This window comes from Streptomyces sp. NPDC059875, from assembly GCF_042731085.1.
Lineage (GTDB): Bacteria > Actinomycetota > Actinomycetes > Streptomycetales > Streptomycetaceae > Streptomyces.
Window position 1 is genome coordinate 56,785 of sequence record NZ_JBHWJZ010000014.1, and the last position, 42,286, is coordinate 99,070.

At 73.0% G+C, this 42,286-nt stretch carries 40 protein-coding genes, 2 pseudogenes and 1 riboswitch (1 of these 43 cut by a window edge); of the genes and pseudogenes, 18 read left to right on the top strand and 24 right to left on the bottom strand.

Annotated features, from left to right (window positions below):
* A protein-coding gene (locus tag ACFV9D_RS18775; RefSeq protein ID WP_385146901.1) for a response regulator transcription factor crosses the window boundary here: on the top strand, positions 1 to 537 show its 3' portion. It extends 117 nt beyond the left edge of the window; the window shows 537 of its 654 coding nt (coding positions 118-654); the start codon falls outside the window, past its left edge; the stop codon is at positions 535 to 537.
* Complete coding sequence (locus ACFV9D_RS18780; protein WP_385146904.1) at positions 534 to 1,637, top strand: sensor histidine kinase; 1,104 nt, start codon at positions 534 to 536, stop codon at positions 1,635 to 1,637. Before ACFV9D_RS18775 ends, ACFV9D_RS18780 begins: the two co-directional genes overlap by 4 nt.
* A gap of 154 nt (positions 1,638 to 1,791) precedes the next feature.
* Here the strand turns inward: ACFV9D_RS18780 and ACFV9D_RS18785 are convergent, their stop codons facing one another.
* Positions 1,792 to 3,750 (bottom strand): VWA domain-containing protein, encoded by a 1,959-nt coding sequence (locus tag ACFV9D_RS18785; protein WP_385146907.1) that lies wholly within the window; start codon positions 3,748 to 3,750, stop codon positions 1,792 to 1,794.
* A gap of 395 nt (positions 3,751 to 4,145) precedes the next feature.
* On the opposite strand from ACFV9D_RS18785, the gene ACFV9D_RS18790 reads away from it, so the two are divergent.
* Positions 4,146 to 6,200 (top strand): PhoX family protein, encoded by a 2,055-nt coding sequence (locus ACFV9D_RS18790; protein ID WP_385146910.1) that lies wholly within the window; start codon positions 4,146 to 4,148, stop codon positions 6,198 to 6,200.
* Positions 6,201 to 6,239: 39 nt separating this feature from the next.
* On the opposite strand, the gene ACFV9D_RS18795 is transcribed toward ACFV9D_RS18790, so the two are convergent.
* The 8 genes from ACFV9D_RS18795 to ACFV9D_RS18830 form a co-directional block, all read right to left on the bottom strand.
* Positions 6,240 to 7,229, bottom strand: coding sequence for a hypothetical protein (locus tag ACFV9D_RS18795; protein WP_385146913.1), 990 nt, complete (start codon positions 7,227 to 7,229; stop codon positions 6,240 to 6,242).
* Between the two features lie 107 nt (positions 7,230 to 7,336).
* On the bottom strand, positions 7,337 to 8,809 hold the full coding sequence (locus ACFV9D_RS18800) for an APC family permease (RefSeq protein WP_385146916.1): 1,473 nt from the start codon (positions 8,807 to 8,809) through the stop codon (positions 7,337 to 7,339).
* Positions 8,810 to 9,006: 197 nt separating this feature from the next.
* Positions 9,007 to 10,965, bottom strand: a complete 1,959-nt coding sequence (locus ACFV9D_RS18805; RefSeq protein WP_385146919.1) for an FUSC family protein — start codon at positions 10,963 to 10,965, stop codon at positions 9,007 to 9,009.
* A gap of 91 nt (positions 10,966 to 11,056) precedes the next feature.
* Complete coding sequence (locus tag ACFV9D_RS18810; RefSeq protein WP_385147285.1) at positions 11,057 to 11,296, bottom strand: DUF2630 family protein; 240 nt, start codon at positions 11,294 to 11,296, stop codon at positions 11,057 to 11,059.
* Positions 11,297 to 11,323: 27 nt separating this feature from the next.
* The gene (locus ACFV9D_RS18815; protein ID WP_385146922.1) at positions 11,324 to 12,334 is read right to left on the bottom strand and encodes an endonuclease/exonuclease/phosphatase family protein; all 1,011 of its coding nucleotides are present in this window, start codon (positions 12,332 to 12,334) and stop codon (positions 11,324 to 11,326) included.
* Between the two features lie 4 nt (positions 12,335 to 12,338).
* Positions 12,339 to 12,779 (bottom strand): hypothetical protein, encoded by a 441-nt coding sequence (locus ACFV9D_RS18820; protein WP_385146925.1) that lies wholly within the window; start codon positions 12,777 to 12,779, stop codon positions 12,339 to 12,341.
* Positions 12,776 to 13,207, bottom strand: coding sequence for a hypothetical protein (locus tag ACFV9D_RS18825; protein WP_385146928.1), 432 nt, complete (start codon positions 13,205 to 13,207; stop codon positions 12,776 to 12,778). Before ACFV9D_RS18825 ends, ACFV9D_RS18820 begins: the two co-directional genes overlap by 4 nt.
* Before the next feature lie 38 nt (positions 13,208 to 13,245).
* The gene (locus ACFV9D_RS18830) at positions 13,246 to 14,037 is read right to left on the bottom strand and encodes an alpha/beta fold hydrolase (RefSeq protein WP_385146931.1); all 792 of its coding nucleotides are present in this window, start codon (positions 14,035 to 14,037) and stop codon (positions 13,246 to 13,248) included.
* Between the two features lie 81 nt (positions 14,038 to 14,118).
* On the opposite strand from ACFV9D_RS18830, the gene ACFV9D_RS18835 reads away from it, so the two are divergent.
* From ACFV9D_RS18835 to ACFV9D_RS18855, 5 genes are all read left to right on the top strand, one after another.
* Positions 14,119 to 15,519 carry a PLP-dependent aminotransferase family protein gene (locus ACFV9D_RS18835; protein ID WP_385146934.1) on the top strand — a complete coding sequence of 467 codons (1,401 nt, stop codon included), beginning with the start codon at positions 14,119 to 14,121 and terminating at the stop codon, positions 15,517 to 15,519.
* 30 nt (positions 15,520 to 15,549) lie between these two features.
* Positions 15,550 to 16,023, top strand: a complete 474-nt coding sequence (locus ACFV9D_RS18840; protein WP_385147288.1) for an RrF2 family transcriptional regulator — start codon at positions 15,550 to 15,552, stop codon at positions 16,021 to 16,023.
* A 56-nt stretch (positions 16,024 to 16,079) separates the two neighbouring features.
* On the top strand, positions 16,080 to 17,345 hold the full coding sequence (locus ACFV9D_RS18845) for an MFS transporter (RefSeq protein WP_385146937.1): 1,266 nt from the start codon (positions 16,080 to 16,082) through the stop codon (positions 17,343 to 17,345).
* Positions 17,342 to 17,755, top strand: a complete 414-nt coding sequence (locus ACFV9D_RS18850) for a RidA family protein (RefSeq protein ID WP_385146940.1) — start codon at positions 17,342 to 17,344, stop codon at positions 17,753 to 17,755. Before ACFV9D_RS18845 ends, ACFV9D_RS18850 begins: the two co-directional genes overlap by 4 nt.
* Positions 17,756 to 17,833: 78 nt before the next feature.
* Entirely contained in the window at positions 17,834 to 18,277 is a 444-nt protein-coding gene (locus ACFV9D_RS18855; RefSeq protein WP_385146943.1) for a hypothetical protein, read from the top strand.
* Here the strand turns inward: ACFV9D_RS18855 and ACFV9D_RS18860 are convergent.
* Positions 18,196 to 18,762 (bottom strand): hypothetical protein, encoded by a 567-nt coding sequence (locus ACFV9D_RS18860; RefSeq protein ID WP_385146945.1) that lies wholly within the window; start codon positions 18,760 to 18,762, stop codon positions 18,196 to 18,198. The two genes, ACFV9D_RS18855 and ACFV9D_RS18860, sit on opposite strands and share 82 nt — an antisense overlap.
* Positions 18,763 to 18,969: 207 nt before the next feature.
* Here ACFV9D_RS18860 and ACFV9D_RS18865 point away from each other — a divergent pair.
* Both ACFV9D_RS18865 and ACFV9D_RS18870 read left to right on the top strand, forming a co-directional pair.
* Positions 18,970 to 19,419 (top strand): annotated as a pseudogene (locus tag ACFV9D_RS18865) (ATP-binding cassette domain-containing protein); the annotation flags it as partial.
* Between the two features lies 1 nt (position 19,420).
* A pseudogene (locus ACFV9D_RS18870) lies at positions 19,421 to 19,996 on the top strand (ABC transporter permease); the annotation flags it as partial.
* 66 nt (positions 19,997 to 20,062) lie between these two features.
* Here ACFV9D_RS18870 and ACFV9D_RS18875 read toward each other — a convergent pair.
* The 4 genes from ACFV9D_RS18875 to ACFV9D_RS18890 all read right to left on the bottom strand — a co-directional run bounded on the left by ACFV9D_RS18875 (position 20,063) and on the right by ACFV9D_RS18890 (position 22,700).
* Entirely contained in the window at positions 20,063 to 20,434 is a 372-nt protein-coding gene (locus ACFV9D_RS18875; RefSeq protein WP_385146948.1) for a VOC family protein, read from the bottom strand.
* Between the two features lie 57 nt (positions 20,435 to 20,491).
* Positions 20,492 to 20,920 (bottom strand): universal stress protein, encoded by a 429-nt coding sequence (locus ACFV9D_RS18880; protein ID WP_385146951.1) that lies wholly within the window; start codon positions 20,918 to 20,920, stop codon positions 20,492 to 20,494.
* Positions 20,921 to 20,984: 64 nt separating this feature from the next.
* The gene (locus tag ACFV9D_RS18885; protein ID WP_385146954.1) at positions 20,985 to 21,611 is read right to left on the bottom strand and encodes an FMN reductase; all 627 of its coding nucleotides are present in this window, start codon (positions 21,609 to 21,611) and stop codon (positions 20,985 to 20,987) included.
* Positions 21,612 to 21,614: 3 nt separating this feature from the next.
* Positions 21,615 to 22,700, bottom strand: a complete 1,086-nt coding sequence (locus tag ACFV9D_RS18890; protein WP_385146956.1) for an LLM class flavin-dependent oxidoreductase — start codon at positions 22,698 to 22,700, stop codon at positions 21,615 to 21,617.
* 105 nt (positions 22,701 to 22,805) lie between these two features.
* Between ACFV9D_RS18890 and ACFV9D_RS18895 the strand changes: the two genes are divergently transcribed.
* The 4 genes from ACFV9D_RS18895 (at position 22,806) to ACFV9D_RS18910 (ending at position 25,248) form a co-directional block, all read left to right on the top strand.
* The gene (locus ACFV9D_RS18895) at positions 22,806 to 22,934 is read left to right on the top strand and encodes a DUF6126 family protein (RefSeq protein ID WP_315893974.1); all 129 of its coding nucleotides are present in this window, start codon (positions 22,806 to 22,808) and stop codon (positions 22,932 to 22,934) included.
* Between the two features lie 33 nt (positions 22,935 to 22,967).
* Positions 22,968 to 24,206 (top strand): precorrin-6y C5,15-methyltransferase (decarboxylating) subunit CbiE, encoded by a 1,239-nt coding sequence (gene cbiE / locus ACFV9D_RS18900; protein WP_385146959.1) that lies wholly within the window; start codon positions 22,968 to 22,970, stop codon positions 24,204 to 24,206.
* On the top strand, positions 24,203 to 24,952 hold the full coding sequence (gene cobM / locus ACFV9D_RS18905; protein WP_385146962.1) for a precorrin-4 C(11)-methyltransferase: 750 nt from the start codon (positions 24,203 to 24,205) through the stop codon (positions 24,950 to 24,952). The genes cbiE and cobM overlap by 4 nt, the downstream gene beginning before the upstream one ends.
* A gap of 143 nt (positions 24,953 to 25,095) precedes the next feature.
* Positions 25,096 to 25,248: a hypothetical protein gene (locus ACFV9D_RS18910; protein WP_385146965.1), complete on the top strand. Its 153-nt coding sequence runs from the start codon at positions 25,096 to 25,098 to the stop codon at positions 25,246 to 25,248.
* A gap of 41 nt (positions 25,249 to 25,289) precedes the next feature.
* On the opposite strand, the gene ACFV9D_RS18915 is transcribed toward ACFV9D_RS18910, so the two are convergent.
* Together ACFV9D_RS18915 and ACFV9D_RS18920 are read right to left on the bottom strand one after the other, a co-directional pair.
* On the bottom strand, positions 25,290 to 25,364 hold the full coding sequence (locus ACFV9D_RS18915) for a 50S ribosomal protein bL37 (RefSeq protein WP_099895366.1): 75 nt from the start codon (positions 25,362 to 25,364) through the stop codon (positions 25,290 to 25,292).
* A 40-nt stretch (positions 25,365 to 25,404) separates the two neighbouring features.
* Positions 25,405 to 26,550 (bottom strand): cobalt-precorrin-5B (C(1))-methyltransferase, encoded by a 1,146-nt coding sequence (locus ACFV9D_RS18920; RefSeq protein WP_385146967.1) that lies wholly within the window; start codon positions 26,548 to 26,550, stop codon positions 25,405 to 25,407.
* A 21-nt stretch (positions 26,551 to 26,571) separates the two neighbouring features.
* On the opposite strand from ACFV9D_RS18920, the gene ACFV9D_RS18925 reads away from it, so the two are divergent.
* A complete protein-coding gene (locus ACFV9D_RS18925; protein ID WP_385146970.1) occupies positions 26,572 to 27,330 on the top strand; it encodes a cobalt-precorrin-6A reductase in 759 nt (252 codons plus the stop codon).
* Here ACFV9D_RS18925 and ACFV9D_RS18930 read toward each other — a convergent pair.
* The gene (locus ACFV9D_RS18930; RefSeq protein WP_385146973.1) at positions 27,312 to 29,357 is read right to left on the bottom strand and encodes a PA14 domain-containing protein; all 2,046 of its coding nucleotides are present in this window, start codon (positions 29,355 to 29,357) and stop codon (positions 27,312 to 27,314) included. The two genes, ACFV9D_RS18925 and ACFV9D_RS18930, sit on opposite strands and share 19 nt — an antisense overlap.
* Before the next feature lie 183 nt (positions 29,358 to 29,540).
* Between ACFV9D_RS18930 and ACFV9D_RS18935 the strand changes: the two genes are divergently transcribed.
* Complete coding sequence (locus tag ACFV9D_RS18935; RefSeq protein WP_385146976.1) at positions 29,541 to 31,094, top strand: serine hydrolase; 1,554 nt, start codon at positions 29,541 to 29,543, stop codon at positions 31,092 to 31,094.
* A 32-nt stretch (positions 31,095 to 31,126) separates the two neighbouring features.
* Here ACFV9D_RS18935 and ACFV9D_RS18940 read toward each other — a convergent pair whose 3' ends face one another.
* From ACFV9D_RS18940 to ACFV9D_RS18955, 4 genes are all read right to left on the bottom strand, one after another.
* Entirely contained in the window at positions 31,127 to 31,675 is a 549-nt protein-coding gene (locus ACFV9D_RS18940) for a GNAT family N-acetyltransferase (RefSeq protein ID WP_385146979.1), read from the bottom strand.
* Positions 31,676 to 31,765: 90 nt separating this feature from the next.
* Complete coding sequence (locus tag ACFV9D_RS18945) at positions 31,766 to 32,005, bottom strand: DUF397 domain-containing protein (protein WP_385146981.1); 240 nt, start codon at positions 32,003 to 32,005, stop codon at positions 31,766 to 31,768.
* Positions 32,005 to 32,844 (bottom strand): helix-turn-helix transcriptional regulator, encoded by an 840-nt coding sequence (locus ACFV9D_RS18950; RefSeq protein ID WP_385146984.1) that lies wholly within the window; start codon positions 32,842 to 32,844, stop codon positions 32,005 to 32,007. Before ACFV9D_RS18950 ends, ACFV9D_RS18945 begins: the two co-directional genes overlap by 1 nt.
* 183 nt (positions 32,845 to 33,027) lie before the next feature.
* Entirely contained in the window at positions 33,028 to 33,807 is a 780-nt protein-coding gene (locus ACFV9D_RS18955; protein WP_385146987.1) for an NAD(P)H-dependent oxidoreductase, read from the bottom strand.
* 111 nt (positions 33,808 to 33,918) lie between these two features.
* Between ACFV9D_RS18955 and ACFV9D_RS18960 the strand changes: the two genes are divergently transcribed.
* Complete coding sequence (locus ACFV9D_RS18960; RefSeq protein WP_385146990.1) at positions 33,919 to 34,797, top strand: helix-turn-helix domain-containing protein; 879 nt, start codon at positions 33,919 to 33,921, stop codon at positions 34,795 to 34,797.
* Here the strand turns inward: ACFV9D_RS18960 and ACFV9D_RS18965 are convergent.
* Genes ACFV9D_RS18965 through ACFV9D_RS18975 form a run of 3 tightly spaced genes read right to left on the bottom strand, consistent with a single transcriptional unit; the run spans position 34,763 to position 38,264 of the window.
* Positions 34,763 to 36,253, bottom strand: coding sequence for a precorrin-2 C(20)-methyltransferase (locus ACFV9D_RS18965; protein WP_385146992.1), 1,491 nt, complete (start codon positions 36,251 to 36,253; stop codon positions 34,763 to 34,765). The two genes, ACFV9D_RS18960 and ACFV9D_RS18965, sit on opposite strands and share 35 nt — an antisense overlap.
* A complete protein-coding gene (locus tag ACFV9D_RS18970) occupies positions 36,250 to 36,885 on the bottom strand; it encodes a precorrin-8X methylmutase (RefSeq protein WP_385147290.1) in 636 nt (211 codons plus the stop codon). Before ACFV9D_RS18970 ends, ACFV9D_RS18965 begins: the two co-directional genes overlap by 4 nt.
* A 14-nt stretch (positions 36,886 to 36,899) precedes the next feature.
* Complete coding sequence (locus ACFV9D_RS18975) at positions 36,900 to 38,264, bottom strand: cobalamin biosynthesis protein CobG (protein ID WP_385146995.1); 1,365 nt, start codon at positions 38,262 to 38,264, stop codon at positions 36,900 to 36,902.
* A gap of 65 nt (positions 38,265 to 38,329) precedes the next feature.
* Positions 38,330 to 38,469, top strand: a riboswitch (cobalamin riboswitch).
* A gap of 36 nt (positions 38,470 to 38,505) precedes the next feature.
* On the opposite strand from ACFV9D_RS18975, the gene cobN reads away from it, so the two are divergent.
* Entirely contained in the window at positions 38,506 to 42,108 is a 3,603-nt protein-coding gene (gene cobN / locus ACFV9D_RS18980) for a cobaltochelatase subunit CobN (RefSeq protein ID WP_385146998.1), read from the top strand.
* Positions 42,109 to 42,286 lie beyond the last annotated feature (178 nt).

Genomic DNA, 42,286 nt, shown 5'->3' on the forward strand with positions numbered 1-42,286 from the left:
CTGGGCCTGCACGACTATGACGTCGTCGTCCTCGACCGCGACCTGCCCCGCGTCCACGGCGACGACGTGGCGCGCGAGCTCGTGGCCAAGGCGGCCAGGACCCGGATCCTCATGCTCACCGCGGCCGCTTCGACGGAGGACCGGGTCGAGGGGCTCGACCTCGGCGCCGACGACTACCTCGGCAAGCCCTTCGAGTTCCCCGAGCTGGTGTCCCGGGTGCGCGCGCTGCGGCGGCGCAGCGCCCGTCCCGTACCGCCGCAGCTGGAGCGGGCGGGGGTACGGATGGACACCGTCCGGCGGACCGTGACCAGGGAGGGGCGCGCGCTCGACCTCTCCCCGAAGGAGTTCTCCGTGCTGCAGGTCCTGCTGGAGGCGGACGGGGCCACGGTCTCCGCCGAAGAGCTCCTGGAACGGGCCTGGGACGCGCACACCGACCCCTTCACGGGCGCGGTACGGGTCTGCATGAGCAAGCTGCGCGCGAAGCTCGGCGAGCCCGCGTTGATCCGTACCGTGCAGGGCGTGGGGTACGCGCTGTGAGCGCGGGTCTGCTCGGCGCCGGGTCCACGATCCGGACGCGGATCGCACTCGTGTACGGGGGAGTGTTCCTGGTCCTCGGCGGGTGCCTGCTGGCGGTCGTGAACCTGCTGTCCCGGGCCGGTACGGAGGGGGAGGCGGAGGCCATAGCGGCGCGGGTACGTGTCGTGGGGCCGTTCGAGACCGTCACTGCGTACCGGCTGAGCGACGACGTCAGCCGGGCGGCGGGCGAGCAGTGGCTCATGTGGTCCTGCCTCGCCCTGGTCGTCATGGCCTTCGGCGCGGTCGTCGTGGGCTGGTGGACCGCCGGGCGGGTGCTGCGGCCGGTCCACGAGATGACCGCGCGGGCGCGGCGGCTCTCGGAGCGGAACCTGCACGAGAGGATCGCGGCGGGCGGGCCGGACGACGAGCTGAAGGAGCTCGGCGACACGATCGACGCGCTGCTCGGCCGACTGGAGACGGCCTTCGACAGCCAGCGGCGCTTCATCGCGAACGCCTCGCACGAGCTGCGGACTCCGCTCGCCACGCAGCGCACCGCGATCCAGGTCGGGCTCGACGACTCGCATGCGGTCAAGCAGGTGCTGCTGGACTCCAACCGGCGCAGCGAGCGGCTCATCGAGGGGTTGCTGGTGCTGGCCCGCAGCGAGCGGGGGCTGGAGGCACGGGAGGACGTGCGGCTGGGGGCCGTGGTCGAGGAGGAGTGCGAGACGTACGGGGTGGCGGTGGCGGTGGCGGTAGCGGGTGAGGGCGGTGTCGTACGTGGCAGCCGGGTGCTGCTCGGGCAGCTCGTACGGAACCTCGTCGCGAACGCGGTCGCGTACAACGTGCCCGGGGGGCGCGTGGAGGTGCGCGTGGAGGGTGGGGTGCTGACCGTCGTCAACACCGGACCGGTGGTGGCGGCCGGCGACGTACCGGGGCTCTTCGAACCGTTCCGGCGGGGGGAGGGACGCGACCGGATGGGGCCCGGGGCGGGCCTCGGCCTGTCGATCGTCCGGTCGATCGCGGTGGCGCACGGGGGGACGGTGGGGGCCGTGGCGCGGGGGGAGGGGGAGGGCGGGGGCCTGGTGGTGACGGTGGACCTTCCGGTCACCACCAGGCGGTGAGGCCTGGGTGGTGCCGGTTGGCCTTCCGGTCACCACCAGGCGGTGAGGCCTGGTGGTGCCGGTTGGCCTTCCGGTCACCACCAGGCGGTGAGCACCTGGGTGACGGTGACGGTGGTGACGGTTGTGGCGGTCACCACCAGGCCGTGAGCCCTGGCTAGAGCTGCCAGTCGGCGAGCAGCCCGCGGTAGAAGGCGGGATGCGCCGTCTCGGACGGGGTCGCGCCGGCGAGGAAGTGGCCGGTGCGGGGGGCGGTGAGCTTACGGAGGTAGTCGAAGGCCTTGTTGTCCTCCTCGCCCCAGGCCACGAACTGCCAGTGGATCGGGCGGTCGGCGGCCTCGGCGAGGGCCTGGGTGGCGGCGGTCTTCGACTCGGGGGCGCCGTCGGTCTGGAAGACGACGAACGCCGGCCGCGTGGGGTCGGCCTTCTCGTGGTGGGCGAGGACCTCTTCGACGGCGCGGTGGTAGTTGGTACGGCCGAGGCGGCCGAGGCCCGCGTTGATCTCGTCGATGCGGCCCTCGAGGCCCTCGGGGCGGAGTTCGGCGGTGCCGTCGATGTCGGTGGAGAAGAAGACGGCGGTGACGGCGGCGTCGTCGCTGAGGTGGGCGGCGAGCGCGACGGTCTGCTCGGCGAGGCGCTGCACGGAGCCGTCCTTGAGGTACCCGCGCATCGACCCGGACCGGTCGACGACGAGGTACACGGCGGCCCGTGCCCCACCGAGCCCCTGCTTCTTGAGCACGGCCCCGGCGGCCTTGTACGCCTCGACGAGGTACGGGGCGTCGGCCTTGACCTTGGCGAGGGGGAGGGCGGGGGTGGCGTCCGTGGTGTCCGTGACGGGCGCGTCCTGCGACTCCGGCGCGGGGCTGTCGGCGGCAGCAGCGACCGGCTCCGACGCGGCGGGTGCCTGCACCTCGACCTGCTCGCCCGCGGCTGCGGCCGTCGGCTCTGCCTCGGCGTCGAGCTCACCCGCGTCGACCGTGGCCACGAGCGCGGTGAGCTGGTCGGCCGTGATGGGCGCGGCCTGCGCCTCGGGCTCGGTGACCTCGGAGGCGGGCGCCTCCGCCACGGGCGTGGCCTCGGCCTCGGAAGCTTCGTCGGCGACAACGGTGACGTCGCCCGCCGGCGCGTCCTGCGCCTCCGGCTCGTCCGCGACGGCAACGGTCTGCGGCTCGACGGCGGCGGTCTCGCCCTCCGGTGCGGTCGCGTCCGCGGCGGGTACGTTCTGCGGCTCCGCCTCGACGGCGGCCTCGCCCTCCGGGGCGGTGGCGGGCGCGTCCTGCGCCTCCGGCGCGACGGCCGCGTCGGCGTCGGCCGATGCCTTCGGCTCGTCCGCGAGCTCCGCCTCCGGCGCGGTCTCAGTCTGCTCGCCGGCCTCGGAGGCGGTCGCGTCAGCGACCGGCGTGGTCTCCGGCTCGGCGTTGGCGTCGTCGGCGGGCGTGGCCTGCTCGCCGTCGGTGTCGAGCGCGGCAGGCGCCTCGGTGGTGGTGTCGGCCACCAGCGGTTCCGTAACCGCGTCGTCGGCCGCGTCCCGCGCCTCCGGCTCGGTCGCGGCCTCGGTGGCGGACGTCGCGCGCTCGTCGGCCTCGTCCTCGGCCTCCGGCTCGGTCGCGGACGCCTCGGGCTCGGCAGCCGCCGAAGCCTCCGGCTCCCCGGCCTCAGGCTCGGCCTCGGCAGCTTCGTCCGCGGGCTCGGCGGACGCAACCGGCGTCGCCGGCGCCTCGGGCTCGGCAGCCGCCGAAGCCTCCGGCTCTCCGGCCTCCGACTCGGCAGCTTCGGCCTCGGGCTCGGCCGACGCAACCGCCGCCGGCTCCCCGGCCTCGGCCCCGGCCTCCACCGACGCCGGCGCAACCGCCGCCGTCGGCTCGGCAACAGCCTCCGCCTGCCCCGACGCCTCCGCCTTCCCCGACGGCTCCGCCGTCCTCGCGCCCGGGACCTTCGGGTTGTCGAAGGCCGCCGCCACCAGGTCGTCCGCCGCGCGCTGGGCCGCCGAGTCCTTCGGGCGGGTCGGCGCGGGATCCGTCGAGTCCTTCGGGCGGGTCGGCGCGGGATCCGTCGACTCCTTCGGGCGCGCCGCCGCGGGCTCCGGCTCCGCCGGGGTCGGGGACGGGAGCGTCACCGGTCGGGGGTCCTCAGACGTCGCGCGGTCCGCCTGGGGCGGGACGGAGGTTGCCGGAGTTTCGTCGTGCTGGTCCGCACGGTCGCGTCCGAACACCTTGCGCAGCAAGCTCCGAATGCCCATGGGCGAGGCCTTTCGCATGAGTTGGGTGCGATGAATGTCCGTACTGGGGGAATCATCCCTGGCCAGGGCGGACACGTAAGGTTAGCGGCCCCGGGTGTGTCGCCGACGGCACCCCGAGTGGCCCCCAAACCGCCTCCGGTTTCCGCGCATTCATCCGACGTTCACTCCGGCGCCGCCCCCGTGCAGATGTGTACACATAACGTCACCGCCGGACGGATTCCCGACGCCATGTCGGGACCATGGGGGCGCAGTCTGCGCCGGAGGAGGACGAAGTGCGCAAACTGCTGCCGCTGCTGAGCACCAACCCGCACGGAGGCGGCCGTTCCGCCCTCACCTGTCGGTACCGCTGTGGTGACGCCTGCTTCCACGAGGTGCCCAACACCAGCGACAACGAGTACGTCGGTGACGTCATAGCCGGCGCCTACTCGCGCCGTTCGATGATGCGCGCCGCCGCCGTCGTCACCGTCGCGGCCGCCGCCGGTGGCGCCGTCGTCGGTTCGGGCAGCGCCCCGGCCGTCGCCGCCCCGGCCGCCGGGCACGGCCACCAGCCCGGACGCGTCGACGGCGCCCGCGGTCTGCGCTTCGCGCCCGTCGCGCCCAACACCGCCGACAAGGTCACGGTGCCCTCCGGCTACGAGCAGAACGTCGTCATCCGCTGGGGCGAGCCGATCCTCCGCGGCGCGCCGGCCTTCGACGCCGACAAGCAGACCGCGAAGGCGCAGGCCGGGCAGTTCGGTTACAACAACGACTTCCTGAGCCTTCTCCCGCTCCGCCGCGAGCCCGGCCGCCAGGTTCTCGTCGCGAACCACGAGTACACCGACGAGATCCTGATGTTCAAGGGCTACGACCCCGAGAACCCGACCCGCGAGCAGGTCGAGATCGCCTGGGCCGCCCACGGTCTCTCCGTCGTCGTGGTCGAGGAGGAGTACCGCTCCGGCAAGCTCACCCCGGTCACCCGCCACTACCTCAACCGCCGCCTCCACACCACCAGCGAGTTCGAGCTGACCGGCCCCGCCGCCGGCTCGGCGCTGCTGCGCACCTCCGCCGACCCGTCCGGCCGCAAGGTCCTCGGCACCCTCAACAACTGCGCCGGCGGCACCACCCCGTGGGGCACCACCCTCCACGGCGAGGAGAACTTCAACCAGTACTTCGCCAACGGCTCCAGCGCCACCGACAAGCGCTACGGCATCGGCTCCGGCGCCACCGAGCGCAAGTGGGAGCGGTTCGACAAGCGCTTCGACGTCAAGCAGGAGCCCAACGAGGTCCACCGCCAGGGCTGGGTCGTCGAGCTCGACCCGTACGACCCCGACTCCACCCCGAAGAAGCGCACCGCGCTCGGCCGCTTCAAGCACGAGGCCGCGCAGCCCCGCCTCACCGAGGACGGCCGTCCGGTCGTCTACATGGGCGACGACGAGCGCTTCGACTACTTCTACAAGTTCGTCTCGTCGAAGCGGATGAAGAAGGGGAACTCCCGGGCCGCCCGCGAGCACAACCTCACCCTCCTCGACGAGGGCACGCTCTACGTCGCCAAGCTGACCGGCGACAGCCCCGCCGAGATCGACGGCACGGGCAAGCTGCCTAGCGACGGCGAGTTCGACGGCAGCGGCCAGTGGATCCCGCTCGCCACCGGCGACGTCTCCCACGTGCCCGGCATGACCGCCGAAGAGGTGTACGTCTTCACCCGCCTCGCCGGTGACAAGGTCGGGGCGACGAAGATGGACCGCCCCGAGGACGTCGAGCCGAGCCCCCGCACCGGCCGCGTCTACGTCGCGCTCACCAACAACTCCAACCGCGGCAAGACCGGTTACGCCCCCGCCGACGAGGCCAACCCGCGCAACCTCAACAAGCACGGTCAGATCCTGGAGCTCGCCGAGCACTGGGACGACCCGGCCTCCGACGGTTTCGCCTGGCGTCTCTTCCTCGTCGCCGGCGACCCGAACGACCCGGCCACGTACTTCGCCGGCTTCCCCAAGGAGAAGGTCTCCCCCATCTCCTGCCCGGACAACGTCGCCTTCGACCCGCACGGCAACCTGTGGATCTCCACCGACGGCAACCAGCTCGGCTCGCACGACGGCCTGTTCGGTGTCGCGACGCAGGGCGAGCGGCGCGGTGAGCTCAAGCAGTTCCTGACGGTCCCGAAGGGCGCCGAGACCTGCGGCCCGATCATCCAGGACCGCCGCGTCATCGTCGCGGTGCAGCACCCGGGCGAGATCGACGGCGCGTCCGTCGAGAAGCCCGCCTCGGTCTGGCCCGACGGCCCGGGCAAGATCGTCCGCCCGTCCGTCGTCGCCGTCTGGCGCAAGGACGGCCGCGACATCGGCGTCTGAGCCGAGTGAAACGTGGTGTGGGGGGCGTGGCACCGCCCCTCACACCACCCCCAGGCCCTCCCTGAACCGTACGAACTGCTCCTCCGGATCCCCGGTGTACGACCAGGGCACCCACGACGCCCGCGTCCCCAGCATCCCGAGCACCTCCCGCGCCACCTCCACCTGGCCCGCGTAACACGCCGCGTGCGCCAGGTAGTTGAGGTCCGGCACCTCCTCCGGGGCCACCGGGCGGCCCGGCTCCCGGCCGCCGATCCAGCGGGCGTGCGTCCGGCGCAGCTCCGTCACCGCGAGCTCGTGCTTCCAGTGCTGGTCGAAGCCGCGCACCGGGCCCCGCCCGAGCGCCCCGTCCGCGATGTAGCGGTACTCCTCCACCCGGGCCACCTGGACCAGGATCGGCAGCGGGGACCCCGGTGGAGCCACCCCCGCCGCGTCCCGGGCGAAGTCGTACATCGCGCCGTGCGTGCCGTGCCACCGCGCCGACCAGTAGCGCAGCAGCTGCGCGTGCCCCTCGGTGTTGTACGGGTCCCGCCGCCGCAACTCGTCGAACCACTGCCGCAGTTCGCGGCGCTGCACCCCGCCCTCGTAGAGCCGGGCCACCGACAGCAGCGAGACCCACGGCATCGGGTCGGCGGGCGCCGCCTGCGCCGCGCCGAGGCAGGCGTCGACGGTCGCGTCCAGCCGCCCCCGGTCCACGGTGGCGCCCCGCCCGGCCGCGATGGCCGTGTCGAAGATCCGGACCACCTCGGTCGCCGCCCGCAGCACCGCCGCGTCCGGACTGTCGGGCTCGGACGCCCGCCAGGCCTCGACCGTGGAGCTGCCCGCGGCGGCGTGCGCGAGGAGCCGCAGCCGGTGCGTCCGACGGGCCCAGTCCTCGCCGGTCGCCCGCAGCAGATCCCGTACGCCCTGCCAGCGGCCGATGACCATGTCGTGGCGCGCCGCGGTGAGCGCGCGGTCCCCGAAGTCCGGGTCGAGGTCGGGCGTGAAGCGTGCCGAGCGGGCCGAGCGGGACGGTCGGCGGAGAGCGGCCATCCAGGTCCTCCCTCAGTAGCCAGATGCCGGATGCGAAGCAGCCAGGGGTTCGGATGCGAAGTAGCCAGGAGTCGGAAGCGAGGTGCGAAGCAGCGAGGTAGCCGGGGTCAGAAGTCCGTCGCCAGCGATTCGTCCGCGCGGCGGGGGCGGGGCGTGGTCGGTCCGAACGGTTCCGCCGCGGCCAGCGCGCGGGCCGCGTCGAGTCGCGCGGGACGGTAGTAAGCGCTCCCCTTCCGCCAGTACACGAGCATCGGGACGACCCCGGCGAGCAGCCCGCCGAGGCCGATGACCAGGGCGGTCGTGGACAGTTCGCCCAGTGACTCGACGAACGCCCACAGCATGAACGCGGCGCCGAGGAGCGGCCAGACGCCGCCGAGGAGGAGGTTGCGTGCGGAGGTCAGCACCATCCCCTTGTAGGCGACGACCGCGGCGATGCCCGCGAGACCGTAGTAGAACGCGATCAGGAGCCCGATCGCGGAGACCGCGTCGCGGAGGATCGACCCCACGGAGCCGGCGGCCGACGCCGCGGCGAACATCAGCAGCGCCGCGCCCCCGACGGCGGCGATCGCCACCCACGGGGTGTTCCAGCGGCGGTGCACGGTCCCCAGCGCGGCCGGCATCGTGCGGTCGCGGCCCATCGCGAACAGCGAGCGGGTCACCTGGATGAGGGTGGTCTCCAGGGTGGCGACCGTGGACAGCAGCACCGCCAGGATCAGCAGCTTGCCGCCGACGCCCGGCCAGATCTCCTGGCCGAGGACGGCCAGCACGTTCGCCCCTGCGGACTCGATCCGCCCCGCGCTCAGCAGCACGTTGACGGCGACCGTGAACGCCTCGAAGAGCAGGAAGACGACGCCGACGCCGACGAGGGCGGCGCGCCCGGCGGTGCGGCGGCTGTCGCGGGTCTCCTCGCTGAGGTTGCTGGTGACGTCCCAGCCCCAGTAGTAGAACGCGGCGATCAGCGCGCCCGAGGCGAAGCCGGTCGCGCCGTCGAAGTGGTCGAAGCCGAACCAGGACCAGTCGAAGGCGGTGGCGTGCCCGCGGTGCAGGACGGCGGCCAGGACGAAGACGACGAGGATCAGCATCTCGACGCCCGACATGAGGAGTTGGGCCCGCACGGTGAGCCGGGCGCCGCCCAGGACCACGAGCAGCATCATCAGGAACCAGCCGGCGCCGACGGCGGCGGCGAGCGGGGTGTTGTCGGCGAGGTCCGGGTCGATCAGCGAGAGCGTCATCGCGCCGGCGGGCAGCGAGCCGGCGACCATGAAGACGGTCGCGGAGACGACGAGGGCCCAGCCGGAGAGGAAGCCGAGGAAGGGGTGGAGGGTGCGACCCACCCAGGAGTACCCGGCGCCCGCGTTGACGTCGATCCGGCCGAGGCGGGCGTAGGCGAGGACGATGCCGAGCATCGGTATCGCGCAGTAGAGCAGCGCCGCAGGTCCGGCCAGGCCGACCGCGCCGAAGAGGACGGCGGTGGTGGCGGCCAGCGAGTAGGCGGGGGCGCTGCCGGCGACGGCCATGACGATCGTGTCGAAGGTCCCGAGGACGTTGGGCTGCAGCCCTCTGCCGGTGGTGGTGCGCATGGCCTGTCCTTGGGGGCACGTGGGGGTGGTGCAGGACGAAGTGACCGTGCCGCCGGGTCACTTGTTCGCCGGGACGAGCACGGATCAAGGTGAATCGAGCGCATCGTAGTCGCACCTGTGGATTCCGGTAACGGCGGTACGGAGGGTTCCGTTCAGTGACCGCCGGTAAGGGCTTCCGTACGCCCCGCGTCGGGTGTTTAGTCCGTCTCGCGCCGGGGAGTGGCGATGGCCCGGGCCGCACTCACCTCCTGCCGCAGCGGTGCGAGGACCCCCTGCTCGTCACCGCTCAGCTCCGCCCGTACCTCCACCAGGACGGCGCTGCTGCGCAGTCCGTCCGCGAGTTCCCGCAACTGCTGGTCCACGGCCGACACTTCCGCCGGGTCGGGGGCCGGCGCGCCGTGGTCGACGCGGACCCGGGCCGAGGTCGTCGCGTCGACGATCCGCTCCACGGCGACGACCAGCGGCCACCAGGCGGAGGCCACGGTGCCGGTGGGCGGCGGCTCGGTCAGGGCGCGCTGGAACTCGGAACGTACGGCCGACAGGTCGCGGTACAGCGCCCGGCGGGCGCGGACCCGGGCGGCCGGGTCCTCCTCCTCGGGCGGGCAGAACGCCCGCGTCACGTACGCCGCGGAGTCGGCGACGGCGTCCGCGAGCCGGTCGCCGATCCGGCTGTGCCAGGACTCCGGCCAGAGCAGGTATCCGAAGACGAGGGTGATCCCGCAGCCGATGAGCGAGTCGTACAGCCGCGGCAGCACCAGGTCGAAGCCCTGGCGGTTGAGGAGGTCGGAGAGCAGCAGGATGACGGGGGTGATCGCCGCGGTCTGGAAGGCGTACCCCTTCGCGGAGAAGGCGGGGATCAGCCCGGCGAGCACCAGCATCACCGGCACGTCCCACCATCCGCGCGGCACCTCCGAGAGGACCAGCGCGGCGACGACGAGCCCGGCCGCGGTGCCGAGCGCGCGCAGCACGGCCCGGGAGAAGACGGAGCCGAAGTCCGGCTTCAGCACGAAGGTGACGGTGAGGGCGACCCAGTAGGAGCGGGGTACGTCGATGAGCGAGACCAGCGCCTGGGCGAGGCCGATGCAGAGGGCGAGGCGTAGTCCATAGCGCCAGGACGCCTCGGAGAACAGCACGGCGCGGGCCGTGCGGCGGACCCGGACGCGCAGGGCGGCGGGGCGGCCGAGCCGGTCGTCGACGTTGTAGGGGTTCGGCTCCGCCTTGTGGACGACGGTCGCGGCGTGGCGCAGGGCCTGGTCGACGGCCTTCTCGGACGGGCGCGTGGCCTCGGGGAGGTCCAGTACGGGGGTGCCCGTGCGGCCTTCCTCGATCGCGTCGGCCAGCTCGCGCACGGCCGCGGGGATCTCGGCGGGCAGCGGCCGGTGGAAGCGCCGCGCCGCGAAGTGCGCGGCCGGGGCGGCCTCGACCAGCGGGATCACCACGTTCAGCTGGGCGAGCAGCCGGACGAGGGCGGGGGCGCGGCCGTGTACGCGGGTGCGGCGGGCGAGGACGAGGTCGTAGGACTGGTTGAGGGAGGTGGTGACGGCCTGGCGCTTCTCGTCGTACGCGTCCGTGCCGGCGGCTTCGAGGAGGTCGGCGAGGGTCCGGTAGGTGCCGGCCACGGCCGCCCGCTCCGGGACGCCGCGGCGCCAGGGCCAGCCGAGCAGGGTCAGGACGAGGACGACGGCTCCGCCGAGGGTGAGCAGGAGGGCCGGCTTCCACCACGGCTCGGGCATGGGGAGGCCGGCGCCGACGACGGCGTTGAGGAGCAGCAGCAGGCCGGAGACGGAGGCGACGGCGCCGATGGACGAGATCATCCCGGAGACGAGCGCGACCAGGGTGAGGACGATGACGGCGAGCCAGCCCTGGCCGAAGACGAGGCTGCCGAGGGTGACGCCGAGCGCGCCGAAGAGCTGGGGGACGGCGATGTTGTAGAACCGCATCCGGTACGCGTCGGCGGTGTCGCCGATGACGCCGGAAAGGGCACCCATGGAGACCAGGGCCCCGTAGACGGGCTCGTCGACGGCGAGGCCGACGGCGAGTGGCGCGGCGAGCGCGACGGAGGCGCGGACGACGGCGGCCCACGGAATCGGCGCGGGCGCCGGGCGAAGCCCGGCGGTGAGCCAGGGGGGCGGGGAGAGCCGGGGGGTGCGCGCCATGGGACAAAACTACGTGCCCACGACAGTGGGGGCGGCTAGGGCCTGTCCGGCGGATCATGGCCGGGGCCGACCCTGATCGGCCGGACAGGCTCTAGCTGCGGTAGCCCTCTACCTCCGCTGCCGGGCGGACCGCTGCCGTGTCCGGGTCCTCGCCGTACTCCTCCTTCGCGCGCCGCTGGCGCAACAGGTCCCAGCACTGGTCCAGTTGCACCTCCAGCTCGGCGAGCCGGGTCCGCTCCTCCGCGAGCAGTCCGCCGACCCGCTGCCGCAGGGCCCGTTCCTCCTCGACGAGGGCGCCGATGTTCGCCAGGATCTGCTCGTCGTCGTACATGTGCTCCATGTATTCCAGCGTGGCCGATCAGCGGCCCGCGTGCAGGTCGAGCTCGGCGAGCACGGCCCGGTGGTCCGTCCCCGCCAGGTCGAGGAACCGCACCTCGCGCACCCGGAAGTCGTCGCTGACCAGCACATGGTCGATCTGGACGTACGGCGGCAGCCGCGCCTCCCGCGGCCACGTCGGCGTCCGGGCCGCGCCCGCGAGCCGGGCGGTGTCGTGGAGTCGGCCGGCGTCGAGGAGCGAGCGGAAGGCGGCGTGGTCCTGCGAGGCGTTGAAGTCCCCGGCCAGGAGGACCGGGCCGTCGTCGCGGTGCGCGGCGGCGAAGTCCGCCACCCGCCCCAGCTCGCGCTTCCACAGCTCGACCTGGCGCGGGATCGGCGGCAGCGGGTGCGCGAGCCGGAGCTGTACGGTCCGGCCGCCGATCCGCGCGGTGGCGCCGGGCATCCCCATCGCGGCCGGGATCGGGGGCTGCGCGGTCAGCGGGTACGCGCTCAGGATCACCGAGCCCGTCGAGCCCTCGCCGTCCACGACGGCCCGGTGCGGGTGGCTCGTGGCCAGGGCGGCGGCGAGGGTACGGACACAGGCGCGGTCGCACTCGGAGACGTACACGAGCTGCGGCCGCTCCCGGCGTACGGCCCCGGTCAGGGCCTCGGTGGCCTGGCCGAACTCGACGTTGGCGGTGAGCACCCGGAGCCGTTCGACGACGGGCCCGCGCGCGCTGGTCGCGTCCGGGCCGTACGGCAGGACGAACCAGGCGGTCACCGCCACGACGAGCGCCGCCCAGCCGGCCAGCAGCCGGCGCCGGGCGGCGAGGGCGAGCAGCAGCGCGAGACCGGCCGGGAGGGCGAGCCAGGGCAGGAAGGACAGCAACTGCGGTACGGGGGTGAACGCGTCGATGTCGAGGAGCCGGCAGCCGGTGACCAGGCTCGGTACGGCGACCAGCAGCCCGGCGGCCCAGGCGGCGGGACGATGCCTGGGCCGTACGACGGGCGGCGGCGTGGGCGCGGGCGCGGCTGCGGTACGGACGGGGTCCACGCCGTCAGTGTCGCAGGGCCTGCGCGATCTCCGCGGTGATGCTCCCCGAGAGCGTGCGATTGCTGCGCGCCGTCCCGGTCTTGGACTTCCCCGGCTCGACGCCGTCGATGTTCAGGACCACCGCGTCGAGCAGATTGCCGTCGCTGTCACGGAAGTTGACCATGATCGTGTAGTCGGCGTTCTTGTCCTGGGGGTTGGTGGCCGTGATCTCGGCGACGGTCCGGTCGCCGTCGGCCTTCGTCGGCCCGGCCTTCACGTCGCCGGTGGCGTTCACCCCGTCCTTGACCTGGTTCATCTTCTCCTGCGCGGCCGAGGCGACGGCCGCCGTGGCCGAGGAGACGATGTCCTCGGCCTTCTGCTGGTCCTCCTCGGTGCAGCCGGTGACCGTCAGGGCGAGGAGGGCGGCGGCGGTGGCGGCGAGGGCGCGCATGCGGATGCGGGTCACACCCTGTCCTTCCCGAAGGAGGTCTCGTCCGTGGCCAGCGCCCAGATCACGAAGATCGAGACGGCCATGGAGAACAGCGCCCACCACGGCTGGTACGGCAGGAAGAGGAACTGGGCGATGACGTTCAGGGAGGCCAGGACGATGCCGCCCATCCGCCCCCACTCGGATCCCTTGAGGATGCCGGCGCCGGAGACGGCGACGAGGATGCCGAGGATGAGGTGGATCCAGCCCCAGCTGGTCAGGTCGAACTTGAAGACGTAGTCGCCGACACGGGTGTAGACGTCGTCCTTGGCGATCGCGGCGATGCCCTGGAGGACGTCCAAGATGCCGATGACCAGCATCAGGACGCCCGCGAAGAGGGTGCCACCGGAGGCCCAGGCCGCGCCTGAACCGGTGCTGGGCCGGCGGGGTGCGGTGTTCTGGCTCATGGGCACATCGTCCGGGCGCCGTCCCGGGAGCGGCTTGTTCAGCTGGGCCGAACGAGTGAGTCGAGGAAGGCCCCGAGCGCCGCGTCGAACTCCTCCGGCCGCTCCAGGTTCGGCATGTGCGCGGCCCGTTCGACGACCACGAGCGTGGAGTCGGGAAGCAGCGCGTGCATCGCCTCCGCGTCCGCCACCGGGGTGTACGTGTCGTCGCGGCCGACGACCACCAGGGCGGGGACGGAGACGGTGGTGAGCAGCGCCCGGTAGTCGGGGCGCTCGGCCCGGCCGCGCAGGGCCGCCGCCGCGCCCTCGGGGTCGGTGGCGCACATCATCCGGTGGACGTGGGGTGCGGCGTGGGTGTTGTACGGGGCGACCATCCGGTCGAGCACCTCGTCGGCGTACCCCTTCATGCCCTCGTGGACCAGCCGGTCGGCGAGCGCGCGCCGGCCGGCCTTCCCCTCCTCGGTCTCGGCGGCGGGGAACGTGTCGGCGAGGACCAGCCCGCGGATCCGGTCGGGGAAGAGGCGGTGGCACTCCATGACGATCTGGCCGCCCATGGAGAGCCCGCCCAGGACGAACTCCTCGATGCCGAGGTGGTCGAGGAGCGCGGCGAGGTCGCCGGCGAAGGCGGAGAGCGGGGTGGTGCCGGGGACGACGGTGGTCGTCCCGTAGCCGCGCAGGTCGGGGGCGACGACGCGGTGCGTGGCCGAGAAGCGGTCGATCTGGGGCTGCCACATGGTGCGGTCGAAGGGGTGGCCGTGGACCAGGACGAGCGCGGGGCCCGTGCCCTGGTCTTCGTAGCCGGTCGTGAGTCCGTTGATCTCTGCGGAAGGCATGGTCAGAGGCTAGGCAGGCTCCACTTCTCGGTGCAATGAGATCCTTTGCTCTCGGTGCAATGTCGAGGGGTGAGGGGGGTCATGGACGAGTACCGCAGGATCGCCGACCGGGTCGCGGAGCGGATCGCGGACGGGCGGCTGCGCCCCGGCGACCGGCTGCCTCCGCAACGGCTCTTCGCTCGCCGCCACCGGATCGCCAACTCCACCGCGATCCGCGTCTACGGGGAGCTGGCCCGCCGCGGCCTGGTCGTCGGCGAGGTGGGGCGCGGCACGTTCGTCCGGGCGGCTCCGCCGCCGCCCGGTCCGGCGCTCGCGCTCGCCGAGGCGACGGGCCTGGCACCGGTCGATCTCCAGCTCAACTACCCGTCGGTGGAGGGGCAGGCGGAGCTGATGGCGCGGGCGCTCGGGTCGCTCGCCCGCTCCGATGTGCTGGCCGAGGCGACGGTGCGTCCGGCGGCGGCCGCGGGAACGCCGGAGGCGCGGTCCGCGGCGGTCCGGATCCTGGCGCGGGCGGGCTGGGAGCCGGACCCCGACCGGGTGCTCTTCGCGGGCAACGGCCGCCAGGCCATCGCGGCGGCGGTCTCCGCTCTGGTACCGCCGGGCGGTGCGCTGGGTGTCGAGGCGCTGACGTATCCGCTGGTCAAGGCGGTGGCGGAGCGGCTCGGGGTACGGCTCGTGCCGATCGGGATCGACGAGGAGGGGATGCGGCCCGACGCGCTGGCGGCGGCCCACCGGGCGGGTCCGCTCGCGGCCGTGTACGTCCAGCCGACTCTGCACAATCCGCTGTCGCTGACGGCGAGTTCGCGGCGACGGGCCGAACTGGCAGCCGTCCTGCGGGAGTCGGAGCTGTTCGCGATCGAGGACACCACCTGGGCGTTCCTGGTGCCGGACGCCCCGGAGCCGCTCGCCGCCCACGCCCCGGAGCGGGTGGTGCTCGTGGACAGTCTGTCCAAGCGGCTCTCGCCCGGCCTGACCGTCGGCCATCTCGTCGCTCCGGAGGGCCGGGTGGACGACCTCGCGCGGGCGCTGCGCTCCGGTGCGTGGACGGCGGGCGGCCTGGCGCTCGCGGCGGCGACCCGGTGGGCGGCGGACGGGACGGTGGCGGAGGTCGTCGCGGCCAAGCGCGCGGACGCGGCGGCCCGGCACGCGCTGGTGCGGCGGCACGTCGGGGCGTACGCGATCCGGACCTCGCCGCACGCGTACTACTGCTGGTGGGAGCTGCCGGCGCCGTGGCGGGCGGAGACCTTCGTGGCCGCGGCGGCGGAGCGGGGCATCGCGCTGACCCCGGGCACGGCTTTCGCGGTGAGCGGGCGCGGGGGCGGGTCCGGACCCGGGCGTGGACCCGGGGGCGGGGGCGGTGGGGCGGCGGACGCGGTCAGGATCGGCCTGGCGTCGCCGCCGCCACGGGTTCTGGAGGCGGCGCTCGCGCGGCTCGCGGAGCTCGCGGAGGCCGGGCCCGGCGGAAACGGGTTGCCCGGCTGATCCTGGACATCTAATATCCAGGACATGAGGATGAACGAGGGCGTCGAATGGGCGCTGCACAGCTGCCTCAACCTGGCCTGGATCGGGTCGGAGCGAGCGGTGACGGCAGCCCGGCTCGCGGCGTACCACGAGCTCCCGGCCGCCTACCTCAACAAGCAGCTCCAGGCCCTCTCCCGGGCCGGCATCGTCAGCTCGGTCTCCGGACCCAAGGGCGGCTTCCGGCTGGCGCGACCGCTCGACCGGATCACCCTCATGGACGTCGTCACGGCGATCGAGGGCCCGGAGCAGGCGTTCCGGTGCGCCGAGATCCGGCAGCAGGGGCCCGGTGCCGGACCGGCCGGGAGCCACGGCGCCGAGTGTGCGATCGCGGGCGCGATGGGCGCGGCGGAGCTGGCCTGGCGGCGGGAGCTGGCGGCCCGGACCCTGGACGACGTACGGGAGCAGGCGGAGCGCCAGGCGCCCGCGGCCCCGGACCGGATCCGTCGCTGGTTCGCCAACGCCTGAGCTCTCGTACGACTCGCCGTCCCGGTCGGGAGGGCTTCTCAAGGAGGTGATTCTGGATGTTAGATGTCCAGGTTGAGTGTCGCCGGAGAGGCGAGTGGGCCCGGGTCGGGGCGGTCACGCTCGGCATCTTCACCGTGATGACGGCGGAGCTGCTGCCGGTCGGTCTGCTCACCCCGGTCGCGGCCGAGCTGAAGGTGTCCGCCGGTACGGCGGGCCTGATGGTGACCGTCCCCGGCCTCGTGGCCGCCGTCTCCGCCCCGCTGATCGCGCTCCGGGCAGCCGGGGCCGACCGGCGCACGGTCCTCGTCCTCCTGATGGCCCTGGTGGCCGCCGCGAACCTGGTCACCGCGGCCACGGGGCACTTCGCGGTGGTCCTCGGCGCCCGGGTCCTGCTCGGCGTCGCCATCGGCGGCTTCTGGGCCCTCGCGGGCGGCCTGGCGCCCCGGCTCGTCCCCGCCGCCGACGTGGGGCGGGCCACCGCCGTGATCTTCGGCGGGGTCTCGGCCGCCTCCGTGCTCGGCGTCCCGGCGGCCACCACGGCGGCGGAATGGACCGGCTGGCGAGGGGCGTTCGGGGGAGTGGGGGTGATGGCGGTGCTGGCGACGATCGGTCTCGCGACGCTGCTGCAGCGCCTGCCGGGGTCTCGGGGCGCTCGTGGACCCGATGGGGGCACCGACCGTGTTGCCGGACGGGGTACGGGCACGCGTGGTGTTCCCGGACCCGGTACGGGACTTGGCGCCGGGCTCGCGGATCTGCTGCGGCTGCCGCGCTCCCACGCGCGCGTCCGTACCGGGCTGCTCCTCACCCTCCTCCTCGTGACCGGCCACTTCCTCGTGTACTCCTTCGTACGGCCCGTCCTCGCCGAGCACGCCCACGTGCCCGAGGGACTCCTCGGCGTGCTCCTCCTCGGGTACGGACTCGCGGGCGTGGCGGGGAACTTCCTCGCCGGACCCGCGGCCGGCCGCTCCCCCCGTCGTACCCTCGCCGTCATCGCGGCCGCCCTGACCGCCACGCTCCTCGCGTTCGCCCTCGTCGGCGGTACGACCCCGGTCGGCGCCGGGCTGCTGCTCCTGTGGGGGCTCGCCTACGGCGGCGTCTCCGTCGGGCTGCAGTCCTGGTTCATGGCCGCCGCGCCCGAGGACGTGGAGACGGCGACCGGCCTCTACGTCAGCGTCTTCTGCCTCTCGATCGCGCTCGGCGCCCTCCTCGGCGGGCTGCTCGTCGACGCGACCACGCTCACCGCGGTGCTCCTCACGGGCGCCGCGCTCACCCTGGCCGCCTGCCCGGCGGCCGTACTCCCCGGAAGGACACACCCGGCATGACCAGCACCGACCAGCGCACCCTCACCAACCCCGACACCCTCCACGACCCGTCCCCCTTCGGCTACAGCCACGCCGCCTCCGCCCCCGGCGAACTCGTCTTCATCGGCGGCCAGTACGCCTCCGACCCGACCGGCGCCCCCGTCCCCGGGGACTTCGCCGCCCAGGTCGAGTTGTCGTTCACCAACCTCCGGCTCGCGCTGGAGGGCGTGGGGCTCGGCTTCGAGCACGTCGTACGCCTCGGCTCGTACATCGTCGACCACGACCTCGCGAAGCTGGAGGTCCTCGGCAAGGCCCTGCACGGCGCCTTCGGCGACCGGCTGCCCGCGCAGACGCTCAGCGGGGTCGCGTCCCTGGCGCTGCCCGGGATGCTCTTCGAGATCGACGCGGTCGCGGTACGGCCGGCGGGCTGATCCAGTTGCGGGGGCGGGGGCTCCGGGTGTGCCCTTGAGGGTGAAGGTGGAGGGGGCGAGAGTGAAGGAGCTCCTGCCATGGCCGCACACGCAGCGGTGCCGACCCGACAGCCCATGAGCACCCACGGCTGGGGGATGCCCGTGACACTGGGCGTCATCTACGGCTTCTACGCGGCCTTCCTCCAACGCGACGGCGGAGCGATCACCTGGGGCCAGGTCCTGCTCGGCTTCGTCTCCGCGATCGTCCTCGCCGGGGCGATGTACGCGCTGCGCCGCGGCGGTCACGCCCTGCCGCGCGAGATTCGGGCCGCCGCGTGGTTTGCGCTGGCGGGCATCGCGATGGGGTTCCTGGTCAGCCTTTCCGACACGAGCGTGCTGTCGACGGTCATCCTGGCGCTGGTGGTCGGGGCGTCCGTGGGCGGCATCGCGTTCTACTGGTTCTACACGCACGAGGACGCGTCCGGAGCGGCCAGGGGCGCGGAGGTCGACCGTCCTCCGGCGGGGGCGGTACGGCGGCGGTAGTACGCGATCGCCGCGGTGGTCAGCAGCGGGGCCCAGGCGATCAGGGGCAGGTAGCAGGCGTAGAACAGCACGTTCTGGACCAGTCCCTGCGTGTGCGTGCCGGCGGCGGTCGCGTCGATCCCCGCGACCGCCACGTACGTGAACCAGCCCGTCAGGGCGAACAGCCCGAGCGCCCCGCCCAGCGCGGCGGCGGTCGCGCCGCGCGGGGAGACCGCCTTCCCGCCGAGGAGGGGCAGCCGGCGCGGGAACACCTCGCCCCAGGAGCGGACCAGACCGAGCGTGAGGAAGGCGAGCAGCTCGGCGACGACGGTCAGAACGATCTGGAACGTGTTCAGGGCGAAGCTGGGATCGTCGACCGTGGCGACGGGCAGCCCGAGCGTCAGCGCGATCCGCCAGATCCCGGAGGGGAGGACGATCAGCGGCACGGCGTGGGCGGCGAGGGCGGCCCAACGGGGCACGTCGGGCAGGGCCTTGATCTTCATCACGTACGCCAGCGTGCCGGTGGGACGCACCCGCGGACGTCGCCCCGACGGCCGGTCCGCCTCCGCCGCACGGGGGAGCCGACCTCCACCCACCCGGCGTCCGCCCAGCCCCCCGCCCAGCCCACGCCCGGTCATCCCCCTGGCATCCCCGCCGCCCCCGCGTGAGACTGGGTGGAGCGGATCCGACCCCGGCAGCCCGGAGGACAGCGCATGACCGACCTCGCCATCGAGACCGAGGGCCTGGTCAAGGTCTTCGGCGCGAACCGTGCCGTCGACGGCATCGACCTGCGGGTTCCCACCGGCACCGTCTACGGGGTCCTCGGACCCAACGGCGCAGGCAAGACCACCGCCGTCAAGATGCTCGCCACCCTCCTCCGCCCCGACGGCGGCCGGGCCAGCGTCTTCGGCAAGGACGTCGTCAAGGACGCCGACACCGTGCGCGGCCGCGTCAGCCTCGCCGGCCAGTACGCCTCCGTCGACGAGGACCTCACCGGCACCGAGAACCTCGTCCTGCTCGGCAGGCTCCTCGGCCACACCCGTCCCGCCGCCCGGGAGCGCTCCGCGCAGTTGCTCGCCGCGTTCGGGCTCGCGGAGGCCGCCGACAAGCAGATCAAGAACTACTCGGGCGGCATGCGGCGCCGTATCGACATCGCCGCGTCCGCCGGGCATCCTCGTGATGAGCGTCGTGATGATCACGATGTACACGGGCGTCTCGGTCAACACCGACATCGAGAAGGGCGTCTTCGACCGCTTCCGTACGCTGCCGATCTGGCGGCCCGCGCCGATGGTCGGCTATCTGCTCGGCGATGTGGTGCGGTATCTGATCGCCTCGGCGGTCATGCTCTCCGTCGGCATGCTCATCGGCTACCGGCCGGACGGCGGCGTGGTCGGCGTCCTGCTCGGCGTGGCGCTGCTGCTGGTGTTCTCGTTCGCGTTCTCGTGGATCTGGACCATGTTCGGGCTGATGCTGCGCAGCGAGAAGTCGGTCATGGGCGTCAGCATGATGGTGATCTTCCCGCTGACGTTCCTGTCCAACGTCTTCGTCGACCCGAGCACGATGCCGGGGTGGCTGCAGGCCTTCGTGAACAACAGCCCGGTGACCCATCTGGCGACGGCGGTACGGGAGCTGATGGCCGGGAACTGGCCGGCGGCGGACATCGCCTGGTCGTTGGGGTGGTCGGCGGCGTTCGTGGTGGTCTTCGGAGCGATCACGATGCGGCTCTACAACCGCAAGTAGTCGGACGCCGCACGTAGTCGGACTCGGCAGGTGGTCGGACTCGGCAGGTGGTCGGCGGCTCCGGGGCTACTGCTCTCGGGGTGTCGTCTGCTGGACCGACCAGCGGTTGCCGTCCGGGTCGGCGAAGTAGACGAACGAGCCCCACGGCTGGTCGTCGATCTCGCTGACCTCGATGCCGCGCCGGGTGAGGTCGGCGTGCGCCTCCTCGATGGAGCCGACGACGACCTGCATGTTGTCGAGGGAGCCCGGCTTCATCTCGGTGATGCCCTTGCCGAAGGCGATCGAGCAGGCCGAGCCGGGCGGGGTCATCTGGACGAAGCGGATGTCGTCGCTGACCGGGATGTCGTGGTCGGCGTGGAACCCCACCTGCTCGTAGAAGGCCTTGGCCCGGTCGATGTCGGTGACGGGGACGCCGATCAGCTCAAGCTTGATGTCCATGAGGGCATCATGCGCCCGGCGGGCGCCCCGCGCTCCTTTTCGGGCTCCTCGCGACCCTCACGGATACTCGCCCCGGACCACGACCACCGGACACGGCGCGTGCTGGGCCACCTTGGTGGAGACCGAGCCCAGGACCGCCGCCTTGAAGCCGGCGTGGCCGCGGTCGCCGACGACCAGCAGGGACGCGCCCTTGGCCTGGTCGACCAGGGCCTGGGCCGCGTTGCCGCTGACGACCGTACGGGTCACACCGGCGGCGACGGCCGGGTCCAGCGCCTTGGACAGGGACTCGTCCAGGGACTGCTCGGCGAGCATCTGGGGGTCGAACTCCGGCGGTACCCCGGGCGCCGTCGACCAGGACGCCGGATATTCCCATCCGATCACCGCATGGAGGGAGTCCCCGGTGAGGGCGGCCTGCCCGGCCGCCCACTTCAGCGCCTTCAGGGACGGTTCCGAGCCGTCCACGCCCACCACGATCCTGCCGGCCATGTCGATCTCCGTTCGTCGTACGGCACATCTGCCCTCAACGTAACAAAGGGGATCAATCGGCGGATCAATCCAGGCGCAGGTCGGCGAGCTGCCGCTCGAACGGCACGACCTCGTCCTCGTCCGTGTCCCCCGCCGGGCCCCGGGCCGCCACCAGGTCGGCGAGCTCGTGCCCGGCCCGGGCGATCCGGGACGGCAGGCCGGGGGTGTACTCGTCGCCGCCCGAACCCCAGTCCTCCGAGGCCGCGTAGACGGCGGTCGGGAGGACGAGGGCCCGCAGATAGGAGAAGAGCGGTCGCATGGCGTGGTCGAGCACGAGGGAGTGGCGGGCGGTGCCGCCGGTCGCGCCGATCAGCACCGGCTTGCCCGTCAGCGCCTCCGGGTCGATCAGGTCGAAGAAGGACTTGAACAGACCGCTGTAGGAGGCGGTGAAGACGGGGGTCACCGCGATGACCCCGTCCGCTCCCGTCACCGCGTCGATCGCGCCCTGGAGCTCCGCCGAGGGGAAGCCCGTCACGAAGTTCTTCGCGATGTCGACGGCGTGGTCGCGCAGTTCGACCACCCGGACCTCGACGACGTACTCCTGCTCGGTGAGCCGCTCCTGGGCGGCCTTGGCGAGCCGGTCGGCGAGCAGCCTCGTCGAGGACGGGGAACTCAGTCCGGCGGACACGGCGACCAGCTTCAGGGTCTGCATGACTTACGCCTCCTGCGGCACGGTTCGGGTGACGGCGGGGTGGAGCGGGGCGGTCGCCGGGACACCGGCCGGCCGCAGGTTGGCGAACTCCTTGCGCAGCACCGGGACGACCTCCTCGCCGAGCATGTCGAGCTGTTCCAGGACCGTCTTCAGCGGCAGACCCGCGTGGTCCACCAAGAAGAGCTGACGCTGGTAGTCGCCGACGTATTCCCGGAAGGACAGCGTGCGGTCGATGACCTCCTGCGGGGAGCCGACGGTCAGCGGCGTCTCGCGGCTGAACTCCTCCAGGGACGGACCGTGGCCGTAGACGGGCGCGTTGTCGAAGTACGGGCGGAACTCCCGTACCGCGTCCTGGGAGTTCTTGCGCATGAAGACCTGGCCGCCGAGGCCGACGATGGCCTGCTCGGGGGTGCCGTGGCCGTAGTGCGCGTACCGCTGCCGGTAGAGGCGGACCATCTTCTCGGTGTGCTGCTTGGGCCAGAAGATGTGGTTGGCGAAGAAGCCGTCGCCGTAGTACGCGGCCTGTTCGGCGATCTCGGGGGAGCGGATGGAGCCGTGCCAGACGAACGGCGGGACGCCGTCGAGCGGGCGGGGCGTCGAGGTGAAGCCCTGCAGGGCGCTGCGGAACTTCCCCTCCCAGTCGACGACGTCCTCCCTCCACAGCTTGTGGAGGAGCGCGTAGTTCTCGATGGCGAGCGGGATGCCCTGGCGGATGTCCTGGCCGAACCACGGGTAGACGGGCCCGGTGTTGCCGCGGCCCATCATCAGGTCGACGCGCCCGTCCGCGAGGTGCTGGAGGGTGGCGTAGTCCTCGGCGATCTTCACCGGGTCGTTGGTGGTGATCAGCGTGGTGGAGGTGGACAGGATCAGGTTCTCGGTCCGCGCGGCGATGTGCCCCAGGAGGGTCGTCGGGGAGGACGGCACGAACGGCGGGTTGTGGTGCTCGCCGGTCGCGAAGACGTCGAGGCCGACCTCCTCGGCCTTGAGCGCGATGGCGACGGTGTTCTTGATCCGCTCGTGCTCGGTGGGGGTACGGCCGGTGGTGGGGTCGGTCGTCACGTCACCGACGGTGAAGATCCCGAACTGCATCGTGCTCACCTCTCGCCTCGGGGGCTGTATTGGTTGAAGTATCAACTATTGGCCCTCAACGGCGCACCCCCGCGCCCTATTCCCGACCCCCGTACCCTGGTGCCCATGTCCGACTACGAGCGCTGGAAAGAACGCGGCGTCGCCCTGCGCGTCTTCGTGTACGTCTTCGCCACGCACGCGTTCGCCGGCTTCGTCTGGCTGCTCTTCTACGTGGGTCAGAACGCCCAGAAGTAGGGGCCGTGGCGGGCTCCCGTAGAGTTCGCCGACGTGAGCACCGTTCCTCCCGCTGCGATATCGGTCGTCGGAATCGGCGCGGACGGCTGGGACGGCCTCCCCGAGAACGCCCGCCGGACCCTGCGCGCCGCCGAGGTCCTGATCGGCGGCCCCCGCCAGCTCGACCTGCTGCCCGCGGCCGAGTGCCCCGGCGAGCGGGTCGCCTGGCCCTCGCCCCTGCGCCCCGCCGTCCCCGGCCTGCTCGCCGCCCATGCGGGCCGCGCCGTCGCCGTCCTGGCCAGCGGCGACCCCACGTTCTACGGGATCGGCCGCACGCTCGCCGAGACGGTGGGCGCCGACCGCCTGCACGTCCTTCCGCACCCCTCCTCCGCCTCGTACGCCTGCGCCCGCCTCGGCTGGCCCCTGGAGGCCGTGGAGACGGTCTCGCTGGTCGCCAGGCCGCTCGCCGCGCTCTCCGCCGCGCTCCACGACGGACGGCGGCTCCTCGTCCTGAGCGAGGGGGCCGACACCCCCGGCGCGGTCGCGGCGCTCCTCCGGGAGAAGGGCTTCGGCGCGACCCGGATGCGGGTCCTGGAGCAGCTGGGCTCCGCGCGCGAACGGATCGTGGACGGCACGGCCGACACCTGGCCGCACGCGCCGGTCGACCCCCTGAACGTGATCGCCCTCGACTGCGTGCGCTCCCCCGACGCGCTCCGGCTCGGCGCCGTACCCGGTCTTCCGGACGAGGCGTACGAGAGCGACGGCCAGCTCACCAAGCGGTACGTGCGCGCGGCGACGCTCGCCGCGCTCGCCCCCGCGCCCGGGGAGCTGCTGTGGGACATCGGCGGCGGCTCCGGCTCGATCGGCATCGAGTGGATGCGGGCCCACCGGTCCTGCCGGGCGGTCGCCGTGGAGAAGGACCCCGTCCGGGCCTCCCGGATCGCGCGCAACGCCGCGGAACTCGGCGTCCCGGCGCTCCGGGTCGTCACCGCCGCCGCCCCCGACGGTCTCGCCGGCCTCCCGACCCCCGACGCCGTGTTCATCGGCGGCGGCCTGACCGCCCCCGGCCTCCTCGACGCCTGCTGGGACGCCCTTCCGGCCGGCGGCAGGCTGGTCGCCAACACGGTGACGCTGGAGTCCGAGGCGCTGCTGGCGGAGCGGTACCGCCGGTACGGCGGGGAGCTGGTCCGGCTCGCCGTCGCCCAGGCCGTTCCCGTGGGCGGCTTCACCGGCTGGCGTCAGGCGATGCCGGTCACACAGTGGTCCGTAACGAAATCCGGAGTTGGAGCATGACCGTCTACTTCATCGGCGCGGGCCCCGGCGCGGCCGACCTGATCACCCTGCGGGGCGCCCGCACCCTCGCGTCCTGCGGCGTCTGCCTGTACGCGGGCTCCCTGGTCCCCCGCGAGCTGCTCGCCGAGTGCCCGCCGGACGCGCGCCTGGTCGACACGGCCGACCTGGACCTGGACCGGATCGTGGCCGAGATCGTCCGCGCCCACGAGGCCGGCCAGGACGTGGCCCGGCTCCACTCGGGCGACCCGTCCGTCTTCAGCGCGGTCGCGGAGCAGATGCGCCGACTGGACGCCCTGGACATCCCGTACGAGGTCGTGCCGGGCGTCCCGGCGTTCGCGGCGGCGGCCGCCGCGCTGAAGCGGGAGCTCACCGTCCCGACCGTGGGCCAGACGGTCATCCTGACCCGCATCGCCCAGCAGGCCACGCCCATGCCGGAGGGCGAGGACCTCGCGACGCTCGGCCGCAGCGGCGCCCTCCTGGTCCTGCACCTGGCGGCCCGGTACGTCGACCGGGTCGTCGCCGAGCTGCTGCCGCACTACGGCGCCGACTGCCCGGCCGCGGTCGTGGCGATGGCGAGCCGCCCGGACGAGATCGTGCTGCGGGGCACGCTGGAGGACATCGCGGGCCAGATGAAGGAGGCCGGCATCACGAAGACGGCGGTGATCCTGGTCGGCCGCACGCTGGCGGCCTCGCAGTTCCGCGACAGCCACCTGTACGACCCGGCGCGGGAGCGCCACGTCTGCTGATCCACATCCGGTCGCCGGGCCGCGCCCGTCCACGAACTTCTACCCCAACCGGTCGGAGGAGGGCTTCGAGAACCACTCCGTACGCCAGGTGGTCCGGATGTCCGCCGCCGGCACCGATCTGCGGATCCGGGTCTCCAACGCCTATGGCACCCGCTCCGGCTGACCGGGGCGAGCGTCGGACGAGCGGCGAGTACGACGCCGTCGTCGACTTCGACCGCGTCCTGTCCGACGGCGTCCACCCGAACGCGGCGGGCTACGACGCCATGGCGCGGGCCGTGGACCTGAACGCCCTCTGACGCGCCCGGGCCGGACACCCACAGGTGTCCGGCCCCGGCTCTCAGGCGTTCGGCCGCTTGCCGTGATTCGCCTTCTTCTTCTTGCGGGCGCGCTTCTTGTTGCCTCGCTTCGCCATGGGCACATCCCTCTCTCGTGGGGGCCTTGCCCTCGCAAGCCTAGGTTCGCGGGGTGGGCGCCGCATCCGGACCCGCCGGCGCCGAGCGGCCGACGACCGTGCCCGCGCGGTCGATGCAGACGACGTCGACCGCGACCGGGGCGCCGCGCAGGACCGCGAGGGCCTCGTCGCGGGAGCGGGCGGCCACCAGGTCGCCGAGGGGGACGCCGGCGGCCTCGCAGAGGCGGAGGGCCGCCAGGCCCGTGTTCGCGTCCCTGATCTCCGCGGCGAGCGCCTCGGAGGCGCCGCCCGTGCGGGCCAGGTCCGCGAGGAAGGCCTTGTCGACCTGCGAGCGGGCCGAGTGGAGGTCCAGATGGCCGGCGGCCAGCTTGGAGAGCTTGGCGAAGCCGCCGCAGATCGTGAGGCGGTCGACCGGGTGGCGGCGGATGTACTTCAGGACCGCGCCCGCGAAGTCGCCCATGTCGAGCAGGGCGATCTCCGGCAGGTCGTACAGCGTCGTCACCGTCTTCTCGGACGTGGAGCCGGTGCAGCCCGCCACATGGGTGAGGCCGGCCGCGCGGGCCACGTCCACCCCGCGGCGGATGGAGTCGATCCAGGCCGAGCAGGAGTACGGCACGACGATGCCGGTCGTCCCCAGGATGGACAGCCCGCCGAGGATGCCGATCCGCGGGTTCCAGGTGGAGCGGGCGATCTCCTCGCCGTGGTCGACGGAGACCGTGATCTCCACGTCGCCGCCGGCCCCGTGCGCCGCCGCGACCTCCGCCACGTGCTCGCGCATCATCTGCCGCGGGACCGGGTTGATCGCCGGCTCGCCGACCTCCAGGGGCAGGCCGGGCAGCGTCACCGTGCCGACGCCCGGACCGGCCCGGAAGACGACGCCGGAGCCGGCCGGGAGGATCCGTACCGTCGAGCGGACCAGCGCGCCGTGCGTGACGTCCGGGTCGTCGCCCGCGTCCTTCACGATCGCGGCCATCGCCCGGTCGCCCGCCGCCAGCTCCTCGGCCGCCAGCGCGAACGCCGGACGCCCGCCCTTCGGCAGCGTGATCGTCACGGGGTCGGGGAACTCGCCGGTCAGCAGCGCCGTGTACGCGGCCGTCGTCGCCGCCGTCGCACAGGCACCGGTCGTCCAGCCCGGGCGCAGACCCGTGTGCTTGAGTTGGGCGTCGCGCCCGCCGCCCGAACTCATGAAGGGACTCCCGTGGCTCCCGTGCACGTACTCATTCTCGGCGGGACCACCGAGGCCCGCGCCCTCGCCGCCGCCCTGCACCCCGGCGTCCGCGTCACCAGCTCCCTCGCCGGGCGCGTCGCCGAGCCGCGACTGCCGGTCGGCGAGGTCCGGATCGGCGGCTTCGGCGGCGTGGAAGGGCTCGTGGCATGGGTGCGCGAGCACCACGTGGACGCGGTCATCGACGCCACCCATCCCTTCGCGGAGAACATCAGCTTCAACGCGGCCCGGGCGGCCGCCACCGCCCATGTTCCCCTGCTCGCCCTGCGCCGCCCCGGCTGGGTCCCGGTGGACGGCGACGACTGGCACCAGGTCGGATGCCTGAAGGAGGCGGCGCGGGCCCTGACCGGCCTCGGACGAAGTCCTTGGGGGAGGGTGTTCCTGACGACCGGCCGGATGGGGCTCGCCGCCTTCGCCGACTGCCCCCAGTGGTTCCTCGTCCGCTCGGTGGACGCACCGGACGCACCCATGCCCGCCCGCACCGAGGTCCTCCTGGACCGGGGCCCGTTCACCCTCGACGGCGAGCGCGAGCTGCTCCACCGTCACGCCATCGACGTCCTGGTGACGAAGGACAGCGGCGGCGCGGCGACGGCCCCCAAGCTCCGGGCGGCGCGGGAGGCCGGCATCCCGGTGGTGGTGGTGCGCCGCCCGCCGGTCCCGGAGGGTGTGGAACAGGCCGCCACCCCCGAGGGGGCGGCGGCCTGGGTGGCACGGCTGACGGATCAGACCGCGTCGGCGTAGACGAAGTCCCACACGTAGCGGGCGACCGTGGTGCCGTCGGCCCGCAGCGCCTCGAACGTGTAGAAGTACGTGTTGCCCGGGACGGCCGTACGGTCCTCGAACCGCCCCTCCGATGCCACCGGACCGGTGGTCTGCACCGTCTCGTACCGCGCCGTGGCGGGGTTCCACCGGTTGAGCCGGTACTCGGTGATCGGGCCGCACAGCGCGGCGTCGGTGCACCGCCACCAGAACGACGGCAGGTTCGTCCAGCTCAGGCCGCCCCCGCTGGCGCCGTTGAGCGCGCCCTCCTTCACCACCGTCACGGAGGGACGGACGTCGAGCTCGGTGGCGGTGACCGTGGCGGCGTCCGCGCTGGTCGCGGGGTACAGCGCGTTGCCCCAGCGGTCCTTGGCGACCACCGCGTACAAGTCCGTCTCACCGTCCGGCAGACCGGCGCAGAGGATCGCGAGCGGATCGTCCGTCCCGTCGGTGCAGTGCGCCACGCTCCAGTAGACCGTGCCGTCGGCCTTGCGGACGCCCCGGTAGGCCACGTACCTGGCGAGGTCGTCCTCGGTCGAGGCGGACCACTTCAGGAGCATGCCGTCGGTGCGCGGCGTGGCGGTCAGACCGGTGACCGGAGCGGGTGCGACGCGGTCGCCGGTGCGGACGACGAACGGGGCGGAGAGCGCCGACTCGTTGCCGGCCGGGTCCACCGCCGCGACGGCGTACGTGTAGTACACCCCGCGGGCCATCTCCAGGTCGTGGCACAGGCCGCCGGTGCTCGTGAAGTCGCTGTTCTCGGAGCAGTTCACGCGGGTGAGCGCGGCCGGGTCGAGAGAGGTGCCGGGCGAGCGGTACACGTGGTACCGCCCGCCGTTGGAGAAGTCCTCCGAGAAGCCGTCGGGCTGCTTCCAGTACACCTCGGTCGAGCCGACGTCGACGACGGCTCCCAGGTCCGTCGGGGACTTCGGCGGCGTCCGGTCCACGCCGTCGCCGGTGATCGTGGCGGAGTACGCCGACGGGTTGCCCCGCGCGTCGAGAGCCCGGACCCGGTAGTACCGGAGCGTGTTCTCGGGCGCGGTCGTCCGGTACGACGTCGTGGTCGTCGTGCCGAGCAGTTCGAACGGGCCCGTGGACGCGGAGGCCGCGTACACCTCGTACGTCGCGGCGTCGGCGACCCCCTGCCAGCCCAAGGTGGCCCACCATGCGTCGCCGACGACCGTGACGCCGGTCGGGGCGGCGGGACCGGTGAGGTCCACGGTGGGGACCGGGACGTCCAGGCTGCCGGCGGACTCGCGGCCGGCCTTGTCGACGGCGCGGACCTCGTAGAGGAAGGTCTGGCCGGTGAGGGGCGGTGCGTCGACGAAGTACGGGGAGGTGAGCAGCGACGTCCCGCTGACCTTCGCCCAGCTCGCGGTACTCAGCCTGCGGTACACGCGGTAACCGGCGAGGTCCATCTCCTTGTTGGCGAACCAACGCAGAGGAGTCTTCGACGGGTCCCCTTCGTACACGGCGGCGAGGCCGGTCGGCGCGAGCGGGTTGACCGTGTCGACGGTCGCCGTGGTGCGCGGTGCGTAGGAGAAGCTGACGTTCGCGTTGCCCGTCCACGCCACGTAGTCCACGCGGATCGTGTGGCGTCCGGACGGGACGCTGAGGTCGACGGTCTTGTACTGCGTGGTGGAAACGTTCCGCCACAGGTCGATCTTGCGTACCCCGTCGACGTACACACGCACGCCGTCCTGCGTCGCGGCGGAGAACCTGAACGGTCCGCCGGAGCCGAAGTCGCGGGTGACGGACCAGCGGACGGAGAAGTTGTCCCGGGGCAGCGTGACGCCCGCCGGGTCGCCGGTGCCGTAGTTCTCGGCGATGGCGTTGTCGCAGGCGGTCAGCTTGGGCGTGCCGCTGAACGAGGTGTTGGCGTAGTACTGCGCCGTCCAGACCGGGGACGTGCAGGTGACGGCCGCGGAGGCCGGGGCGGCGGTCAGCAGACCGCCGGCGACGGCGAGCGCGGCCGTCGTGGACAGCGCGCTCAGCCGAGTACGAGTCATCACAGAGAGAAGGGCCCTTTCCGGACCAACACGAGATGGGTGATGTGTGGGGGAAGGGCGGTGCGGGTGGGGCCGGTGTTCCGCCGGAGGGGACTCTACCGCCCTCGACAGGACCCCGCCCAGGGGCTTCGGCCCGCCCGGGCCCCGGACGACAAAGTACGTCTCCGGGCGTTGAATGGAGACATGGGTACCGTCAGATGGCTGGCCACGGCCGGGCTGGCGGCCTTGTTGGTAGCGCCCGTTCCCGCGGTCGCCGCCCCCGGGCCCTCCCCGCCTCCGCCCCAGCCGCCCGCGCAGCTCGACGACGCCGATGTGGACCGAGCTGTCGACCGGCTCGACGGTGTCGTCCAACAGGCCATGGAACGTACGGGGGTCCCGGGCGTCTCGGTCGCCGTCGTCCACGACGACGAGGTGATCCACCTCAAGGGGTACGGCGTACGGAAGGTCGGCCAGGACGGCGCCGTCGACGCCGACACCGTCTTCCAGCTGGCGTCCGTATCGAAGCCGATCGCCTCGACCGTCGTCGCCCAGGCCGTGGGCGTCGAGGGCTGGGAGAAGCCCGTCGCCCCGAACCTTCCCGACTTCCGGCTCAAGGACCCGTGGGTGAGCTCCCACGTCACCGTCGCCGACCTCTTCTCCCACCGCAGCGGCCTCCCCGACCACGCCGGTGACCTGCTCGAAGACCTCGGCTACGACCAGGAGTACATCCTGTCCCACCTGCGGTACGAGCCCCTGGCGCCGTTCCGCACGAGCTATGCCTACACCAACTTCGGCCTCACCGCCGCCGCCGAGTCCGTCGCCGACGAGAAGGGCGTCGCCTGGGACAAGCTCACCGCCGACACCCTCTACAAGCCGGCGGGCATGGACGCCACCAGCTCGCGCTTCGAGGACTTCGAGAAGGCGTCGAACCGCGCCTTCGGGCACGTCGAGACCGGCGACCGCACCTGGAAGCCGCTGTTCGTACGCGACCCCGACGCCCAGTCCCCGGCCGGCGGAGTCAGCTCCACCGCGCGGGACATGGCCATCTGGCTGCGCCTCCAGCTCGCGAACGGCAAGCTCGACGGCCGGCAGATCATCGACGCCGACAGCCTGCAGCGCACCCACTGGCCGCAGTCCGTCGCCAACCCGCCGCACGCACCGGCCGGCCGCACCGGCTTCTACGGCCTGGGCTGGAACGTGAGTTACGACGACGAGGGCCGCCTGCGCCTCTCCCACACGGGCGCGTTCGCGCAGGGCGCGCACACCAACGTCACCATGCTGCCCGGCGAGCAGCTCGGCATCGTCGTCCTCACCAACGGCGCGCCGGCGGGAGTGGCCGACGCCGTCGCCCTCGACTTCTTCGACATCGCCCAGACCGGCGAGCCGAGCCGCGACTGGATCCCGCTCGTCGACGCGCTGTACGAGCAGGAGGCGGACGAGGGCCGGTCGAAGACCGACTACGCCCACCCGCCGTCGGACGCGACCCCCGCGAAGGACGCGGACGCCTACGTGGGTACGTACTCCAGCGACTACTACGGGGCGTTGAAGGTCACGGCGGGCGAGGGCGGGCAACTGACGCTGGCCCTGGGACCGAAGCCCGAGACGTACCGTCTGACGCACTACGACGGCGACACGTTCAGCTTCGAGACGAGGGGCGAGAACGCCGTCGGGCGGACCGGGGTCACCTTCTCCGCAGACGGGAAGACCGTCCGCGTCGAGTATTTGGACGGGACCGGGCTCGGTACGTTTACGAGGTAGGGCCAGGGGTGGGTGACGCTCGGGGCGTGAGGCTACTCGGCCTGAATCGCGTCAGCCGGGACCTCGAAGACGATCTCGAGACCGTCGCGCTCGTTCCCCCGCTCGCCGACGCGCGTGAAACCGAAGCCCGCGATGGTGGCCAGGGAGGCGTTGTTGTCGGATCTGATCGTGGCCCGCACGGTCCTGACACCGGGTTCGGCGGCGGCCCTGGCGAGCAGCGCCGCCAGCATGGCGCGGGCAAAACCCTGGCGGCGATACCGGGGCACGACGGTGTACCCGACCTCGACCACGCCGGCCTCGTCCGGCGGCCCGTGGAACCCGGCGTCGCCGACGACGGCCCCGTCCGGCTCGGACACAGCGGCCCGCGTGATCCAGGGCGCAACAGACGGGTCCTTGGTGAGCTGGTCGGCGCGATACCCGAAGATCCAGCGGGCCCGTTCGCCGACGAAGTGTTCGTCAAGGGCGACCCCGACCTCGGAGCTGCCGCCGGCGAGGTCACCGTCGGCAAGCGCCCGCAGCGCCTTTGCGTTGAGCTCGACGAAGCGGACGCGTTTGGGGGTGGAGAGAGGTTCGCTGTTCATCGCGGAGATGCTCGCCCAGCACCGGAGAGCTGTCCATCGCTTTACGGTCTCGGCGGACCGACTCCACCACCAGAAGCCGACGGGCAGCGGTCAGCCGGTGAGCCCCGCGACGAACGTGGACCAGGAGGCCGGGGCCACGGTGAACGTGGGGCCTTCGGCGACCTTGGAGTCGCGGAGGTGGACGGCGTGGGGGCAGGTGGCGACCTCGACGCAGGAGTCTTCGTTGAGGCTGCAGTAGGTCGACTTGTGCCAGGTGTAGGCCACTTCGACGCACTCGCCGCCGCTGCCGTCGCTGTAGCTGGATTTGAACCAGCGCAGGGTCTCGCTCATCATCCCTCTCCCGCCAACCGCTCGATGAGGCCCAGTGACTCGCGCGGGTCCAGGGCCTGTGCCCGGATCTTCGCACAGCGCTGGGCGAATGTACTGACCTTCGCCCGGTCGGTGATCATCATGCTCTCGCCCTGGATCTCCAGGTACACGAGACGGTCGTGGTCCGGTGTCTCGATCACGCTCAGCCCACCTCGTTCGCCCGCATTCTCCCCGCTGAGGCCGGTGTCGAAAGGCAGGATCTGAAGCGTCACGTTCTTCCGCCGCGCGCACTCCGCCAGCAGTCGGTACTGGTCCCGCATGATCTGCTTGCTGCCGACCATCCAGTGCAACGTCGACTCGTCCAGCGTCAGTTCGATCAGGCACGTCGGACTCCGGTCGAACAGCGCCTTCCGTAGCATCCGTGCCTCGACCAGCTGCTCCACCCGCTCCTCCGGGAGCGGTGGGAATCCGCCGCCGATCAGCGCCCTCGCGTACTCCTCCGTCTGGAAGAGGCCGTGAATCACCTGCGGCGCGTACAGCTGCAACCCCACCGCCTTCTGCTCGATCGGCGCGTAGTTCTTGAACTGCTGCGGCAGTTTCTCCAGCCGTACCAGCTCCCGCATCTCCTCGAAGATGCCCGTGCCCTCGCCCAGTACCTCCTCCAGCTTCACCAGCATCTCGTCGCTCACCGGCTGCGTCATGCGCTCCATCGCGCTCACCGCCGCGCCGGTGTAACCCATCTCCGCCCCCAGCTGGTCCTGTGTCAGGCCCTTCTTCAGGCGCATTCTCTTCGCCACCTGCGCCGCCATTCGCGCCGCCGGGCTCGGGCCCACCGTTTCCCTGTTTTCCGCTCGCGCCATCGCGCTCCCCATTCGGACTCGACCGGTCTCGAACGATCTCAACCGGTCTCAACTGCTCCCCGCCGAATTCAACTGCTCGCAAGGGGCGTTGGTGCAGGTCAGGGGGTTGCCGACGCGCCCTCCGCAGTCGTGAAAAACGCTAGCGGGGAATCAGGACCGTGTCCCCGGAAATGGCGCGGAATTTCAGCCGCGCGGGCGGACATGGAGTTCCAGTCCGCTCGTACCCGGCGCCTCCACCCCCGTCCGAAGTCGCATCTCGCGGTCGTAGTCCCCGCCCGTCAGTGAGCGGAACGGGACCGGCTCGTCCGTGAAGAGCCCGTCCAGGCGTCGTGCGTACGACCGTTTCGCCGCCGCGAAACCCTCCTCCGAGAGGTCGACCGTGCCGTACACCGGGAACGGTTCGAGCGGGGTCATGCCCGTGAACCAGAACAGGCCGTGCTGCACGGGGTACAGGACGTCCGCGAGGTTCCCGTGGATGCCCCGGTCCGAGAAGGCCGTCTCCCTCGCCCCGACCGTCACCGACAGCAGCGCCCGCCGTCCTGCCAGGGGTGCGCCATCGCTGTACGGCGGCGGGACGGACACGCCGAAGGCGAAGCCGTTGGTGCACACCCGGTCGATCCAGCCCTTCAGGATCGCCGGGACGGAGAACCACCACATCGGGAACTGCAGGATCACCGCGTCCGCCCAGCGCACCTTTTCCTGCTCCGACGCGATGTCGGCGGCCAACCGGCCGTCCAGCGTGGCTTGTTCCTGGCCGGCCAGGACGTCGAGGCGTCCGTCCGCCGGGTGGTCGGGGAAGTCGTCGGCGTCGATGGTCGCCTTCCACTTCATGGCGTACAGATCGGACAACCGCACCTCGTGACCCGCCGCCACCAGATGCTCGACGGCGAACGCCGTCAGAGCGGCGTTGAGCGAGTGGGGTTCGGGGTGGGCGCTGACGACAAGGATCTTCTTCGTGCTCATACGGCCAGCTTCTGCCCGACCCGACGCGGCAGCCAGCACCCTCTTCAGCCTGCGGATCGCCGGTCCTGGTACCGGCAGGGCCACCCATGCTCGCCACCCATACTGGAGCGCATGGACGGGATGAACGAAGGCATAGGCGGCTTTCTCCGCGCCCGCCGAGGGCGCGTCGCGCCCGAACAGGTCGGGATCGCCGCCGGACGGCGCCGTCGCGTGAACGGGCTGCGCCGTGAGGAGTTGGCCCAGCTCGCCGGGATCAGCGTGGACTACTACGTCCGCCTCGAACAGGGCCGGGCCACCCAGCCGTCGCCCGAGGTGCTCGACGCGCTCGCCCGCGCGCTCGGCCTCGACGTGGCCGAGCGCGCGCACCTCGACACCCTGGCGAAGAGGCCGACCGCCGCCCGCCGCGGCCCCGCGCCCGCCGCCCGGGTCAGCCCCTTGCTGCGGCGTGTCCTCGACGCCGTCGGCGCGTTCCCGGCGTTCGTGACGGACCATCGCCTCGACGTGGTGGCCTGGAACGGCCTGGGCGCCGAACTGATCGGAGGCCTGGCCGAACAGGGCGGCCGCCGCGACCGGAACAACGCCCGGTACCTCTTCCTCGACCCCGCCTCCCGCGACGTCCACCCCGAGTGGGAGGACCGGGCGGCCGAGGCCGTCGGTCAGCTGCGCGTCGCCGCCGGGCGCTACCCCGACGACGCCGAGCTGACCGCCCTCATTGCCGAACTGTCCACGGGCAGCGCGGAGTTCCGGCGGATCTGGGACAGCGGTGAGGTGTTGATGTGCGCCGCGGGCCGCAAGCGGCTGCGTCATCCGGTGGTCGGGCTGCTCAGCCTGGACTTCGAGACACTGCACGTGCCCGCCGCGCCGGGCGAGACGGGCCTGGTCGTGCACGTCTACAGCGCCGAGGAGGGCAGCCCGGAGGCCGCCGCCCTCGCCCGCCTCGCCGCGGCGACCCGCCTCACGCCTCCGGGTACCGCCGCGGCGTCCACGTGATGGTCCGGCCGTCGGCCCGCTCCACCGCCCGGGTCTGCGAGGACCCGATCAGCAGCAACGTCCGCATGTCGACCTCGCTCGGCTCCAGCGTCTTCAGCGTCACCACCCGCACCGACTGCTCCGGGCCGCCCACGTCCCGTGCCACGACCACCGGCGTCTCGGGCGAGCGCAGTTCGAGGAGCAGGTCGCGGGCGGCCGCCACCTGGTGCGTACGGGACTTCGACCCCGGGTTGTAGAGCGCCAGGACCAGGTCCGCCTCCGCCGCCGCCCGCAGCCGGGTCGCGATGACGTCCCAGGGCTTGAGGCGGTCGGAGAGCGAGATGGTCGCGTAGTCGTGGCCCAGAGGCGCCCCCGCCGCGGCCGCCGCCGCGTTCGCGGCCGTCACGCCCGGGAGGACCCGTACGGGAACGTCCGCGTACCGCTCCTCCGACGCCACCTCCAGGACCGCCGTCGCCATGGCGAACACGCCCGGGTCGCCGCCCGAGACGACCGCGACGCGGCGGCCGCGCCGGGCCAGGTCGAGGGCGAACTCGGCGCGCTCGGACTCGACCTTGTTGTCCGAGCCGTGCCGGCGCTGGCCGGGGCGCAGCGCCGGAACCCGGTCGAGATAGGTGGTGTAGCCGACGAGGTCGTCGGCGTTGACGAGCGCGCCGCGCGACTCCGGCGTCAGCCAGGGCGCGCCCGCCGGGCCGGTGCCGACGACGACGACCTCGCCCCACTCGCGTACCGGAGCCTGCTGGTCGATACGGGAGGGCAGCACGGCCACGGAGAAGTACGGGACGGTCTCCGGGTCGACCTCGGCGAGTTCGGAGGTCCGCTCGCCGGCCATGAACGCCCGCTCCACGTACTGCGCGTCCTCGAGCCGGCCCGCCCGCTCCAGGGCGCGCCGCACGGTCGGGAACGTGCGGCCCAGCTTCATCACGACCGCCGAGTCCGTGCCCGCGAGCCGGGCCGTCAGTTCGTCCTCCGGCAGCGTGCCGGGGATGATCGTCAGGACCTCCTCCGCCTCGCACAGCGGCTCGCCGAGCCGGGCGGCGGCCGCGCTGACCGAGGTGACACCGGGGATGACGGTGGTGTCGTAGCGGTGCGCGAGCCGCTTGTGCATGTGCTGGTACGAGCCGTAGAAGAGCGGGTCGCCCTCGGCGAGCACGGCCACCGTGCGGCCGGCGTCCAGGTGGGCGGCGAGGCGGGCCGCCGCCTCCTCGTAGAAGTCGTCGAGCGCGCCCCGGTAGCCGCCGGGGTGGTCCGTGGTCTCCACCGTGAGCGGGTACATCAGCCGCTCTTCGATGTGGTCCTCGCGGAGGTGCTCGGCCGCTATCGAGCGGGCGATGGAACGGCCGTGGCGCGCCGAGTGGTACGCGACGACGTCGGCGGACTCGATGGCCCTGACGGCCGCGACCGTCATCAGGTTCGGGTCGCCGGGCCCGAGGCCGACCCCGTACAGCTTGCCGCTCATGCCTGGATCTCCGCTTCCGTCGCGATGGCGTTGATGGCGGCGGCGGTCATCGCGCTGCCACCGCGCCGGCCGCGTACGACGAGGTAGTCGAGGCCGAGCGTCTGGGCCGCCAGGGCGTCCTTGGACTCGGCGGCGCCGATGAACCCGACCGGGATGCCGAGGACGGCCGCCGGTCGGGGCGCGCCCTTGGCGATCATCTCCAGGAGGTGGAAGAGCGCGGTGGGCGCGTTGCCGATGGCGACGACGGAGCCTTCGAGGCGGTCGCGCCACAGCTCCATGGCGGCGGCACTGCGGGTGGTGCCGAGGTCGGCGGCGAGGCCGGGCACGGAGGGGTCGGAGAGGGTGCAGACCACGTCGTTGTCGGCGGGCAGCCGCTTGCGGGTGACGCCGCTCGCGACCATCTGCGCGTCGCAGAGGATCGGCGCGCCGGCGCGCAGGGCGGCGCGGGCGCGGGAGACGACCTGGGGGGAGTAGGCGATATCGCGTACGAGGTCGGTCATGCCGCAGGCGTGGATCATCCGCACCGCGACCTGGGCGACGTCGGCGGGCAGGCCCGCCAGATCCGCCTCGGCGCGGATCGTGGCAAAGGACTGGCGGTAGATCTCCGCGCCGTCCTTCTCGTAGTCGAACATCCTGTTGCTCTCGCTCATCTCGTGTGTGTTGACGGGCCGCGGGCCGCTGCGACTGCGGAGGGGAGGTCTGTACGGGGAGTGGGGCGCCCGTCCACGAGGTAGGCGTCCTCGCCGGTGGCGACGACGTCGACCCAGGTGCCGTGGGCGCCCTGCGGGTGGCCGCAGCGGCGCTCGCAGCCGGAGAAGTGGACCGGCAGCCCGCCGTCGCCCGGGGTGGCGTCCGCCCGGACGTCGGCGAGGGACTTCGCGCAGCCGGGCCGGCCGGTGCAGGCGCCGACGCCGGTCCAGGGGTCGGCGGGGCGGGTGATCAGCCCGGCGGCCGCGAGCGCCTCGCGCCGCTCCTCGGCGGCGGCGCGGCCGCCGAATCCGGTCACGACGGCTCCGCGCCAGGGGGTGAGCCGGAGTTCCCCGGCCGCGTCGGGCGCGAGGGCGCGCAGTTGGGCGGCGGTCAGCCGCCCGAGCGGCACGCCGACGCAGACCGCCCACCGGCCGTCGTGCCCGACGACGCCGGGCAGGGGCCCGGCGGAGGGGGTGTGCGGGGCTCGCCCGGCGACCGACTGTGCGGCGACGGGCGAGCGGTTGATGGACTGTGCGGGTTCGGGCGAGCGGTCGATGGACTGTGCGGCGACGCACGCTCGGCGCAAGGCCGCGGCCACGTCGGGCTCCACGCCCTCGGGGAGCTCCCGCACCCGCCAGGCTCCGTTCCCGGCCGCCCGCGCGGCTTCGAGGAAGGCGTCGGCGGCGGCGAGCGCGGCGCCGGGGGCGTCGGTGGCGGCGACCCGGAAGAACTGGGCGCCGACGCGCAGGAGCGCCGTGGCCCCGTCCGTACCCTCGCCGTCCGCCGAGGACGCCGCTGCGAGCAAGGTCACATCTCCGCCGAGGCCGGCCACATCCCCACGGCCGTCGTCCAGGACGAAGAGGAAACGGCCGGAAAGGGCCGCCGTCCACTCCCGCGCGCATAGCAGCGCGTCCAGCTCGCGCGCCCACAACTGCACGTCTCCGCTGCCGAGTCCGTCCAGTCCGGCGGCCGGCGAGGCCACCACGTTCCGGATCCGCTCGTGGGTCGCGGAGGGCAGCAGGCCGGCTTCCGCGAGCAGCTCCGCCAGCTCGGCTCCGCAGCCCTCTCCGAGGCCGCGCAGCTCCACGTTCCCCCGGGAGGTGACACTGACCCGTCCGTCGCCCAGGGCCTCCGCCGCAGACGCCAGAACCTCGACCTGATGAGACGTCAACAGGCCTGCGGGCAGGCGCAGTCGGGCCAGGCGGCCGTCGTCGGCGGAGTGCAGTCGGAGCGCCCCGGGGCAGGCGTCGCCACGGTCCCGTATGAGAGGTTCGCCCCGGTCGGGCGGGATGGGTGGGGTGGGCGGCATGGCGGCGAGCATACCGACGTGAATCCGGCTGACCACCGGGTGTGATCCGGCCAACCCCCCGGCCCGCGGGGCACAGGATCTACTATGCAGAACGGCATGGGGTCCCAGGACCCCGGGGAGGAAGCCCGGTGAGAATCCGGCGCGGTCCCGCCACTGTGAGCCAGGTCGCACCAGCGACCCGGTGAGTCAGGAACTCCTGCCGTCCACACGACCACCCGGGGCGCGGACAACCCCGAGGAAGGCCTGCGCACGCATGCGAATTCTGTTGCTGTCGCACTCCGACACCGACCTGCTCAGCGCTCGCGCGGCCGGCGGACCCGTCGAGTACCGGTTCGCCAACCCCTCCCGCCTCGCTCTGGACGACCTTCCCGGGCTTCTGGACGGCGCCGACCTCGTTCTCGTACGCCTCCTCGGCGGCCTGCGGGCCTGGGAGGACGGCCTGGACGCGCTGCGTGCCACGGGCCGTCCGCTGGTCGTGCTCTCCGGCGAACAGGCCCCCGACGCCCAGCTCATGGAGGCGTCCACCGTCCCCGTCGGCGTCGCGACCGAGGCCCACGCCTATCTCGCGCACGGCGGCCCCGCCAACCTGGAGCAGCTGGCCCGTTTCCTCTCCGACACCGTGCTGCTCACCGGCCACGGCTTCGAGGCCCCGGCCGCCGCGCCGACCTGGGGTCCGCTGGAGCGCGAGCCGCGCGTCACGGACGGCCCCGTCGTCGCCGTGCTCTACTACCGCGCCCACCACATGAGCGGGAACACCGCCTTCATCGGCTCGCTCTGCGAGGCGATCGAGGACGCCGGCGCCCGCGCGCTGCCGCTGTACGTCGCCTCCCTGCGCGCCCCCGAGCCGGAGCTGCTCGACCGCCTTCGCGAGACCGACGCGATCGTCACCACCGTCCTCGCGGCCGGCGGCACCAAGCCCGCCGAGGCCCAGGCCGGCGGCGACGAGGAGGCCTGGGACGCGGGCGCGCTCGCCGCCCTCGACGTACCGATCCTGCAGGCGCTCTGCCTCACCGGCTCGCGCGCGGCCTGGGAGGAGAACGACGAGGGGCTGTCCCCGCTGGACGCCGCCAGCCAGGTCGCCGTCCCTGAGTTCGACGGCCGGCTCATCACCGTCCCGTTCTCCTTCAAGGAGATCGACGAGGACGGCCTGCCGGCCTACGTAGCCGACACCGAGCGCGCGGCCCGCGTCGCCGGGATCGCCGTCCGCCACGCCCGCCTGCGGCACATCCCGAACGCCGAGAAGAAGCTGGCCCTGGTCCTCTCCGCGTACCCGACCAAGCACTCCCGGATCGGCAACGCGGTCGGCCTGGACACCCCCGCCTCCGCCGTCGCGCTGCTGCGTCGGCTGCGCGAGGAGGGCTACGATTTCGGCCCGGTCGAGGACATCCCCGGCCTGGTGTCGGGCGACGGCGACGAGCTGATCTACGCCCTGATCGAGGCCGGCGGCCACGACCAGGACTGGCTCACCGAGGAGCAGCTGGCGAAGAACCCCGTCCGCATCCCGGCCGCCGACTACAAGCGCTGGTACGAGCAGCTCCCGGCCGAGCTGCGGGAGTCCGTCGAGGAGCACTGGGGCCCGGCGCCCGGCGAGATGTTCCTGGACCGGTCCCGCAACCCCGAGGGCGACATCGTCCTCGCCGCCCTGCGGCGCGGGAACCTGCTGATCCTCATCCAGCCGCCGCGCGGCTTCGGCGAGAACCCGATCGCGATCTACCACGACCCCGATCTCCCGCCGTCCCACCACTACCTGGCCGCCTACCGCTGGATCGCGGCGCGCGCCGAGGACGGCGGCTTCGGTGCGGACGCGATGGTCCACCTGGGCAAGCACGGCAACCTGGAGTGGCTGCCCGGCAAGAACGCCGGCCTGTCCGCTGCCTGTGGCCCGGACGCGGCGCTCGGTGACATCCCCCTGATCTACCCGTTCCTGGTCAACGACCCGGGCGAGGGCACGCAGGCCAAGCGGCGCGTGCACGCCACGCTCGTCGACCACCTGGTGCCGCCGATGGCGCGCGCCGACTCGTACGGCGACATCGCGCGTCTGGAGCAGCTGCTCGACGAGTACGCGCAGATCTCCTCCATGGACCCGTCCAAGCTGCCCGCGATCCGCGCGCAGATCTGGACGCTGATCCAGGCGGCGAAGCTCGACCACGACCTGGGGATGGAGGACCGCCCCGAGGACGACGGCTTCGACGACTTCCTGCTGCACGTCGACGGCTGGCTGTGCGAGGTCAAGGACGCGCAGATCAGGGACGGTCTGCATGTGCTCGGCGGGGCTCCGACCGGTCCCGAGCGCGTGAACCTGGTCCTCTCGATCCTGCGCGCCCGCCAGATCTGGGGCGGTACGCAGGCCCTGCCGGGTCTGCGCGAGGCCCTGGGCCTGGACGAGTCGGCCGCGACCCGGACCACCGCCGACGAGGCGGAGGCGACGGCGCGTGCGCTGGTTGAGGCGATGGAGGCGGCGGACTGGTCCGTGGAAGCGGTCCCGGCGGTCGCCGCCGCGTACGGCGCCGACGTCCAGGCCGTGCTCCGCTTCGCCTGCGAGCAGGTCGTCCCGCGCCTCGCCGCCACCACCGACGAACTCACCCACGCCGTCCACGCGTTGAACGGCGGCTTCGTGCCGGCCGGCCCGTCCGGTTCGCCGCTGCGCGGCCTGGTGAACGTGCTGCCGACCGGCCGCAACTTCTACTCCGTCGACCCCAAGGCCGTGCCCTCCCGCCTCGCGTGGGAGACCGGCCAGGCGCTCGCCGACTCGCTCCTGGAGCGCTACCGCTCCGACAACGGCGAGTGGCCGACCTCCGTCGGTCTCTCCCTGTGGGGGACGAGCGCGATGCGCACGGCGGGCGACGACGTCGCCGAGGCGCTCGCCCTCCTGGGCATCCGCCCCACCTGGGACGACGCCTCGCGTCGCGTGAACGGTCTGGAGCCGATCCCGCTCGCCGAGCTGGGCCGTCCGCGCATCGACGTCACGCTGCGCATCTCGGGCTTCTTCCGCGACGCGTTCCCGCACGTCATCGGGTTGCTCGACGACGCCGTTCGGCTCGCCGCGTCCCTGGACGAGCCCGCCGCGGAGAACTTCGTACGGGCGCACGCGCAGGCCGACCTGGCCGAGCACGGCGACGAACGGCGGGCCACCACCCGGATCTTCGGCTCGCGGCCGGGCACGTACGGCGCGGGCATCCTCCAGCTGATCGACTCGCGCGACTGGCGTACGGACGCGGACCTCGCCGAGGTGTACACGGTGTGGGGCGGCTACGCCTACGGCCGCGGTCTCGAGGGACGCCCGGCCCGTTCCGAGATGGAGACGGCGTACAAGCGGATCGCCGTCGCCGCGAAGAACACGGACACGCGCGAGCACGACATCGCCGACTCCGACGACTACTTCCAGTACCACGGCGGCATGGTGGCGACCGTCCGCGCGCTCACGGGCTCGTCCCCCGAGGCGTACATCGGCGACTCCACCCGCCCGGAGACGGTCCGCACCCGGACCCTGGTCGAGGAGACCTCGCGGGTCTTCCGCGCCCGGGTGGTCAACCCGAAGTGGATCGAGGCGATGCGCCGCCACGGCTACAAGGGCGCGTTCGAGCTCGCGGCGACGGTCGACTACCTCTTCGGCTACGACGCGACGACCGGTGTGGTCGCCGACTGGATGTACGACAAGCTCACCGAGACGTACGTCCTCGACCCGGAGAACCAGGCCTTCCTGAAGGAGGCCAACCCCTGGGCCCTGCACGGCATCGCGGAGCGCCTCCTGGAGGCCGAGTCGCGCGGCATGTGGGAGAAGCCGGACCCGGAGACGCTGGCCGCCCTGCGCCAGGTGTTCCTGGACACGGAGGGCGACCTGGAGGGCGACGACTAGGACCTGTCACGGTACGGCGGGCGGGGGGGACAAGACCGCCGGCCCCCCCCCTGGCCCCCCGGCCGCCGCACCCCCCCCGGCACCGCGGGGGTCCCTGGCCGAGGCGGGGGCCGGCCCCCCCCCCCGGGCCCCCCACCCCCACCCGCGGCGCCCCCAGGTCCCCAGGGTAGCCCCCCGC

Bases quoted from the DNA above. Each gene is read 5' to 3' on its own strand.
- ACFV9D_RS18795 (WP_385146913.1), bottom strand. From the start codon at position 7,229: ATGGCCGCTCTCCGCCGACCGTCCCGCTCGGCCCGCTCGGCACGCTTC.
- ACFV9D_RS18800 (WP_385146916.1), bottom strand. From the start codon at position 8,809: ATGCGCACCACCACCGGCAGAGGGCTGCAGCCCAACGTCCTCGGGACC.
- ACFV9D_RS18805 (WP_385146919.1), bottom strand. From the start codon at position 10,965: ATGGCGCGCACCCCCCGGCTCTCCCCGCCCCCCTGGCTCACCGCCGGG.
- ACFV9D_RS18810 (WP_385147285.1), bottom strand. From the start codon at position 11,296: ATGTACGACGACGAGCAGATCCTGGCGAACATCGGCGCCCTCGTCGAG.
- ACFV9D_RS18825 (WP_385146928.1), bottom strand. From the start codon at position 13,207: ATGAGCCAGAACACCGCACCCCGCCGGCCCAGCACCGGTTCAGGCGCG.
- ACFV9D_RS18830 (WP_385146931.1), bottom strand. From the start codon at position 14,037: ATGCCTTCCGCAGAGATCAACGGACTCACGACCGGCTACGAAGACCAG.
- ACFV9D_RS18835 (WP_385146934.1), top strand. From the start codon at position 14,119: ATGGACGAGTACCGCAGGATCGCCGACCGGGTCGCGGAGCGGATCGCG.
- ACFV9D_RS18840 (WP_385147288.1), top strand. From the start codon at position 15,550: ATGAACGAGGGCGTCGAATGGGCGCTGCACAGCTGCCTCAACCTGGCC.
- ACFV9D_RS18845 (WP_385146937.1), top strand. From the start codon at position 16,080: ATGTTAGATGTCCAGGTTGAGTGTCGCCGGAGAGGCGAGTGGGCCCGG.
- ACFV9D_RS18850 (WP_385146940.1), top strand. From the start codon at position 17,342: ATGACCAGCACCGACCAGCGCACCCTCACCAACCCCGACACCCTCCAC.
- ACFV9D_RS18855 (WP_385146943.1), top strand. From the start codon at position 17,834: ATGGCCGCACACGCAGCGGTGCCGACCCGACAGCCCATGAGCACCCAC.
- ACFV9D_RS18875 (WP_385146948.1), bottom strand. From the start codon at position 20,434: ATGGACATCAAGCTTGAGCTGATCGGCGTCCCCGTCACCGACATCGAC.
- ACFV9D_RS18880 (WP_385146951.1), bottom strand. From the start codon at position 20,920: ATGGCCGGCAGGATCGTGGTGGGCGTGGACGGCTCGGAACCGTCCCTG.
- ACFV9D_RS18885 (WP_385146954.1), bottom strand. From the start codon at position 21,611: ATGCAGACCCTGAAGCTGGTCGCCGTGTCCGCCGGACTGAGTTCCCCG.
- ACFV9D_RS18890 (WP_385146956.1), bottom strand. From the start codon at position 22,700: ATGCAGTTCGGGATCTTCACCGTCGGTGACGTGACGACCGACCCCACC.
- ACFV9D_RS18895 (WP_315893974.1), top strand. From the start codon at position 22,806: ATGTCCGACTACGAGCGCTGGAAAGAACGCGGCGTCGCCCTGCGCGTC.
- cobM (WP_385146962.1), top strand. From the start codon at position 24,203: ATGACCGTCTACTTCATCGGCGCGGGCCCCGGCGCGGCCGACCTGATC.
- ACFV9D_RS18910 (WP_385146965.1), top strand. From the start codon at position 25,096: ATGGCACCCGCTCCGGCTGACCGGGGCGAGCGTCGGACGAGCGGCGAG.
- ACFV9D_RS18920 (WP_385146967.1), bottom strand. From the start codon at position 26,550: ATGAGTTCGGGCGGCGGGCGCGACGCCCAACTCAAGCACACGGGTCTG.
- ACFV9D_RS18930 (WP_385146973.1), bottom strand. From the start codon at position 29,357: ATGACTCGTACTCGGCTGAGCGCGCTGTCCACGACGGCCGCGCTCGCC.
- ACFV9D_RS18935 (WP_385146976.1), top strand. From the start codon at position 29,541: ATGGGTACCGTCAGATGGCTGGCCACGGCCGGGCTGGCGGCCTTGTTG.
- ACFV9D_RS18940 (WP_385146979.1), bottom strand. From the start codon at position 31,675: ATGAACAGCGAACCTCTCTCCACCCCCAAACGCGTCCGCTTCGTCGAG.
- ACFV9D_RS18945 (WP_385146981.1), bottom strand. From the start codon at position 32,005: ATGAGCGAGACCCTGCGCTGGTTCAAATCCAGCTACAGCGACGGCAGC.
- ACFV9D_RS18950 (WP_385146984.1), bottom strand. From the start codon at position 32,844: ATGGCGCGAGCGGAAAACAGGGAAACGGTGGGCCCGAGCCCGGCGGCG.
- ACFV9D_RS18955 (WP_385146987.1), bottom strand. From the start codon at position 33,807: ATGAGCACGAAGAAGATCCTTGTCGTCAGCGCCCACCCCGAACCCCAC.
- ACFV9D_RS18960 (WP_385146990.1), top strand. From the start codon at position 33,919: ATGGACGGGATGAACGAAGGCATAGGCGGCTTTCTCCGCGCCCGCCGA.
- ACFV9D_RS18965 (WP_385146992.1), bottom strand. From the start codon at position 36,253: ATGAGCGGCAAGCTGTACGGGGTCGGCCTCGGGCCCGGCGACCCGAAC.
- ACFV9D_RS18970 (WP_385147290.1), bottom strand. From the start codon at position 36,885: ATGTTCGACTACGAGAAGGACGGCGCGGAGATCTACCGCCAGTCCTTT.
- ACFV9D_RS18975 (WP_385146995.1), bottom strand. From the start codon at position 38,264: ATGCTCGCCGCCATGCCGCCCACCCCACCCATCCCGCCCGACCGGGGC.
- cobN (WP_385146998.1), top strand. From the start codon at position 38,506: ATGCGAATTCTGTTGCTGTCGCACTCCGACACCGACCTGCTCAGCGCT.